The organism is Bradyrhizobium sp. USDA 4504, assembly GCF_054063995.1.
Genome location: NZ_JBSSGV010000001.1, coordinates 807,403 through 864,317, shown reverse-complemented (window position 1 = coordinate 864,317; position 56,915 = coordinate 807,403). Strand labels below are relative to the sequence as shown.

Sequence of the window (56,915 nt, the reverse complement as noted above, 5' to 3'; positions counted from 1 at the left end):
TGTTGCGCTTGACGATCGAGATCATCTCAGGGGCCATCTTGCCCTCGTCCATCAGGCGGCCGACGCGCAACGAGGCCTGCAGGCCGAGCGCGATCTCGGTCTCCATGTCGGCGAGCTTCTTCTGCACCAGCTGGGTGGCGGCGAGCGGCCGGCCAAACTGCTTGCGGTCGAGCGTGTATTGCCGCGCGCGGTGCATGCAGTCCTCGGCAGCGCCCAATGCGCCCCAGGAGATGCCGTAGCGGGCGCGGTTGAGGCAGCCGAACGGGCCCTTGAGGCCGGAGACGTTGGGCAGCAGCGCGCTTTCCGGCACCACCACATTGTCGAGCACGATCTCGCCGGTGATCGAGGCGCGCAGCGACAGCTTGCCGCCGACCTTCGGCGCCGACAGGCCCTTCATGCCCTTCTCGAGGATGAAGCCGCGGATTTGGTTGTCGTGCGCAGCCGACTTGGCCCACACCACGAACACGTCGGCGATCGGCGCGTTCGAGATCCACATCTTGGCGCCGTTGAGCTTGTAGCCGTCGGCGACCTTCTCGGCGCGGGTCTTCATGCCGCCGGGATCGGAACCGGCATCCGGCTCGGTCAGGCCGAAGCAGCCGACCCATTCGCCGGTCGCGAGCTTGGGCAGATATTTCTTGCGCTGGTTTTCGTCGCCATAGGCGTAGATCGGATACATCACCAGCGACGACTGCACCGAGTTCATCGAGCGATAACCGCTATCGACGCGCTCGATCTCGCGCGCCACGAGGCCATAGGCCACGTAGCTCGCATTGGCGCAGCCATATTCCTCGGGCAGCGTCACGCCGATCAGGCCGAGCTCGCCCATTTCGTTGAAGATCTCGCGGTCGGTTTTCTCTTCCAGATAGGCCTTGGTGACCCGCGGCAGCAGCTTGTCCTGCGCATAGGCCCGCGCAGTGTCGCGGATCAGGCGCTCGTCTTCGGTGAGCTGGTCGTCGAGCAGGAACGGATCATCCCACTGGAAGCTGGCGGCAGCCGGCTTGTCCTTGGCCTGGGGGCGCACGCTCATGAAACATCCTTTCGCATCGTCTATCGGAAATTGGCGGATAAATTAAAGCGCTATGCTGCGAAGCGCAATTGAATTGGGACCTTCGTCATTCCGGGGCGATGCGTCAGCATCGAACCCGGAATCACAAGATTCCGGGTTCGCGCTATCGCGCGCCCCGGAATGACAGTGCTAGGTCTCCAGCTTCTCGTTCGACACGATCTCGATGCCGAAACCTGACAATCCCTTGTAGTCATGCACCGACGAAGTCAGGTGCCGGATCGAGGTGACGCCGAGATCACGCAGGATCTGTGCGCCGACGCCGACCTCGCGCCACTGCCTGTGGCGATCGGCCTCCGCCGTCTTCTGCTCGCCAACCGGCTCGACCGGAACACCGGCGGCACCATCGCGCAGATATACCAGCACGCCGCGGCCGGCATCCTTGAAATGCCGCAGCACGGCTTCCATTCGCGCCGGCCCGGTGAACAGGTCTTTCACGATGTTCGGCTTGTGCAGCCGCGTCAGCACGTCCCGGCCGTCGCCGATGCCGTTATAGACGAAGGCGGCATGCATGATCTCGTCGAACGGCGAGCGATAGGCGTAGCCCTGCAGCGGGCCGATCGGGCTTTCGGTGGTGAAGGTCGCGACCCGTTCGATCAGCTTCTCGCGCGCCTGGCGATAGGCGATCATGTCCGCGATCGTGACATGCTTGAGCTTGTGGGCGGCGGCGAATTTGGCGACCTGCTCGCCCTTCATCACGGTTCCATCGTCGTTCATCAGCTCGCTGATGACGCCTACCGGCGGCAGGCCGGAGAGCCGGCACAGATCGACCGCCGCCTCGGTGTGGCCGGAGCGCAGCAGCACGCCGCCGTCGCGCGCGATCAGCGGGAAGATGTGGCCGGGACGCGCGAAATCATTGGCGCCGGCATTGGGATTGGCGAGCGCGCGGCAGCAGGAGGCGCGTTCCTCGGCCGAGATGCCGGTGCCACCATCGGGCTTGTAGTCGATCGAGACCGTGAAGGCGGTGGTGTGGTTGGACTCGTTGTGCGCCACCATCGGGTCGAGCCGCAGCCGGCGGGCATCCTCGGTGGTGATCGGCGCGCAGACGATGCCGGAGGTGTGGCGGATGATGAAAGCCATCTTCTCCGCCGTACAGAACGACGCCGCGACGATCAAATCGCCCTCGCCTTCCCGGTCGTCATCGTCGGTGACGACGACGAGTTCACCCTTCGCAAAGGCTTGCAGCACTTCCTGGATCGTATCGGCCATTGTCCTAACATCTCGCTATATGCAGGCAGTGGATTAGCCGGGTTCCGATGTCAGCGCCAGTATCATTATGCAACCCGCCATGCATCCGGCAGGGATACCAGGAGGGGAGATTTCACCTCTCCCAAAGGGAGAGGTCGGATCGCATCGCTCGATGCGATCCGGGTGAGGGGTTCAGCCCTCTCGTGGGACTCGAGCCCCTCACCCGCTGCGCAAATCGACCTCTCCCCGATGGGGAGAGGTGATGGACAGCCTTGAGACCGGCGTTACGGCAGCACCTCGCGCCGGTCGCTGAGCTGGGCGTCCAGTTCGGCGCGCTTGTCGTCGAGCAGACCGGCGTCGGCCGCCTCGATCACGGAATAGAGCTCGCCGGCGTCGCTGAGCCGGGTCACCGTCACGTAGTCGGCGCCGGCGCTGTAGAGGTCGTCGACGCCGGTCAACAGGTCCGCGGTGGCAACGATCCGCGCGGTCGGATTGAGGGCGCGGACGTGGCGCACCAGCTTCTCATTGTCGGCGCCGACCAAGAGGAAATCCGGCACGCTCAGGATGATGATCTCGGCCTTGCCGATGCCGGCATGAACCAGGGTGTCGACATTGCTGATGTCGCCATAGATCACATGCATGCCGCGGTCGGACAGCGTGCGGAACACCAGCGGGTTGAAATCGATGACGCTGATCTGCTCGAGCAGCGACTGGTTCTGCCGCTCGATCTGGCTGATCAGCGCGCTCGCCGCGCGGAAAAAGCCGAGGATGACGATGCGCCGGATCTCGCCATGTCCGCCCTCGTGCCCGGCCTCGCCGCGGCCCTGGCCTTCCTGATCGAGGTCGCGCAGCCCGATCCGCTTAAACGGCCCGATCAGGCCGCGCACGATCTGGTCGCTGCGCCCCATCGCGAAGGTCGAGAGCACCGCCAGCACGACGAAGGCGAACGAGGCCGCACTCGCGGTTTCGGTTCCGATGTGGTTGGCGGCGACGCCGGTCTGGATCACGACCAGCGAGAACTCGGAGATCTGCGCCAGGTTGATCGCCGGCAGCAGGCTGGCGCGCAGGCCCTGCTTCATCAGATAGAGCGGCGTGAACGTCGTGATCAGGCGGCTCGCCACCGTGAAGGCCGCGATGACGAGCGCAAGCCAGATCACCGAGAGGCCCGGAATCGGGATCGTCATGCCGAGCGCGACAAAGAACAGCGTGATGAAGAAATCCCGCAGCGTCGTGACCTTGGCGGTGACGTCGAGCGCATAGGGAAAGGTCGAGATCGAGACGCCGGCGACCAGCGAGCCCATCTCGCGCGACAGATGCAGCCGCTCGGCGATCTCGCCGATCAGGAAGCACCAGGCGAGCGCGCCGAGCAGCACGAGCTCGGGCCGCCGCGCGATCTGGTGGAACAGCCGCGGCAGCACGTAGCGGCTCAGCACCAGCGCGGTCGCGACCAGCACCGCGACGCGGGCAATCGACAACAGCACGACGCTGATCTGCAGATTGTCGAGGCTCGGCTGCACCGCCAGGAACAGGATCGCGAAGATGTCCTGCAGCACCAACACGCCGAGCGTGATGCGGCCCGGCAGCGTATCCAGCTCGCGCTTCTCGTAGAGCACCTTGACGATGATCACGGTCGACGACAGCGAGCAGGCGACGCAGAGATAGATCGCGTCGAACTTGCCGCCGCCGACCGCAAGCCCGATAGCGGCAAAGAACGCCACGCCGATCAGGCAGCCGCCGATCAGCTCGCCGGCTCCCGCGAACAGGATGACCTTGCCGGCACGGATGATCTTCTTGAGGTCGATTTCCAGCCCGATCATGAACAGCATGAAGATCAGGCCGAGCTCGGAGATGACGCTGATCGATTCCTGGGACTTGACCCAGCCCATGCCGAATGGACCAATGAAAAAGCCGGCGATAAGGTAGGCCAGTATCAGCGGTTGCCGGGAGAAGTGGGCGAGCAGCCCAATCCCCCAGGCAAACAGGATACAGAGCGTGATATCGGGAATCAGTTCATGCATGCGTCAAAGACTTCCTGTTGCCGCAACCTAGAGGGCCGGGCGTGAGGATCAACCGAGCAATGTGTCACATCCGCGCAGGCGGCATTTTTCTCGCAGTTTTGCTCTGCCTGCTCACCGTGCGCATGTCAGAGGCGCTAGCACAATCCTCGGCAAGTATTGAACAAAATTTCGCGAACTCGTTGACGACGGTGCCATCGGAGGGCCTCACCGCCTCCGGTGCATTCTACGTGCCGGTGTATTCCAGCGTGTCGATGAGCCAGGGCAAGCTCAGGGCCGATTTTTCGGTGACGCTCAGCGTGCACAACGCCTCCGAGACGAAGCCGCTGGTGCTGAAGCGGATCGCCTATTTCGACACATCAGGCAAGATGGTGGAGAGCTACCTTAAATCGCCGGTCGCGCTAAAACCGTTTGCGACCGTCGAGGTCGCGATCGCCACGACCGATACCCGCGGCGGCACCGGCGCGAATTTCGTGGTCGATTGGGCGGCCGCCGGCGAGATCGCGGAACCGGCGGTCGAGGCCTTGATGGTCGGCAGTGTCGGCGCAGGGCACTACGCCTTCATCAGCCAGGGCCGGCCGATCCGGCCGGTCGGCAAGAACTAACCTCATGGAAGGCCGCTTGCCGCGGCCTTCTCAACGATAACAACACGGAGCGAAACGTCCATGTCCACCTCAGCCCAGTTCGACTTTACACCGCTACTCGCGGCCGGCCTGCCTGCCCCGGCCGCACGCTGGACCGGGCTCGCCAAATACAGCTTCGTCGGCGGCAACAACGATCCCGACCAGGTCCCGGTCGACGGGCTGCTGGAGGCGGTCAACGCCGTGTTGAAGCGCGAGGGCAGGAATCTGGCGACCTACAATCTCGCGCACGGGCCGCAGGGCTATCTGCCGCTGCGCCAGTTCCTGACCGAGAAGCTGAAGCGCGACGCCGGGATTGCCTGCACGCCGGACGAAATCATGATCGTCTCCGGCTCGCTGCAGGCGCTCGATCTTGTCAATCACACCTTGCTCGCCAAGGGCGATACCGTGCTGATCGAGCAGGAAACCTATCAGGGCTCACTGAACCGGCTGACACGGCTCGGCGTCAATGCGGTCGGCATTCCCCTCGATGGCGAGGGCATCAGGATCGATGCGCTGGCTGCGGCACTCGCCGATCACAAGCGGCGCGGCATCACGCCGAAATACATCTACACCATCCCGACAGTGCAGAACCCGACCGGCTCGATCCTTCCCGAGAGCCGCCGCGCCGAGATGCTGAAGCTGTCAAGGGAATACGGCGTGCCGATCTTCGAGGACGATTGCTATGCCGATTTGATCTGGAACGGCGAACGGCCGCCCGCGATCTATGCGATGAGCAAGCATGGCGGCGTGATCCATATCGGCTCGTTCTCCAAATCGATCGCGCCTGCGCTACGGGTCGGCTTCATCGTCGCGCCCTGGGGGATCATGTCGCGAATGCTGCCGCTGAAGACCGACGCCGGCTCCGGCGCACTGGAGCAGATGGTGCTCGCGGAATATTGCGCACCGCATTTTTCGACCCATGTGCCGCACCTGACCAAGGGCCTGCGCGCCAAGCTCGATACGCTGATGGAGGCGTTGAACGAGCAGTTCGGCACCGCGGCCGAATTCGAGGCGCCCAAGGGCGGCATCTTCCTCTGGGTCAAGCTGCCCGACAATGTCGACACGCTGAAGCTCTATCAGGCGGCGCTTGCCGCCGGCGTCTCGATCAATCCGGGACCGGAATGGTCGACCAGCAAGGCCCATTCCGGCAGCCGGCTCCGCCTCTGCTTCGCCAGCCCCTCGCACGAGCAGATCCGCGAGGGCGTTGCCGCGCTGGCCGAGGTGTGCCGCAAGGAGTTCGGCGTGCCGGCGCGCAGCAGCAATGTGGAGAAGCGCGGCTAGATCATGATGACTTTGCGCTGAAGTGAGTTGCGGACTCCGATTCACCTCGCCCCTGCGGGGAGAGGTCGGAACGCATCGTCAGATGCGTTCCGGGTGAGGGGGAGCCTCCGCAACCTCAGCTATCACCGGATATGCGGAGGCAGCCCCTCACCCCAACGCTCTCCCCGTAAGAACGGGGCGAGGGAGCGCAGCGCGCTTGCGGTCGCCATTCGATCTGATCTCATCATGCTCTACGGATCTGCGCGCCTACCTCACCGAGAACGGCGCCTGATAGGGCCGGCCGAACGGCACGCCGTTGACCACGGTCTGCACCGGCTTTAGCAGCAGATTGCCGTCGCGCTTGTTGTTGCGGGTATCGACGAAGGAGACCGGGCCTTCGACGAGATCCATGATCGCGACGTCGCCGGGCGCGCCACGCTGCAGGGTGCCGACCTTCGGGGTCCGGTTGATGATCCGCGCCGGCGCCGAGGTCGCCATCGCCACCACCTGATCCAGCGACGAGCCCATCGCCAGGAACTTGCTCATCACGTTCGGCAGGAACGGAATGCCGGGCGAGTTGCCCGAGAAGACGTGGATGTCGGAGGAGATCGTATCGGGCGCGCAGCCGGCGGGGATCGCGACTTCGGCCACCGTGAAATCGAAGCTGCCGCCGCCATGGCCGACGTCGAACAGCACGCCGCGCTGCTTGGCCGCGAGCGCCGCCGGCAACAGCTTGCCCTCCTGGACGATATTGGTGAAAGCGCCGGACATGTTCGGCGCGCCGGAATAGGCGTGGGTCAGGATATCGCCCGGCCGCAGCAGATCGAGGATGTCGGACATCAGCTCCTTGGTCTCGACGCCGCCGATATGTACCATCATCCGCGCCGGCCAGCCGCACATCTCGCAGGCCTGGATGCCGCGCTTCAGCGGCTCGAGGCCGTGCTTGAAGATGACGTTTTCCGACATCCGCACCTTGACCCCGATCAGGAAGTCGGGGTTCTCGGCCAGCGCCATCGCGCAGGCTTCGACCTGGGCGTTGTCGATGTTGTAGAGCTCGGCCACCGGGAATGCCGACAGGCCGTTGTTGGCGATGTGGACGAAGGCGTAGATCCGCGCCCGCGATTGCGCGACGATGAAGCGCCGCAGCGCCGCGAGGTTGTTGACGCCGGCGTCGCCCGCCGAGACCACCGTCGTGGTGCCCTGGAATTGCACCAGCTCGTCGGCGGGAATGCCGATCGCCGATGCGTACGGGTAGACGTGGCAGTGCAGATCGACCAGACCCGGCATCACGAGCTTGCCCGACGCGTCAATGGTCCTGGCGGCGCGAGCAGCCGGGATATCGTCTTCGATCGCCTCGATGATGCCCCAGCGGATGCCGATGTCGCGCTTGCCGCGCAGCGACTGGCTGGGATCGATGACATCGCCGTTCTTGATCACGAGGTCGAACTTGTCGTCCGGCCCCATCGCCGCAGCGGCCGGCCTCGCGATGGCTGCGGCAGCGGCCGATCCCGTCACTTTCAAAAAATCCCGGCGTGAAAATTCGCTCATGGCAACGTCCCCCCGAACATTGATTTTTATGGCGCGATGATGCGTCGGACGCAGCGGTTAGGCAAGGCCGGGAACGCCGCCCGCGCACCAACACGCGACGGCAGCAGCGTTCGAGGGCAGTTGCTGAACAAGCGTTCAGAAAACTCCTCTGATTCCTGCGGAACGTTTCAATCTCCGTACGGTTTTCTCTTCGCTTATTTGAGGAGGATGAGATGAAAAAGATTGGCTTTGTTCTCGCGGCGGTTGGTGCGCTTGCGGTGGCCGTTCCGTCGATCGCGAGCGCCGAGACGGTCGTGATCAGACATGGCGGTCATCATCACTGGGACCGCGGCTGGGGCGCACGCGCCGAAATGCGCCATGACCGTGGCTGGCATCGCGGTTGGCATCATGGCTGGCATCACGGCCATGACCGGACGGTGATCATCAAGCGTCATCACTACTAAGGACCGACACAACGGAAAATGGCTCCTCACGGAGCCATTTTCTTTTCTGCTTCCTCAGGGCCAGCGGCCTCAATCCCACGCCGGCGCAAACCCCGGATTGACGCAGCGCATGTCCTTGGGCAGCGCCGCAATCGCCTTGCGGTCCGCGTCGTCGAGCTTGACCTTCAGTGCGTCGAGATTGGCCTTTTGGCTTTCGGCGCGCGAGGCTTTCGGAATAGCCGCCACTCCATCCTGATCGAGCAGCCATTTCAGCGCCACCTGCGCCGCGGTCGCATCATGCTTGCTGCCGATTTTCGCCAGCGTCTCGTCGGTGGCGAAGCGGCCCTGGGCGAGCGGACAATAGGCCACCAGCGGGATCGATTTCGCGGCGAGATATTTGCGCACCGGCGTCTGGTCCAGCATCGCGTGATATTCGATCTGGTTGCAGGCGATCGGCGCCTTGATGTCCTCGACCACGGTCTTGAGCAGCGCGGTGGTGAAATTGGCGACGCCGATCGCGCGGGTGCGGCCTTCCTCCCTCAGCTTCATCAGCGTCTCGAAGACGGCAGGCAGCTTCATACTCCGCGACGGCCAGTGCACCAGATAGAGATCGACGTGATCGAGCCGCAGCTTCTTCAGGCTGGCGTCGAACGCTGTCCGGATCGCATCCGGCGCCAGGTTCTCGTGCCAGACCTTGGTGGTCACGTGCAGGTCCCTGCGCGCGACATTCGAGGCAGCGATCGCCGCCCCGATCGCCTCTTCATTGCCGTACATCTCGGCGGTGTCGATATGCCGATAGCCGAGCCCAAGCGCGCTCTCGACCGCCGCGCGGCAGGTATCGCCCTGCATGCGGAAGGTGCCGAGCCCGAGCTGCGGCAGGCTGATGCCCTGTGTCTGCAGATTTTCCATGGATAGCTCCTGACGCGTGGGACGCCGATGCCATCGACGACGTCACGCCAGCAAATCGTTTCGTGGGAATGAAATTGGCAGGACTGCCGACACGCAGTCTGCCCGCAAACCGGGCCCTCGGGCAAGACGCCGGCAATCAAGATGTCGCGACGGATCAGAGACGGCGCTAGATGTGCTGCGCCATGATCTGGCCGGGCCGCGCGTCCGGCCGCGGCTCGATATCGACCGACCAGAGGTCGTGGTTGTCGACGTCCTTCAGCGTCACCGTCATCACGCCGGTCTTGCCGTCGATGTCGACGCGGCCGAAGAATTGCAGCCCGAAGCACGGCGCGAGATTGTCGCCCTGCTCGGCCGAGCAGCCCTTCTGGTACATCGCCTTCGGGCCAAAGGTGTTGTCGAGCTCGCCCGGCGACCAGGTGCCGGCATGCAGCGGACCGGAGACGAACTCCCAGAACGGCTCGAACTCCTGGAACACCGCGCGGTTCGGATCATAGTGATGCGCGGCGGTGTAGTGCATGTCGGCGGTGAGCCACACCGTGTTGCGGACCCCGGCGCGCTTCATGAAGGACAACAGATCGGCGATCTCGTGCTCGCGCCGCGCGGGCGGCCCGTCGCCGAGCGCGACCGCATCGAGGCTGACGAGGCCGATCGGCAGATCCGCCGCGATCACCTTCCAGACAGCATCCGACGCCACCAGCTCCCGCTTCAGCCAGGCGAGCTGGCTCTGGCCGAGGATGCAGGCGTGGTCCGGATCGCCCTGCTTGTTCCAGCTGGAATCGCGATAGGAGCGCATGTCGATGATGAAGACGTCGAGCAGCGGCCCGTAGGGAATCTTGCGGTAGACGCGGCCATCGCGCTCCGGCATCAGCCGCATGGGCATGAATTCGTGGAAGGCGCGGCGTGCCCGTGCCACAGGCGCGAGCTGCCGTCCGCCTCATAGCCGGTCGCATCGGTGGTGCCGAGTGGCGACCAGTCGTCGGCCACCTCGTGGTCGTCCCACTGCGCGAACATCGGCACCTCGGCGTGGAAGGCGCGGAAACTCTCGTTGAGCCAGTTGTATTTGTAGTTGCCGCGAAACTGATCGAGGCTCTGCGCGACGACGGATTTCTCCTCGGTGACGATGTTGCGCCAGATCTCACCGTTTGGGAGTTTCTGCTCCGACGGCACCGTGCAATCGGCGTAGATGTGATCGCCGGAATGGATGAAGAAGTCCGGACGCTCGTCCAGCATGGTGCGGTAGCTGCGCAAGCCGCCGCGCGCGGGGTCGATGCCCCAGCCCTGCCCGACGACGTCGCCGGACCAGACGAACGAGACGGGACGCCGGTCGGCCGGCGCGGTTCGGAAATGGCCGACCCGGCTTTCGCCTGATGTGCCCTCGCGGTCCTCGAAGCGCACGCGATAGAACAGGTCCTGGCCCGGCGGCAGGCCGTCGAGCAGCAGCTTGGCGGTGAAGTCGCGCTCGGGCAGCGCATCGGCGGACACGGTGCGCAGGATGCTGGCGAAGCTTTCGACCGCGGCGCATTCGATGTGCATCCGCGCGGCGCGATCGGCGCGCGCCCAGATGACAGCGGAATCGCTTGCCACGTCGCCGGACTGGATGCCCGCAATCGCGGGCCGATCCGCGGCGCGGCTCAGATACGGTCTTGCCAGCGCGCCGAATCCCGCCAGCGCCGCGGTCGACGCCGAGCGCACCAGAAGCTGGCGCCGGGTGAGGCCTCGCCGCCTCGCGGAGTTCGCTGTCGGCATCGAATAACCTTCGTCGAATCGCAACGAAGGTTTTGCCTGCGCTCCTTGACTCCGGCCTTACGGTTTCTTGACTCTCCGCCGACGGTTTTGCGACGGCGGGATGACTCGGGGGCGGCTGCTGGGACGGCGGCCCCGGATATCGAGCGCTCAAGCACCAAACCCGTCATCCTGAGGAGGTCGCGAAGCGGCCGTCTCGAAGGATGAACGGCCCGTCCGTGGCCGATCCATCCTTCGAGGCTCGCTTCGCTCGCACCTCAGGATGACGGGTCAAGGATTGACGCACTTCGAGAAAGCAGAGGCGCGAGAGCGCCGCCTCACCGATGCCAGTTGCAGATGCCGCCGGTGCGGCACGGCCAGGTCTGGATCCGTGTGTCACGGGCCTCCGCATCGAGCGGGTTCGAGTGGCGGCGCGCGAGCTTGGCACGGGCGGGCACGCGCGCTTCCGCGCGCTTCTTCTCGTGCGGCGCGGTCACCCTGGTGGTCCGCACGGCTTTCTTCGGCGCGACTTTCGGCTCCTCGACCTGCGGCTCGACATTCGCATGCTGATCGGGGCCATGGTCGGTCTTCGCCTCGACCGGAACGGGCTCGAACTGCGCCGGCGGGCCAAGCGGCTTCGGCGACAACACTGCGCGTGAAAGATCGAGACTGAAAAACTCGCTGGGGCGATACTCGTCAGCCAACGCCACGCCGCCCAAAGCCAGGCACGCGGTACAAACGGTTGCAACAAAAGCGTTTTTCAGGACCATCAAACGGCCTCCTGAAATCACTCGAACAGACAGCCATCATGTAGGGGCTCGGACGTACGAATCCAGCCACCGCTTGCAGGCAGGGTTGCCGGTCAACCAGGGCGGCTGTGGAAAGTTCCCCGGCCTTACTCCGCCGCCTGCGCCAGCGGCTGGCTGATCGCGCGCTCCAGCCGAGCGCATTCGGTGCGGTAGCGGGCGACGTTGCCCTCCTTGATGTGGCCATAACCACGCACGAGCTCCGCAGCCTTCGCCAGCGCCACGAGGCGCGGCAAGTCGAGCGGCTTCTTGCCGTCGAGGTGACGCAGGATCATCGCCGAATACTCGACCGGCAATGCGCGCTCCATCTTGCGCTCGGCGGTATAGCCGAAGATGTCGAAGGCGGTGCCGCGCAGGCCCTTCAGCCTTGCGAGCATGCCGAACGCCGAGAAGATCCACGGACCGAATTCACGCTTCTGCAGCCGCCCGGTGACGGGATCGCGCTGGGCCAGCAGCGGCGGCGCCAGCAAGACCTTCAAGCCGGAATTGCCTTGGAATTGTTCCCTCAAGGCCTTGCTGAACTCGCCGTCGGAATAGAGCCGCGCGACTTCGTATTCATCCTTGTAGGCCATCAGCTTGAACAGGCCCTTTGCGAAGGCCTCCGTCAGGTCCTGCGAGCCCGGCGCGGCCGCCGCCTCGGCGGTGCGGACGCGCGCTACATCGTCGAGATAGCGCCTGGCGTAGGCCGCGTCCTGATAGTCGGTGAGGAATTTGGCGCGGAACGCGATCGCCTCATCAAGCGTCTTCTTGGCCGGCGCGGCGCCGGCGCTCTTGAAGCGTGCGGCGCTGACCACGCGTTGCAGATCATGCGCGGCGAGCCGGCCCCACGAGAACGCGGTCTTGTTCATCTCGATGGCGGCGCCGTTGAGCTCGATCGCCTTCAGGATCGCTTCCAGCGACAGCGGGATCGCGCCGCGCTGAAAGGCAAAGCCGAGCATGAAGGCGTTGGTGGCGATGCTGTCGCCCATCAGCGCGGTGGCAAGCCCGGTGGCGTCGAGGATATCGAGGTCGCCAGGCGTCACCGCGCCGTTTAGCGCATCGCGCATCGAGCTGGCTTCGAAGTCGATATCGGGATCGATCACGAAGCTCGCGGTCGGCAAGAGATCGGCGTTGACCACGGCGCGGGTGACGCCGCGCTCGGCGCGGCTCAGCGCCGGCACGCTGGTGGCGACGACGAGGTCGCAGCCGAGGATCAGGTTGGCATTGCCCGGTGCGATGCGCACCGTGGTCAGCATGTCGGAGGCGGGCGCGAGCCGGACATGGCTCATCACGGCGCCGTTCTTCTGCGACAGGCCGGTGAAGTCGAGCGTCGAACAGGCGAGCCCCTCGACATGCGCGGCCATGCCGAGCAGCGCGCCGATGGTGATCACACCGGTGCCGCCGATGCCGGTGATCAGGATGTTGTAGGGATTGCTCAACGCGGCCACAGGCGGCGTCGGCAAGTCGGCGAACAACGCCTTGGGTTCGGCGGCAGCGCGGTCCGCCTTGCGCAGCTTGGGGTCCTGCACCATCACAAAGCTCGGGCAAAAGCCCTCGATGCAGGAGAAATCCTTGTTGCAGTTCGACTGGTCGATGCGGCGCTTGCGGCCGAGTTCGGTCTCCAGCGGCTGCACCGAGACGCAGTTCGACGCCACCGAGCAGTCGCCGCAACCCTCGCAGACGCGCTCATTGATGAAGACGCGCTTGGCCGGATCGGGGAACAGCCCGCGCTTGCGGCGACGGCGCTTCTCGGCGGCGCAGGTCTGGTCGTAGATCAGGACGGTGAGGCCCTCGATCTCGCGCAGGATGCGCTGCACGGCATCGAGCTCGCGGCGATGATGAATGGTAGCGCCGGCCGGGAAATAATTGGCGGGATATTTGTCTGGATCGTCGGAGACGATCGCGAGCCGCTTGGTGCCCTCCGCCCAGACCTGGTGTGCGATCTGCGACACCGTAAAGCCGCCCTCGGCCGGCTGGCCGCCGGTCATCGCAACCGCATCGTTGTAGAGGATCTTGTAGGTGATGTTGACGCCGGCCGCGGCCGCTGCGCGCAGCGCCAGCAAGCCGGAATGGGTGTAGGTGCCGTCGCCGAGGTTCTGGAACACATGCTGTTCGCTGGTGAACGGCGCCTGCCCGATCCAGCTCACGCCCTCCGCGCCCATATGCGAGATGGTCTGGGTGTTGCGGTTCGGCACCGACAGCGCCATGCCGTGGCAGCCGATGCCAGCCATGGCGCGGCTGCCCTCGGGGATCTTGGTCGACGAGTTGTGTGGGCAGCCCGAGCAGAAATACGGCGTGCGCTGCAGCTTCGCGGTGCCCGTGCCCTCGGCGGGGCGATCGAACGCCTCGAGTTTTGCCAAACGCTGCTCCAGCAGCGGGCTGCGGCGACCGAGCCGGCGCAGCCGCGCCACCACGGCGGCGGCGACCATGGTCGGCGTCAGCTCGCCCTCGCTCGGCAGCAAGGGAGCGCCGCTCTCGTCGCGCTTGCCGACCACCGAGGGACGCTTGGAGGCGTCCATGTTGTAGAGGATGCGGACCAGCTGGTCCTCGATGAAGCCGCGCTTCTCCTCGACGACCAGCACATCCTGCAGGCCCTCGGCGAAGGCGCGCGCGCCGCGCGCTTCGAGCGGCCAGGTCAGCGCCACCTTGTAGATGCGCAGCCCGAGCGCCTGCGCATCGGCATCGGTGATGCCGAGATCGGCGAGCGCCTGGCGCAGATCGAGATAGGCCTTGCCGGTCGCCATGATGCCGAGCCGCGCCGGCTTCGAATCCAGCACGATGCGATCGAAGCGGTTGACGCGGGCGAAGGCCGCGACCGCCTCCATCTTGGGCCCGTGCAACCTGCGCTCGGCTTCGAGCGGCGGATCCGGCCAGCGGATCGAGAGCCCGTCCGGCGGCATCTCGAAATCGTCGGGCATGATGATCTTGATGCGATCGGGATCGCTGACGATCGAGGCCGAGCTTTCCACCGTCTCGGAGATCGCCTTGAAGCCGACCCAGCAGCCGGAATAGCGCGACAGCGCGAAGCCGAGGATGCCGAGGTCGAGATAATCCTGCAGCGTCGCCGGATTGACCACCGGCATCAGCGCCGAGGCGAACACCTGCTCGCTCTGATGCGCCAGGGTGGAGGATTGGCAGCCATGGTCGTCGCCGGCCAGCGCGATCACGCCGCCGTTCGGCGAGGTGCCGGCGGAATTGGCGTGCTTGAGCGCATCGAGCGAGCGGTCGACGCCTGGGCCCTTGCCGTACCAGATGCCGAACACGCCATCGACCTTGGCGCCGGGGAACATGCCGACCTGCTGGCTGCCCCACACCGCGGTCGCCGCCAGATCCTCGTTGAGGCCGGGGACGAAGGCGATGTCATGTTCCCTTAGGAAGGACTTCGCCCGCCACAGCGCGTGGTCGTACATGCCGAGCGGCGAGCCGCGGTAACCGGAGATGAAACCGGCGGTGTTCAGCCCGTGCGCGCGGTCGCGTTCGCGCTGCAACATGGGCAATCGGACCAGCGCCTGGGTACCGGAGAGGAAGATTCGTTTCGTGTCCAACCGGTACTTGTCGTCCAGTCCAACTTCCATCAACGCCATCAGTTTCCCCGTCAGTCAGCCACGCCGGTCCGGACCGGTCTGATTATCTTCCGAAATGATCATGCATCAGCATGCACTGATTTTGTTATGCATGAACAGCCCCGTTCCATGGCCGCAGCACATATCTCATGTTGCGCATGCGAGGCCTTGTTGCGCTGCGAGGCCTTGTCGTTCTGCAAGGCCTTGCCGAACCCCGGCATCTTTGAAACGGTGGCGCGCAAAGGGAGACCAAGGATGATTACAGTCGAATCCGCATTCACGACGGAAATCGTGGAGAACGGCAATCTGCTGGTGGGTCCCTGGCGCAGCCCGAAGCAGATGCTGCAGGCCCAGACCTACGACTCCCACGCCTCGATTCACGACGATGCAACGGCGCAGAAGCTCGGCTTTCGCGGCGGCACGATCGAGGGACCGACCCATTTCAGCCAGTTCGCGCCGCTGTGCGAGCGGATCTGGGGCCGCGCCTGGTTCATCACTGGCTGCCTATCCGCGCATTACCGCAACCCGGTGTTCGAAGGCGAAGAGGTGCAGGCCCAGATCGAGAAGCCGAAGCCGGGCCAGACCGTTTGCACGATCGGGATGGTCAAGCGCGACGGCACCGAGATCCTGCGCGGCACCGCCTCGATCGATGGCAACGGCAGCGAGACGGCGCTCAGCCACCGGCTCGGCGAATTGAAGCCGCTGACCGATCCCGTCATCCTCGCCGACATCAAGGTCGGCATGAAGACGCCGCGGCAGGCGATCAAGATGGATTTCGACCAGAACATGGGCGATCTCTATCCATTTTCGCTGGCCGAAAAGCTCAAGGTGATCACCGAGCCTTCGGATTATTATTCGCTGGAGCACAATCCCTGGGGCCGCGCCATCATCCCGATGGAGATGCTGAGCGTGCTGTTCCAGTACCGCGCGCGCGAGGACCGGCTGCCGGTCCGCGGCCCCGCCGTCGGGCTGTTCGCCGACCAGGAGATCCGTCTTCTGCGCGGGCCGCTCTTCCCCGGCGAGACCTATTGGGTCGAGCGCGAGGTCGTGGCGCTTTCCGGCAGCAAGCGCACCGAGAGCATGTGGGTGCGCTCGACCGTGTTCGATGCCGACAACGCGGTGGTCGCAACGATGCTGCTCAACGGCGCCAGCATGAAGGACTCCTACGCCAACTACGAAAGCGAGCACAAAGCCCTCTCCGGCTGAAACAACAGCCGCCTCTTCCGCAAGCCGCCGAAACAAGGACAACAACAATGGCCCGCCTGCCCTATCTCGAAGCCGATCAGGTCGCCCCCGAATATCGTGACATGCTCAAGCGCAACACCAATCTGCACAAGCTGCTGGTGAACTCGCCGGACATGGCGCGCGCCTTCAACGGCGTCGGCGGCTATATCCGCTTCAAGAGCAAGCTCGATCCGCGCTTACGCGAACTCGCGATCCTGCAGGTCGGCTGGCTCGAGCAGTCGGAATACGAATTCACCCACCATGTGAAGATCGGCAAGGAGTTTGGCGTCACCGACGAGGATATCCAGGGCCTGATCGCGGAGACCAGTGGCAAGCCGTCGAAGCTCGAGCCGCTGGCGAAAGCGATCCTCAAGGGCGCTCGCGAGATGGTCCACGAGCTCGCGATGTCGGATGCGACCTTCGCCGAGATCAAGCAACATCTCTCCGACGAGCACATGACTGACCTCGTGCTGACGATCGCGTTCTACTGCGCCGTGGTGCGGGTGCTCGCCACCATGCAGATCGACAACGAACCTTACTACAAGGAGGTACTGCAGCAGTACCCGCTACAGGGAGTGAAGTGAGATGCGCCTGCAAGATCGCGTCGCCATCGTCGTCGGTGCAGGCCAAAGCCCCGGCGAGGGCATCGGCAACGGCCGCGCCACCGCGCTGACCTTCGCGCGCGAAGGCGCCAGGGTGCTGTGCGTCGATTACAATCTGGCTTCGGCGCAGGAGACGGTCGACCTGATCGCGGCCAAGGGCGGGACTTCAGTCGCCTTCAAGGCCGACGTCACCAAAAATGCTGACATCAAGGCGATGGTGGCGGACGCACATGGCCGCTGGGGCAGTGTCGACATCCTGCACAACAATGTCGGCGTCAGCCTCTCCGGCGGCGATGCCGAACTGCTTGATATCACCGAGGAGGCGTTCGACCGCTGCGTGGCGATCAATCTGAAGAGCTGCATCCTCGCCGCCAAGCATGTGATCCCGATCATGCGCGCGCAGCAGCGCGGCTCGATCATCAACATCTCGTCGATGGCCGCGATCACGACCTATCCCTACGTCGCCTACAAGGCGACCAAGTCGGCGATGATCGCCTTCACCGAACAGCTCGCCTACCAGAATGCGCAATATGGCATTCGCGCAAACGTGATCCTGCCGGGATTGATGAACACGCCGATGGCGGTGGACACCCGCGCCCGCGAATTCAAGAAGAGCCGCGCCGAGGTCGAGGCCGAGCGCGACAGCAAGGTGCCGCTGCGTCACAAGATGGGCACCGGCTGGGACGTCGCCAATGCCGCGCTGTTTCTCGCCTCCGATGAAGCAAACTTCGTGACCGGCGTCACGTTGCCGGTCGATGGCGGCGCAAGTGTGCGGCGCGGTTAATCGAGACGATTAACCTGTGTGACAATTTGGGATTAATCACTGTGACGAAATCACGCGTTATTGCGCCGCAATGATTCGAAAAAATTGAAGTATTCCAATGACACGGCGATGTGACGACGCGTCCACATAAATCGAAATCCTGACTCGTTGTGGTCGCACGAAATTCATCTGCGCTCTGTATCTCGCACGCCAAGAACTTCTGGAGTGCCTGGACCGATGAGCGAAGAATTCGAACTCAGACCCGATCAGTGGGATGCGCTGAAAGCGTTGCGGGCTCCCGCAGCAAACCCTTCACGGCTGAACAGGTTCGCCGTCGAGAGCCTGATCACGCTCGGCTATGTCGCCGTGCGCGGCGATTCATTTGAGCTGACGCCCGCAGGCCGCAAGGTGCTGGTCCGCGGTTCATCACAATTGCTGCTCGATATCGCAGCCTGATTCCGTTCGAAGCTGACACGAACGAGAGCTTCAGTTTTGATTGAATCAAAGCTGAAGCTCTCGTTTTTTTGTCTTGCCGCGTTTTCTTCACGCGAACCGGTATCCACTTCGCTCGAAAACGCTCTGCACACGCGGCATCATGTCGCGTGTGCTTTTCCAGGGATGGTCGTCTCGCCGTGCTGCGTCAGCGGCTTCATCCCGGTGAGGCTGCGCAGCAGCACGTAGAACACCGGCGTCAGGAACAGGCCGAACACCGTGACGCCGATCATGCCGGAGAACACCGCAACGCCCATCGCGCGCCGCATCTCCGAGCCCGCGCCGGTCGACAGCACCAGCGGCAGCACGCCCATGATGAAGGCCATCGACGTCATCAGGATCGGTCGCAGCCTTAAGCGACTCGCCTCGATCGCGGCACGGATCGGTGACCGCCCGGCGAATTCGAGCTCGCGCGCGAATTCGACGATCAGGATGGCGTTCTTGGCCGACAATCCGACCAGCACGATCAGGCCGATCTGGGTGAAGACGTTGTTGTCGCCCTTCGACAGCCAGACCCCGAACATCGCGGCCAATAGCCCCATCGGCACGATCATGATGATCGAGAGCGGCAGCGCCAGGCTTTCATAGAGCGCGGCGAGCACCAGGAACACCAAGAGGATCGCCAACGGAAACACCCAGATTCCGGAGTTGCCGGCGATGAACTCCTGATAGGTCAGGTCGGTCCATTCGAAGGCAAAGCCGGGCGGCAGCACTTCGGCCGCGATCCGCGTCGCCGCCTCCTGGGCCTGGCCGGAGGAATAGCCCGGCGCGGCAGCCGCGTTGATATCCGACGACAGGAAGCCGTTGTAGCGGATCGCGCGTTCCGGCCCCGCGCTCTGGCGGACCTTCAGCAAGGCCGACAGCGGCACCATGTCGCCCGACGACGAGCGCACCTTCAGCTGCCTGATGTCGTCGGCACGCGCGCGGAACGGCGCGTCGGCCTGCACATAGACCGAATAGGTGCGGCCGAATTTGTTGAAGTCGTTCACATAGTAGGAGCCGAGATAGATCTGCAGCGTGTTGAAGACCTCCGTGACGGGCACGCCGAGCTGGAGTGCCTTGGTGCGGTCGATATCGGCGAACAACTGCGGCACGTTGACCTGGAAGCTCGAGAACACGCCGGCAATTTCCGGCGCCTTCTGCATCGCCGCCATGAACGCCTTGGTCGCGTCGTTCAGTGCTTCATAGCCGAGGCCGGCACGGTCCTCGATCTGCAGCTTGAAGCCGCCGATGGTGCCGAGGCCGTTGACCGGCGGCGGCGGGAACATGGCGATGAAGGCGTCCTGGATGCCGGCATATTTCTTGTTGAGCGCCGCCGCGATCGCCGGACCGCTGAGCGAGGGATCCTTGCGCTCGTCGAACGGCTTCAAGGTCGAGAACACGATGCCGGCGTTGGAGGAGTTGGTGAAGCCGGAGATCGACAGGCCGGGGAACGCCACCGAGCTTTCGACGCCGGGCTGGGTCAGCGCGATGTCGCTCATCTTGCGGATCACTTCCTCGGTGCGGTCGAGCGTCGCGCCATCGGGCAGCCGCGCAAAGCCGACCAGATACTGCTTGTCCTGGCCCGGCACGAAGCCGCTCGGCACCTGCTTGAACAGCACGCCGGTCAGGCCGATCAGCAGCACATAGAGGCCGATCACCACGGCCTTGCCGTAGATCACCTTGGTGACGGTGCGGCCGTAGTTCTCGGAGGACTTGGTGAAGACCTTGTTGAAGCCGCGGAAGAACCAGCCGAGCGACCTTTCCATGATCCGGGTCAGCCAGTCCTTCGGCTCGTGATGTCCCTTCAGCAGCAGAGCCGACAGCGCCGGCGACAGCGTCAACGAATTGATCGCTGATATCACGGTCGAGATCGCAATCGTCAGCGCGAACTGCTTGTAGAACTGTCCGGTGAGGCCGGAGATGAAGGCGAGCGGCACGAACACCGCGATCAGGACCAGCGCGATCGCGATGATCGGGCCGGACACTTCGCGCATCGCCTGGTTGGTGGCATCGCGCGGCGACAGGCCGGATTCGATGTTGCGCTCGACGTTCTCCACCACGACGATGGCATCGTCGACCACGATGCCGATCGCCAGCACCAGGCCGAACAGGCTGAGCGCGTTGATTGAGAAGCCGAACACATGCATCACCGCGAAGGTGCCGACGATCGACACCGGGACCGCGATCAGCGGAATGATCGAGGCACGCCAGGTCTGCAGGAACAGGATCACCACCAGCACGACAAGCGCGATCGCCTCGAGCAGCGTATGGATGACAGCCTCGATCGACGAACGCACGAATTGCGTCGGATCGTAGACGATCTGGTAGGATACGCCTTCCGGCATGTTCTTCTTGATCTCGGCCATCGTGGCGCGGACATGGTCGGAGATCTCCAGCGCATTCGACCCCGGCGCCTGGAAGATCGGGATCGCGACCGCCTGCTTGTTGTCAAGCAGCGAGCGCAGGCCGTATTCGGAGGCGCCGAGCTCGACCCGCGCGACGTCGCGCAGCCGCACCACCTCGCCAGCCGAACCTGTCTTCACCACGATGTCGCCGAACTGCTCCTCGGTCGAGAGCCGTCCCTCGGCGTTGACGGAGAGCTGGAGGTCAATGCCCTTGACGCTGGGCGAGGAGCCGACCACACCGGCGGCAGCCTCGACGTTCTGGGCCTGGATCGCGCGTACGACGTCGCTCGCGGTCAGCGAATGCTCGGCGGCTTTCTGCGGATCGACCCAGACCCGCATTGAATAGTCGCCGGCGCCATAGAGCTGGACGTCGCCGACGCCGTCGATCCGCGCCAGCCGGTCCTTGACGTTGAGTACCGCGTAGTTGCGCAGATACGTCATATCATAGCGGTTGTTCGGCGACAGCAGATGCACGACCATGGTGAGGTCGGGCGAGCTCTTCTTGGTGATGATGCCGAGCTGGCGCACCACAGCCGGCAGGCGCGGCTCGGCCTGCTGCACGCGATTCTGCACCAGTTGGGTCGCCTTGTCGGGGTCGGTGCCGAGCCGGAACGTCACCGTCAGCGTCATCGCGCCGTCGGTGGTCGCCTGGCTCGACATGTAGAGCATGCCTTCGACGCCGTTGATCTGCTCCTCGATCGGGGTCGCGACCGTCTCGGCGATCACCTTCGGATTGGCGCCGGGATAGGTCGCGCGCACCACGACCGACGGCGGCACCACGTCGGGATATTCCGAGATCGGCATCGCCAGTAGCGAGATCAGCCCGGCCAGGAAGATCAGGATCGAAAGCACGCCGGCGAAGATCGGCCGGTCGATAAAGAATTTTGAGAGATTCATGGCTCCGCCCCCGCGTGCAGCGCCTAGCGCTGCACGACGTGCTGGTTGGTTTCAGTGGATGCCTGCTGCATGCCGCGCGCGCCCATTTCGGCGACTTCCATCTTCAGGAGTGCGCCGGGACGCACGCGCTGCAGGCCGTTGACGACGATGCGGTCGCCGGATTTCAGGCCGGCGGTGACGATCCGCAGGCCATCGACCGAGCCGCCAAGCGTGATGGAACGATAGACGGCGCGGCTGTCGTCGCCGACAAGCATCACGAACTTCTTGTCCTGGTCGGTGCCGACGGCGCGCTCGTCGATCAGCACTAGCGTCTGCTGCTTGGGCTGGCCCATGCGCACACGGGCGAATTGCCCCGGGATCAATCGGCCGTCATCGTTCTTGAACACGGCGCGGACTCGGATGGTGCCGCTCTGCCCGTTGACCTGGTTGTCGATGAGCTGGATGTGCCCCTTGGCGCTGAGGCCGCCCGACGTCACCATGTCGACCGGAATCTGGTCGAGATTGCCGCGCTTGCCGGAGGCATCCGCGATCGAGTTCAGCGCGCGCAGCACCACTTCCTCATCGGCATCGAAGCTCGCATAGATCGGATTGACCGAGACCAGCGAGGTCAGGACCGGTGACGAGGTGCCGGCGGCGACGAGATTGCCGACGGTGACCTCGATCCTGCCGACCCGGCCGTCGACCGGCGCCCGCACCTCGGTGTAGTCGAGATTGAGTTTGGCCGTCTGCAGCGCGGCCTCGGCGGCCTTGACGTTAGCGACTGCCTCGCGGTTGGCGTTGTCGCGCTGGTCGAAATCGCGCTTGGTCACGATGTTGTTGCCAACCAGCTGCGCGCCGCGCTCGACTTCGCTCGTGGTGAACACGACGCGGGCCTTGGCGGCCTCGAGCTGCGCCTGGGCGCGATCGACCTCGGCGGCGTAGGGCGCGGGGTCGATCTTGAACAGGATGTCGCCGGACTTCACCAGCGCGCCCTCGGTGAAGTTGGTCGAAAGGATCGCGCCCGCCACCCGCGGCCGGAGCTGAACCCGGTCGACGGCTTCGAGCCGGCCCGAGAAGTCATCGAACAGCGTGGTCGGCCGCGGCTGGATTACGGCAACGGTGACCGGGACCGCCGGCTCGGGGGCCGCGGCAGTCGCGGTCGCCTGTGCGGCATGGAAATAGTGGCCGGTCGCGATCGAACCGGCCACCGCGAGGGCGCCAAGGATCACGATACCGCCGACGACACGTCGGAAGCGGCCGGAACGGGGATTTTGGATTGACGAGGGCATTCACGCGCTCCAGATATCTGTAGTGTTCGCTACAGATGTGGAGCTGGACGCCGGTTCGCAAGATACTTATGTATCAAGCACTATGAATTTCTTATCTCATTCATGGGGAAATGGGAAGTCGCGGAAAAACATCACGTGCAACAAGAGGATAAGCCAGGGACCATCCGTCATAGAAACGGCACCCGGCTTACGGAGCAACGAAAAATGGGAATGGGACGCCCCCGCGCTTTCGACGCGGACGCCGCTTTGGACCAGGCCATGGATGTGTTCTGGCGCCATGGTTACGAGGGCGCGACGATCGCGCAGCTCACCGAGGCGATGAGCATCAATCCGCCGAGCCTCTACGCCGCCTTTGGCAGCAAGGAGGGTCTGCTGAAGGCCGCGCTCGACCGCTACACCGAGAAGCGCGACGCCTGGATGGAAAAGGTTTTGGGCGCCGCCACCGCCCGAGAGGTGGCCGAACGATTTCTGATGGAGCACGCGGACGCCCAGACCGATCCCGCCAACCCGCCCGGCTGCCTGCTGGTGCAGGGCGGCCTTGCCTGCGGCACCGGCTCGGAGAATGTTCCATTTGAACTGGCAGCGCGCCGCACCCGAACGGAGGACCAATTGCACGAGCGTTTTGTCCGCGCGAAGGCCGAACGCGACCTGGGCGAAAGCGCCGATCCGGCCACCCTTGCCCGCTATCTCTCCGCGGTGACATCAGGCATGTGCGTGATGGCTTCCTCGGGCGCCGACCGCAACGCGCTGCGCAAGATTGCAGCGGTGTCGCTGAAGGCGTTCGATGAGCAGGCGAAGGGTTAAAGCGGTTGAAGGGGTAGAGCGGTTCACGTCAAGCGCCTGCGGCCCCAACGACGTTGGGAGTGACCGGCGATGAAGCATTGGACCGGCTGGCTGCCGGGTCTCACCACGCTGCGTCGATATCAAGCGGCGTGGCTCCCACACGACATCGTCGCCGGGCTGGTGCTCGCGACCATGCTGGTCCCGGTCGGCATCGCCTATGCGGAGGCGTCCGGCCTGCCCGGCATCTACGGGCTCTATGCGACGATCATCCCGCTGCTCGTCTACGCGCTGTTCGGGCCGAGCCGCATCCTTGTCCTTGGGCCGGACTCGGCGCTTGCGGCCATCATCCTCGGCGTCGTCGCTCCGCTGTCTGGCGGCGATCCGATGCGTGCGGCAACCCTGGCCGCCATGATGGCGGTGGTCTCCGGGACGATATGCATCGTCGCGGGTATCGCGCGGCTGGGATTCCTGACCGAGCTTCTCTCCAAGCCGATCCGCTACGGCTACATGAACGGCATTGCCCTGACCGTGCTGATCAGCCAGCTGCCAAAGCTGTTCGGCTTTTCCATTGAAGGTGATGGACCTCTGCGCAGCCTCTGGGCGGTCATCGGAGCAATCGTCGACGGAAAGACGAATTGGGCGACCCTCGGGATCGGCCTTGCGACGCTGGCGGTGATCCTGCTGCTAGCCCGGAACAAGCGGTTGCCCGGCATTCTCATTGCCGTCGTCGCCGCGACGGTCGTCACCGGGGTTCTCGATCTCGGGGCCCGCTTCGGCGTGACGGTCCTGGGTTCGCTTCCCCAGGGCTTGCCGGGATTTGCCATTCCCCGGATCGGCTATGGCGACATCGTGCAGGTGCTGATCGGCGGCTGCGCCGTCGCGCTGGTGTCGTTCGCCGATACCAGCGTCCTGTCGCGCGCCTATGCAGGACGATTGGGCGATCGCGTTGATCCCAACCAGGAGATGGTGGGGCTCGGCGCGGCCAATCTGGCGGCCGGCTTCTTTCAGGGTTTTCCGATCAGCAGCAGCGGATCGCGAACGCCCGTTGCGGAAGCTGCCGGAGCGCGCACGCAATTGACCAGCGTCATCGGCGCGCTGGCCATCGCCTTCCTGCTGCTGATAGCGCCGAATTTGCTGCAGCACTTGCCCAACGCAGCATTGGCGGCCGTCGTCATCGCCGCTGCGCTCGGCCTGTTTGAGATCGGCGACCTCAGGCGAATCTACCGCATTCAGCAGTGGGAGTTTTGGCTATCGATGGTCTGCTTTGTCGGCGTGGCCGTGCTGGGCGTGATCCCCGGAATAGGCCTCGCCATCGTGCTCGCGATCGTCGAATTCCTGTGGGACGGCTGGCGGCCGCATTCCGCCGTGCTGGGCCGCGCCTCCGGCGTGAAGGGCTATCACGACATCACGCGATACCCGGACGCGCGCCAGATCCCCGGCTTGGTGCTGTTCCGGTGGGATGCGCCGCTGTTCTTTGCCAATGCCGAGTTCTTCAAGGAACGCGCGCTGGATGCCGTGGCGAAATCCCCGACGCCGGTGCGCTGGCTGGTGGTCACGGCCGAGCCGGTCACCAGCGTGGACGTGACCGCCGGCGACATTCTCGCCGAGCTCGACGAGGCATTGCATGCACAGAAGATCGAGCTGTGCTTTGCCGAGCTCAAGGATCCCGTCAAGGACAAGCTGAAGAAATTTGGCCTGCTGGCGCAACTTGGCGAAAACAACTTCTTCCCGACCATCGGCGTCGCCGTTGCGCGCTACCTCGAGATCAATGCTGACGTGACCTGGGAGGACTGGGAAGACCGCGTCGCCGAGGCCTAAAGCGCGATAGGTTCAATCGTCAGCGCGCTATAGCGCTTTTGTTTGAGCATGATCTCCGCGCAAACGCTTCGCGTTTGTCGCAGGGAAAACCGCTTCGCACTTTTCCGGATCATGCTTCCCAGCCGTCCGGGCGCATCACCACATCGTCTGTCGCGCGCGCTCCGGCCATTCCCGATCGTATTTTTCGCCGCCGACCGTGTGCTCGCTCATCTCGGCGAGGATCTGGCCCGGCGTCGGCAAGACCTTCGGATCGACCCGCTTGTCCGGATTCAAGAGATCGGAGCGCACGATCGCGCGCGCACACTGGAAATAGATCTCCTCCACATGCATCACGATCACCGTGCGCGGTGCCTTGCCTTCCATCATGAAGGAGGCGAGCAGCTCCGGCTCGGCCGTGACATAAGCGCGGCCGTTGACGCGCAGCGTGCTGCCTGAGCCCGGAATCAGGAACAGCAAGCCGACGCGGGGATCGCGAACGATGTTGCGCAGCGAATCGCAGCGATTGTTGCCGCGCCGATCCGGCATCATCAGCGTCTTCGCATCATGGATGCGCACGAAGCCCGGCAGGTCGCCGCGCGGCGAGCAATCGAGCCCTTCGGGGCCTGCGGTCGCAAGCGACACGAACGGCGACTTCTCGATGAGCACACGATAGAGCGGCGTCACGTGATCGGCGACCTTCACGGTCGACGCGTCGTTCGGGAAGCCGTAGATCGCCTCAAGCTGCTCGACCGTTTCGATCACCGACATTCGTGCCGTTCTCCTATGGTTGCTAGTCGTCCCAGCGTTCGCCCTTGATGATGCGGACAAGCTGTCGCGCATGATAGTCGGCGGTGCCGGAATTGACGATGGTGAAATCGGGCGTCGACGTGCCCTCGTCGACGGTGCGGGCCAGCCGCCGCTCGAGAAGGCCGTCGCTGCTGCGCGCCCGCATCGCGAGCCGCGCGGCCAGCACATCCGGCGGCGCCGTGACCAGCACCACGACAGCATTGGCATAGTTGCGGCGCGCCGCGGCGATCACGGTGCGCGAGACGTTCGCGATCACGGTGCGCCCGGCGCCGATATCGTCGTTGATCGACCGCGACAGCGCGTAGCGATGGCCGTGCGCTTCCCAGTGCATGGCGTAGTCGCCGGCGGCTACCGCGCGCTGGAAGCTCTCCGCGCTGACCTCCTCATTGTCCTCCGACGCCGAGGCCTGGCGGGTGATCAGCCGGCGCGGAAACACGACATCGCGATCATCGCCACAGGCCGCCTTGGCGAACCCCAGCAGCGTATCCTTGCCGGCGCCGCTCGGGCCGACCACCAGGATCAGCCGGCCGGGACCGATTCCGGCGCGCCGATCGGCGACGACGGATGCATCGGTCATGCGACCCTCCCTCCCTCGCGCCAGACGCTGCGCACGACAGGCAGATCGCGCGCAACGTGCACGCGGATCAGGTCGGCGCGCCGGCCGACCGCGATCTCGCCGCGGTCGGTGAGCCCGACCGCTTCGGCCGGCGTCTTGGTCACGGTGCGCACGGCGGAAGCGAGATCGATCGCCGGCACATGCCGCGGCAGCTGCAGCGCCGCCATCAAAAGGCTGGACGGGATGTAGTCCGACGACAGGATATCGAGCATGCCCTCATTGGCGAGATCGACGGCCGCGATGTTGCCGGAGTGCGAGCCGCCGCGCACCACATTCGGCGCGCCCATCAGGATGTCGATGCCGGCGGCGTGCAAGCCTCGCGCGGCTTCCATCGTGGTCGGGAACTCTGCCACCGCGACCTTGTCGTTGACGGCGTCGACCACGTTCTCATCCGTGGTGTCGTCATGGCTCGCCAGCGGGATCCGGTATTCATGCGCCAGCGCGACGATCGCGCGGGTGTTCGCCACCGCATATTCCTTCTGATAGGCGAAGCGCCGTGCGAACAGCACGTCGAGCTGGGCGTCGGTCATGCCGCCGCCCTTGCCGCGATAGTAGTCGCGCAGCTTGACCTCGTCGCGGAACTGGCGCTGGCCCGGCGTGTGGTCCATCAGCGACATCAGCCGCACGTCCGGCCGGTCGATCAGCTCCTTGGCCTCGGCGACCACGTCCGGCATCGGGACCTCGCAGCGCAGATGTAGGAAGTGATCGGCGCGCAGCAGATTCTCCTCGCGCGCCGCCGCGATCGCCGCCGCCAGCACGCCGGCGCGGCCGTCGACATCCTCGGCGCCGTCCTCGCGCCAGACCCGCAGCGAATCCAGCACCGTGGTGATGCCTGAGGTCGCGAGCTGCCCGTCATAGGATATCACGGCCGCGACCGGATTCCAGAACACCTTCGGCCGCGGCACATAGTGCATCTCGAGATGGTCGGTGTGCAGCTCGATCAGCCCGGGCATCAGGAGATCGCCGCCGGCATCCTCGGCGGCCTCGGGCGCCCTGCCCTCGTCGAACTCGGCGATCTTGCCATCAGCAATCGCGACCCAGCCCTGCTCGATCACGCGATCGGCGAGGACCAGCCGGGCGTTGCCGATGATGGTGTCTTGCTTGGCGGTCATTTCAAACGGTCCTTCAGGCAGCAGCCGCGAACGAGGTCACATCGACGATGCGGTCGGCAATCAGATGACGGATTTCGTCGTCATGGACAATGGCGACCATCGCGACGCCCTTGGTTTTCTTCTCCGCGATCAGCTCGACCACCACGGCGCGATTCGCCGCATCGAGCGAAGCGGTCGGCTCGTCCAGCAGCAGGATCGGCAGGTCCGAGATGAAGCCGCGCGCGATGTTGACGCGCTGCTGCTCGCCGCCGGAGAAGGTCGAGGGCGGCAAGGTCCACAGCCGCTCCGGAATGTTGAGCCGGCGCAGCAGCTGGCCGGCGCGCGCGCGGGCCTCCTCGCGCGCCACGCCGTTGACGATCAAAGGCTCGGCGACGACGTCGATCGTCGCCACCCGCGGCACGGCGCGCAGGAACTGGCTGACATAGCCGATGGTCGAGCGGCGGATGCTCAGCACCTGGCGCGGCTCGGCGGTGGCAAGGTCGACAACCATGCCGTGATGGCGGATGCCGATCCGGCCGCTGTCGCAGCGATAGTTGCCGAAGATCATCTTCAGGATGGAGGATTTTCCGGCGCCCGACGGGCCCGACAGCACCACGCACTCACCCGGATCGGCGTGGAACGAGACGCCGCGCACCACCGGCAGTTCGACGCCGCCCTGCAGATGCATGGTGAAGGTCTTCTCGGCGTTGGCAAGTTCGATCATCGCGGTCATTGGCACGCTCATGGCGGAAGAATCGAGGAAACGAGCAGCTGCGTATAGGGCTCACGCGGATCGTCGAGCACCTGGTCGGTGAGGCCGGTCTCGATGACGCGGCCGCCCTTCATCACCATCACGCGATGCGAAAGCAACCGCGCCACGGCGAGATCGTGGGTCACGACGATCGCGGCGAGCCCGAGCTCGCTGACGAGGTTGCGCATCAGGTCGAGCAGGCGGGCCTGCACCGAGACGTCGAGGCCGCCGGTCGGCTCGTCCATGAACACCAGCCGCGGCTCGGTGACGAGGTTGCGGGCGATCTGCAGCCGCTGCCGCATGCCGCCGGAATAGGTCTTTGGCGCATCGTCGATGCGGCCGGTATCGATCTCGACCCGCTCCAGCCAGGTCGACGCGGTGTCACGGATGCGGCCGTAATGATTCCAGCCGACCGCCATCAGCCGCTCGCCGACATTGGCGCCGGCCGAGACGCCCATGCGCAGCCCCTGCGCCGGGTCCTGGTGCACGAAGCCCCAGTCGGTGCGGAACAGGAAGCGCCGCTCGGCCTCGCCGAGTTCAGCGAGATCGCGCAGCACGCCGTCGCGCATCCGGTAGCACACCCGGCCCGCGCTCGGCGCGAGCTGCGCCGAGAGCAGCTGCAGCAGCGTCGACTTGCCCGAGCCGGACTCGCCGACGATCGCCAGCACCTCGCCGGGATAGAGCGCGAACGAGACGTCGCGGCAGGCGGCAAGCCGGCCGTAATTCTTGGCAAGCCCTTCGGCCACCAGCAACGGCTCGTCGTTGTCGAGGCTCGCGAGCTCAGACATGCGCCTTCTCCTTGTGCGGCGCCGCGCTCTCGGTGCCGTGATGGCCGGCGGCTTGGCGCTGCTCGCAGAAGTCCGTGTCGGAGCAGACGAACATCCGCCCGCCCTTGTCGTCGGTGACGATCTCGTCGAGATAGGAATTGTCGGCGCCGCACAGCGCGCAGGGCGCGTTGAAGCGGTAGCGCGTGAACGGGTGATCCTCGAAGTCCAGCGACACCACGGTGGTGTAGGGCGGGATCGCGTAGATGCGCTTCTCGCGGCCGGCGCCGAACAGTTGCAGCGCCGCGCAATTGTCCATCTTCGGATTGTCGAATTTCGGCGTCGGCGACGGGTCCATCACGTAGCGTGCGTTCACCTTCACCGGATAGGCGTAGGCGGTCGCGATATGGCCGAAGCGCGCGATGTCCTCGTAGAGCTTGACGTGCATCAGCCCGTATTCGGCGAGCGCGTGCATGCGCCGCGTCTCGGTCTCGCGCGGCTCGAGGAAGCGCAGCGGCTCGGGGATCGGCACCTGATAGACCAGCACCTGTCCGGCATGCAGCGACGCCTCGGGAATGCGGTGCCGGGTCTGGATCACGGTCGCGTCCGTGGTCGAGGTCGTGGTCGCGACACCCGCGGTCTTGCCGAAGAATTTGCGGATCGAGATCGCGTTGGTGGTGTCGTCCGAGCCCTGGTCGATCACCTTCAGCACGTCGTCGGGACCGAGGATCGCGGCGGTCACCTGCACGCCGCCGGTGCCCCAGCCATAGGGCATCGGCATCTCGCGGCTCGCAAACGGCACCTGATAGCCGGGGATCGCGATCGCCTTGAGGATCGCGCGGCGGATCATCCGCTTGGTCTGCTCGTCGAGATAGGCGAAATTGTACGTCGGCGCGTTCATTCCGCGGCCTCCTGCATTTCCACGGCCTCGTTGGCTTCCGCGAACTCCTGCCGCAGCTTGCGCAACAGGCCGAGCTCGGACTGGAAGTCGACATAGTGCGGCAGCTTGAGATGCTCGACAAAGCCGGTCGACTGGACATTGTCGGAGTGCGACATCACGAACTCCTCGTCCTGCGCTGGCGCCGCCGCCTCCTCGCCGAGCTCGCGCGCACGCAGCGCGCGATCGACCAGCGCCATCGACATGGTCTTGCGCTCGCTCTGCCCGAAGGCGAGGCCATAGCCGCGGGTGAAGCACGGCGCCTCGGTCGTCGAGCCCTTGAACTGGTTGACCATCTGGCACTCGGTCAATTCGATCGAGCCGAGCGGCACGGCAAAGCCCGCGTCCTCGGCGAAGAACTCGACCTCGACCTCGCCGAAGCGGATCTCGCCGGCGAAGGGGTGATTGCGGCCGTAGCCGCGCTGCGTCGAGTAGCCGAGCGCGAGCAGGAAGCCCTCATCGCCGCGCGCCAGATTCTGCAGCCGCAAATCGCGGTCGGCCGGAAAGCTCAACGGCTCGCGCGTGAGGTCGCCGACCGGCGTGTCGCAATCTGCCTGCGGCGAGGATTCGATCAGACCGTCACGGCCGAGAATGTCGGTCACCCGCGGCGTGGCGGCCTGCGAGGCCTCCGCGGTCGCCGGCTGCTCCGGCACAAAGCCTTCCGCGAGCTGCGGATCGAGCAGGCGATGGGTGTAGTCGAAGGTCGGCCCCAGGATCTGGCCGCCCGGAACGTCCTTGAAGGTCGAGGAGATCCGCCGCCGCACCTGCATCTCGCCGGTGTTGACCGGCTCGGTGGCGCCAAAGCGCGGCAGCGTGGCACGGAAGGCGCGGACCAGGAAGATCGCCTCGATCATGTCGCCGCGCGCCTGCTTGATCGCGAGCGCCGCGAGCTCGCGGTCGTAGAGCGAACCTTCGGTCATCACGCGATCGACGCCGAGCGCGAGTTGCTCGGAAATCTGTGCCAGCGTCACCTCGGGCACCTCGCGGTCGCCGCGCCGCTCATGCGCGAGCAGACGATGGGCGTTCTCGATGGCGCGCTCGCCTCCCTTGACGGCTACATACATCGCTCACACTCCGCTTGCGATCAGCCGCGTGGCGCGCGGGATCGCCACAATGGCATCGTCATGGACCAGCACGACATCGATGCCGCGCGGGAACAGGGCTTCGTTGATCGCAAGCCGCTGGAACAGGTCGCGCGGCTTGAGCATCGCCTGCAGCACGGCGCTGCCGTCGATGCCGGGTCCTTTCAGCTCGAAGGCCGGGCCCTGCGACAGGCTGTCGACCTGCAGGATCAGTGTAGTCGACCGGTCAGGATATTCGCTGCTGCCGAATGCGAAGCAATCGAGCGCCGGCAGGCTCGCGGCATCGCCGATCAAAGCGAAGCTCGCGATCGAGGAATCGGTGATCACCGGCGCGCTGGCATGGAACTTCAGCCAGCGGGCGACGTCAGGCGTCGCCGACATCGCGGCGTCGAGCCAGATCGGCGTGTCGTGATCGAACAGCGTCAGCGCGATCGCGGCCGAGCCGCGCATCATGCCGGCCGGTGTTCCGACATCAGCGGCGACGCGCTGCACGCTGCCCGGGCGCGCCATCGCATCCATCACGGAACGGAAAGTCGACTGCGCCGACAGCACCTTGTCGGCAAAGCCCGCGGGCATTTCGGCAATCGTCGTCATTGCATCATCCCTCACCGCGCACCATCGTGTAGAAATCGACCCGCGTCGCCGCGGTTTCCGCTGCTTTGCGGCCGCGTTCGGCGTTCATGGCGACGCGCAGCGGCGCGATCACCTTGGCCTCCACCTCGCCGGACAACTCCGCCGACTGCACCATGGCGTCGCACAGCGCGATCATCTGCGCCTTCCGCGCGTCGCGGCCGAGCGTGTAGCCGAAGCCGACCTCGCCGGTCGCAAGCCGCACCGCCGCGCGCGACACCGTCGCCTCGCCGAGATTGAATGGCGCACCGTCGCCGCCGATCCGCCCGCGCAGCATCACAAGGCCGTTTTCCGGCTCGCGCAGGTTCTCATGCGCGGGCACCGCGATCGCGGCCAGCCTGCCTGCGATGTCCGTAGCGGCGGCGTGCGCCAGCACCGTCATCGCGGCCTTGCGCTGGGCCTGTTTGCTGTTTGGTCCGGTCGAACTCATGGTCGAACTCATGGGCAAACCTTTGGGCAACCTTGCCTGCATCAAGTTGTCTATGATACTAGACAACTTGATAGCGGAGCGCCATGACTGTTTCGTGACAAACCAAAGATTTCTGGTATCACCGCGCCATGAGCATGCAGGAAAGTTCCGGCGTCGCCTTGTGGCGGCAGGTCGCCGACGGCATCGAGCGCGGCATCGCTGACGGTCGCTTCGCCGCCGGCGAAAAGCTGCCCGGCGAGATGGAGATCGCCGAGACGTACCGGGTCAACCGGCACACCGTGCGGCGGGCGCTCGCCGCATTGGCCGAGCGCGGCCTGGTGCGCGCGGAACGCGGTAGCGGCACCTATGTCGAAGCCCAGCGCCTCGCCTATCCCTTGCGCTCACGCACGCGATTTTCCGAGATCGTCGGCGCCGGCGGCCACGAGCCGCGCGGCCAGCTGATCGATGCGAGCAGCGATGTCGCCAACCGCGAGATCGCGCGCGAGCTCGGCCTGAAGATCGGTGCGCCGCTGATCCGGATCGAAGCGGTGCGGCTCGCCGACCGGACGCCGATCTGCGTCTCCACCACCTGGCTGTCGACCGAGCGGTTTCCCGATGCCGGCAGCGTGTTCGCCAACGTCCGCTCGATGACGAAGCTGCTCGGGCATTACGGCGTCAAGGACTACCACCGCGCCTCGACCCGGATCACCGCGGCGATCGTCGATGCGACCGACGCCGCGCGACTCGACCTGCCGCTGGGACGGCCGGTGCTGGTGGTCGACGCCACCGACGTCGACATGCTGGACCAGCCGCTGGTGACCAAGCGCTCGCGCTTCGCCGCCGAGCGCGTGGAGTTTCTGGTCGAGAACGGCTGACAATCCCCTTTGTAATCCGAACTAAACGGTCGAGCCCTGCAAGGCCCGATGTCTTGTTACACACGCCCAGGCCAGTATGAACGTTGGTCGTCGTCAGGTGCCCGATATTGCCTCGCTGCGCAACCACGGCTCATCCATGAGCCGATCGAGCACCCCAGGTAAAAGCGCGGTACGATCCACTGCCCTCCAGCGCGAGATCGACCAGCACGGTATCGCGCACTTGGCCCGCGCGTGTTTGCGGCTCCTTCAAGGACATGGCGGGCTCCGACTGGCGTGCGGCCACGTCGCGGCCGGCGAACGATAGACAAAGCGGCCATCAGCTCCTGCCGGGAAGCGGTTGCGGGAGTGGTTGCGGACGCTGGATTCCTGGCCGCCCAGGTCTCGGAGGCCGAGTGACCGGGCGGTGGCCTGGCCGGCGCCATCCGTGCCATCCCGCCGGACCACCCCAACCCATGCCGCGCCTTGAACCAAAACCACACCGATACCAACCGCCGCCGCGCCATCCCCTGCTGTACCAACAGTAGCGGTGGCCCCTCCAGGTGAATTGGACAGTTTCCGCGAGACGAAGCTCGTCGGCGGCCTGGCGCAGACCCAGCGGCGCAATAAGGCCGGCCTGCGAACGACCGCTGGTCGCCGTAATCGCCACCGAAGCAATCCCAAGTGCTAGGCCCCATAGAAACAATTTGCGCATGATTTTCTCCCGGCTCCTGGCTGCGCGGAAGGGAAGCGACCGCGGAGCCGAACGCCGCAGCCAACCTCATCGCTGGCGATCCGCCCAAGGACCGATGCTGTTGCGCACTGATCCCCACGCAAGTCCGCAGCGTATTAGGCCGCCACAAGATCGGCGACTAGGCAGCCTTGGCCTGAGTTGCGGCTGCGAGCGCGTCGCGAAGGTGCTGCTCCTTCTTTTCATCGAGCGAGGTCGTCAGGACGATCCCTCCCGCATCCTTGATCGCATTGAGAACCTTGTCTGAGGTCATGGACTTGATCAGCAGGAACAGAACGGCATCTCCCGATTTCACCTTCGACGCGAGATCCTTCATGAACTGGTCTCTGATCCCGAAATCGGTCAGCGCACCGCTCAAAGCGCCTGCGCCGGCTCCGAGCGCCACGCCGAGAAGGGGATTCAGGAATACCATCCCCAAGAGCAGTCCCCAGAAGCTGCCACTGGCGGCGCCGGTCATGGTGGTGTTCACGAGCTGATTGAGCTTTACAGCGTCCCCGGTTTTGACTGCGATCACGGCATCGCTGATCGTGATCAGGTACTCGCTCTGAAGCTTGAGTATTTTTTGCCGAACTTCCTCTGCTTTGACTTCGGATGGGTACACGATCGCAACGAGATCTGACATTGAACACTCCCTGATGGCTCGAAGTGCTGCCCCTATTCCGCGCGTGATGCACGGCCGAAACTTAGCATAGACCCGAAAGTCTCTTGCCGCGCAATCATGCAGGCAGCTTCACAATCCCGAGATGTTTTTAGCGCTCGGTGCAATTGAGTAAGCGACATTGTCGCATGTGTCTCGAACAAGGACTCGCCGCAAGCCTGTGTGCCGCGCCCTTCTGAGTTCGACCCGTGCGACCAAAAAGCCGTCGCGGGATCGGCCGGATGACAAATCCTCATCCCGTGCTGACTTCAGGGCGCCGCTGCTTTAGGTTGATTGGTTCAATTGTCGGTGCACTGCGAAGAGAGCACGCATGTCGACGGCGATCTCGGTCCTCGGTGGAGTTGGTTTGTTCCTGCTTGGCATGAGCGTCATGACCGCCGGCCTCAAGGGACTCGCCGGATCCAAATTGCGGACAGTCCTGAGCAAGGCAGCAGCGACCCCGCTATCCGGGGCGCTGTGGGGCGCCATCGTGACCTTGATCGTGCAATCGTCCAGCGCCACGACGATGACCACCATCGGTCTGGTAAGCGCGGGCGTGCTGACCTTTCCACAAGGGCTGGCCCTGGTGTTCGGTGCGAACGTCGGAACCACGGGAACCGGCTGGCTCGTTGCGCTGATCGGCGTTCGCGTCTCCCTCACGGCCGCGGCGCTCCCGATGATTTTCGTCGGCGCATTGATCAAGCTGTTGGGCGGTGGCCGTGTATCCGCAGCGGGAGCAGCCCTTGCGGGGTTCGCGCTGGTGCTGTTCGCGCTGACGACCCTGCAGCAGGGCATGGGAGGACTAGCCGAACGGTTGCACCCGGCGGACTTGCCGGCCGTTCTCGGCGCCACCTGGTGGGCCGGCTTGTACGGGGTGCTGGCGCTGGCCGTCGTCGGACTGGTGATGACCGCCGTGATGCAATCGTCGACCGCGGCTATCGCGGTGACGCTCTCGGCACACTATGCTGGAGCCATCGGCCTAGACCAGGCATGCGCACTGATCATTGGGCAGAACATCGGAACGGCGACCAGTTCCGCCATGGCGGCAATCGGCGCGAGCAGCACCGCCAAGCGATTGGCCTTGGCGTACATCCTGTTCAAGCTGATTGCGGCGGCTATTGCGCTGGTGCTCTTCCCCGTGACCATTCCCCTTCTGGTCCGCGCCTCAGACAGCATTGGTGGTGTAACGCTGCTTGCAGCCTATCACACCGCCTACAACGTCATCGGCGTCCTGGTGCTGCTGCCTGTGATCAATGGCTTTACCCGGTTCGTCGAGCGCATCCTGCCCGAACGAGGCTCACCGCTGACCAGGTGCCTCGATCCGGCAGCGCTCGCGACCCCGATCGCAACCGTCGAGGCAGTGCGACGCACGGTCGCGCGCGCGCTTGAAGCGATGTGCGGATCATTGGCGACAGCACTGTCAACAGCGAGTCAGGACGCCTCCGTCCCGGCGAGACAGAACACAGTGCCAGCGGGGGAAGCTGCCTCTGCCCTGCGCCAGGCGCAGGAGTTCATGTCAGAAGTAAGTGGACCTCCTGAATCGCAGAATGAGCAGCGGCGGCTCACCAGCACGGTACATGCACTTGACCACGCGTCTCGCCTGGCCGAAACCTTCGGCGAGGAAATCGAACTCGGTCGGCTCCCCAGCGGCTCCCAGGACATGCGCGCGGTGGAAATCTGCGTGGAGGCCATGCGTAGCGCGGCATCGCTCGCCGCTGAAGTCGCTGTCGTGCCCGACGCTTCCGATTCCGCCAGAAAGATCAAGCCGAGAACAGCGCCGACGCGGTCGCACCTCCCAGGGAAGGCACTCGCCACAGCCGGGACATCGACCGAGCAGGCCCTTGCGCATCTGGAACACTGCGCGAAAGCACTCGGCGAAGTGCGGAGAGACCACCGCAAGGCCACGCTCGACTCAGTGGCGGATGGAACGACGATCGCGGACGACGCAATCGCTCGCGTCGATACCGTACGGCGCCTTGAAACGCTCACGCATCACGCCTGGCGCTCCCTCGCGCATCTTCACGGTCGCAGCGCATAGTGCGGTACAAACTCGAGGCGCCCCGCAAGAGCAGGGCGAGGCAAGGTTCTACACCACGGCACGCTGGCCGATGATGGCAAAGCGCAGCTTGCTGGAGATGAAGTCGATCGCCGCGACCGCGATTAGGATCATCAGGATCAGGAACGATACCTTCTGCCATTCCAGCACACGGATCTGCTCGGCGAGCTGCAACCCAATGCCGCCGGCGCCGACGATGCCGATGATGGTGGCCGAACGGGTATTCGACTCGATGAAGTAGAGCAGCTGCCCGGCGATCACGGGCAGCACCTGCGGCAGCAGGCCGAAGCGGATCTCGTGCAGCGCGTTGCCGCCGGAGGCGCGGATGCCCTCGACCTGCTTGCGATCCGCGGCCTCGATCGCCTCCGAGAACAGCTTTCCGAACGCACCGAAGTCCGACACCATGATCGCGAGCACGCCCGCGAACGGGCCGAGGCCGACGACGTTGATCCAGACCAGCGCCCAGATCAGCGTATCGACGCCGCGGATCGAATCGAGGAAGCGGCGCACCGGAAAGCGGATCAGGTTCGAGGGGATGATGTTGCGCGCCGCCAGCAGGCTGACCGGCAGCGCCAGCAGCGCGGCAAGCGTGGTGCCGAGCACCGCGATCGACAGCGTCTCGCCGAGCGCCTGCATGTAGAGCGGGAACGACGAGCCCGGATTCGGCGGGAGCATCAGCATCGTGATCCAGCCGAGCTGGCCGAGGCCCGCGATCAGCCTGGACGGCGAGAAATCGAGATCGACCAGTCCGAACACGAAGATCGCGAGCGCCGCCGCGATCATGGCCGGCATCGCCAACCGTGCCGATGCGGGACGTTCGAAGACGTCGGGGTACTTCGCGCGCAGTTCCGCGGTGTCCGGCCTCGGCATCTGGCTCATCGACGGGTCTCCTTGCCGAACAGCCGGCCGCGCAGCCAGCCGGTCGAGATGTCGATGATGAAGACGGTGACGATGATGGTGATGAGGATGGCGCTGACGTCGGAATAGTAGAACTTGCGGATCGCGACCACCAGCTCCTGGCCGATGCCGCCGGCGCCGACGAAGCCCATCACCGACGCCTCGCGGACGTTGATCTCGAAGCGCAGCAGCGCATAGCTGGCATAGCCGGCCGAGACCTGCGGCAGCACGGCAAAGCGCATGCAGGACAGCCAGCTCGCGCCGGTGGAGCGGATGCCCTCGACCGGCTTCATGTCGGCATTCTCGACGATCTCGGCGAACAGCTTGCCGAGCGCCCCGGTGGTGTGGATCGCGATCGCCAGCACGCCGGCCATCGGCCCGAGGCCGAACGCGATCACGAAGATCAGCGCGAACACGATGCCGGGGACGGTGCGGGCGAATTCCAGCAGGCGGCGGATCGTGAAACGTACCCACGGGCCCGGCGACGTATTCTGGGCCGCGAAGAAATTGAGCGCGAAGGCGAGCACGGCACCCGTCAGCGTGCCGACATAGCTGATCAGGATCGTCTCGCCGAGCATCTTCAGCCACTTATGCCAACCCCAGAACCATTCGGCGGGATCGGTCCAGACCCGCGCGCCGGAATCCAGCGTCAGGATGCGATCGAAATAGCTGACGAAATTGCCGAAATAGGTGAACAGCGTGCGCAGGTTCACTTCCGCGCCGAACGCCGCGATCACCAGCACCGCACAGAATGCCGCCGTTGCCAGCGCGGCCTTCAACCGCTTGCGTGCGACGGACTTGCGGTAGGCGTCCCCCAGCGTCGCCAGTTGCTGCGCTGGAAGAATGGATACGGCGGTCGCCATCGACGCGTGCCAGTCCGGTTCGGAGTTGAGTGGAGAGAAAGGGCCGGGCTATACGCCCGACCCTCGTGACGTCAGGCGTGCGATCAGCTCGCCTTCTTTCGCAAACCGTCGACGAACTTGATCAGCTCGATGGTGCCGTCCCAATCCTTGGTGGTGGCGGGATGGAAGCCCTTCTTCTGACCGTCGGACAGACGGTCGAAGGCGGCCTTGTCCTTGGTCGGGGCGTCGAAGAAGGCCTTTGCGATCGCGGCCTTCAGGTCCTCCGGAAGATCGGTGTTGTACGCATAGGGGCCGTTGATGATCAGCGCCGACTTGTGGATGATGCGGAAATCATCCTTCTTCATCGCCGAGCCGTCGGCATTCTTCAGCATGCCCTTGGTCAGCATCTGGGCGAGCGTGGAATCATCCTCGTTGGTCCACTGGTTGGCGGCCACATCAACGGTTCCCTGCGACAGCGCCAGGACGGCGTTCTCGTGGCTGCCGGTGAACACGACCTTGCCGAAAAAGCCTTCGGCGTTCGCGATGCCCATCTTGTTGAGTTCGAAGCGCGGCACGTTGTTGCCGGACGTCGAGTTCGGATCGACCAGGCCGAGATTCTTGCCTTTCAGGTCCTCGACGGTCTTGTACGGGCTCGACGCCTTGACGAAGAACACCGAGTAATAGCCGGTCGAACCGTCGGCGTTCATATCGTTGGCGAACGCGTCGGTCTTGACGCCGGTCAGGCGCGCGCGAGAGAACGAGGCCGAGCCGTAGCTGGCGATCTGGATGTTGCCGGCGCGCTGGCCTTCGATGACGGCCGCGTAGTCGTTGGCGATGCGCAGTGTGACCTTCACGCCGAGCTCCTTCGACAGATACGCCACGAACGGCGTCCAGCGCTCGGTGACGCCGGAGGCGTTCTCGGCCGGCACCACCGCGAAGGTGAGCTCCGGATACTTTGCCTTCCAGTCCTGCGCGGAGGCCGAACCGGCAAATGCCAGCGCGGCGGCGCCAGCCAGAATGATGCGACGAGTGAACATGACTACCCCTCTTTTGTTGTAGTTGCACCTGTTGGCCGGGCAAAATGCCCGGCCTCCCAGATTGAAAAATGCGCGACGCTCAGGCCGCGGCTGCGGTGCCGAGTGCCGGCGCAGTTGCACCGTCGGGCGCGGGCAGCGGTGCTGCGCCGATGACGTCATTGGCCTCGAGGTCATAGAGCTCGCGGGCGATATGGTCGGTGAGCGCCGCGGGGGCGCCATCGAACACCACGCGACCCGCGGCCATGCCGACCAGGCGGTCGCAATAGGTCCGCGCCAGGTCGAGCGAGTGCAGATTGCAAAGCACCGTGATGCCGAAATGCTTGTTGATGCGCAGCAGCGCGTCCATCACGATCTTGGTGTTGCGCGGATCGAGCGAGGCGATCGGCTCGTCGGCGAGAATGATGTCGGGCTCCTGCACCAGCGCGCGGGCGATCGCGACGCGTTGCTGCTGGCCGCCGGAGAGCTGGTCGGCGCGCTGTGCCGCCAGCTGGGCGATGTCGAATTGCTCGAGCGCCGACAGTGCGAGCGCCCTGTCCTGCTCCGGCCAGACCTGCGCCAGCGAGCGCCATGACGGAATCTGGGCCAGCCGGCCCATCAGCACGTTGGTCAGCACATCAAGGCGGCCGACCAGATTGAACTGCTGGAAGATCATCGCCGAGCGCGCGCGCCACCGCCGCAGTTCCTTGCCGCGCAACGCGGTGACGTCGGTGCCCTCGAACAGGATACGGCCGGAGGTCGGATCGGCGAGACGGTTGATCATCCGCAGCAGCGTCGACTTGCCGGCGCCGGAGCGGCCGATCACGCCGACAAAGCTGCCCGGCGCGATCGAAAAGGACGCGTTGTCGACTGCGGCTTTCGTGCCGAAACGGCACGTCAAACCTTCCACCACCAGCATGTAATGCTCCAACCGCGCCTCGTTGGGCCATCGCTATCCCCGGCGTTTTACAGTTATGTGACGACAGCGCTGCGGTGCGGCGATCGTCCACACCCCTCCCTTGTCGCTCCCTTGCCGTCATCGCAACGTCATGATGTTGTCATCAAGCATCCCGATGACGAGCGCGCATCCCCCGGAAGCCCAAGATTCTTGAAGATTTGCGGAGGCCCTGATGGCCGGAAAAACACTCTCGGTTGTGCCGACCGTCGACCCGACCGCGTCGGTCCGTGAGAGCAAGCTCGGCAAATATACCGAGGTCGGCGCGCGCACGATCCTGCTTGAAGTGAGCATGGATGACTATTCCTACGTCGTGAACGACAGCCAGATCACCTACACCTCGATCGGCAAGTTCTGCTCGATCGCGGCGATGACCCGCATCAACCCCGGCAACCACCCGATGCATCGCGCGACTCAAGCGCATTTCACCTACCGCGCCAGCGCGTATTTCCCCGGAGAGAGCGACGACACCGACTTCTTCAACTGGCGACGTGCGCATCACGTGCATATCGGCCATGACGTCTGGATCGGGCACGGTGCGATCCTGTTACCAGGACGGAACATCGGAACCGGCGCTGTCGTCGCTGCCGGCGCGATCGTGACCAAGGACGTTCCCGCATACACCATCGTTGCCGGTAATCCGGCGCGGCCCGTGAAGCGGCGCTTCTCCGAGACGATCGCCGACCGCCTCGCCGCGCTCGCATGGTGGGACTGGGATCACGAGACGCTCCGCCGCGTCCTGCCCGACTTTCGCAAGCTCGCGGTCGAGGAATTCCTCGACAAGTACGAGGCCGAGGCCGTATCCAAATCGCAAGCCAAACAACGGAGCGCCGCATCGTGACGGACATTTTCATCGAGGGCGGGCGCACGCTGGTTGACGGCGCCCTGGTCGAGACCTCGCTGCGGACCGCAGGCCGCGACATCGGCGCGCTCGACGCCGAGCAGGGTCGCGCCGTGCTTCACATCGATGCCAGTGGCCTCCTGGTGCTGCCCGGCATCATCGACCTGCATGGCGATGCGTTCGAGCGGCAGATGATGCCGCGCCCCGGCGTCGACTTCCCGACCGACGTGGCGCTGATCGACAGCGACCGGCAGGCGATCGCCAACGGCATCACCACCGTGTTTCACGGCACGACCTGGTCGTGGGAGCCCGGCCTGCGCAGCGCGGAGAATGCGCGCAAGCTGCTCGATGCGATCGAGGCGCTGCAGCCGCAGCTCGCCGCCGACACCCGCTTCCATCTGCGCCACGAGACCCACAATCTCGAGGCCGAGGCCGAGATCATTCAATGGCTCAGTGAAGGCCGCATCGACCTGTTCGCCTTCAACGACCACAGCAACGTCAAGCCGAAGAAGCGCAACCAGCTGGCCGAGCGCACCGGGCTCTCCGTCGAGGCCGTCAACGACATGCTCGACCGGATCGTGGCGCGCCGCCCCGAGGTGCCCGCCTCGATCGCGCGACTCGCCGCCGCCGCGCGCGCGGCCGATATCCGCATGCTCTCGCATGACGACAACAGCCCGGCGATGCGCCAGGAGTTTCGCGCGCTCGGCGCTGTGATCGCCGAATTCCCTGTCAACGAGGAGACCGCGCGCGACGCCGCGGCGGCGGGCGATTTCATCGTGTTCGGCGCGCCCAATGTGGTGCGCGGCGGCAGCCATACCGGCTGGACCAAGGCATCCGACATGATCGCACAGGGCCTCTGCTCGGTGCTGGCGTCGGACTATTACTATCCGGCGCAGCTGCTCGCGGCGTTCCGCCTCGCCGACGACGGCATCCTGCCGCTCGCCAGGGCCTGGGACCTGATCTCGAAAGCGCCGGCCCGCGCGGCCGGGCTCGCCGATCGCGGCGTGCTCGCCGCGGGCCGCCGTGCCGACATCATCGTCGTCGACGACAAGGTGCCGCTGCGGCCGCGCATCGTCGCCGTGATAGCGGCCGGACGGCTGGTGCACCTGGCGGACGCGAGCTGCCTCGTTCATTCGCTCGCGCCGCGCAAGACGGTTGCGGCGGCGTAGCTCAGTCCCATGGCCAGCACTCCGCGCTACGCGATCTATTATGCGCCGTCACCCGACAGCGCGCTGCACCGCTTCGGTTCGACGCTGCTCGGCTACGATTCCGTGTCAGGCGACGACCTGCCGTTTCCCGACGGCGTCACGTCCGACTGGCGCGAGGTCACCGAAGATCCGCGCAAGTATGGATTCCACGCCACGTTGAAGGCGCCCACCGCGCTCGCCGACGGTCGGAGCGAGGCCGAGCTTCTCGATGCCTGTGCCGCCTTCGCCGGCCGCGCGCGGCGCATTCCGGTGATCGAACCGGTGGTCGATGCGATCAGCGGCTTCATCGCGGTGATCCCGGCCAGCCGCTCGGATGATCTGCAGCAGCTTGCCGCCGATTGCGTCACCGAATTCGACGCGTTCCGCGCGCCGCTGACGCCGGAAGATCGCGCGCGCCGCAGGCCAGAGAAACTCACCGCGCGGCAGTGCGACTATCTCGACCGCTGGGGCTATCCCTACGTCATGGAGGAGTTCCGCTTCCACATGACGCTGACAGGGCGGCTGAGCGACGAGCGGCGCGGCCCGATCGTGGCGCAGCTGCGCTCACGGTTCGCGGCGGTCGACCTCGCGCGGCTCGCAATCGACCGCATCGCGCTGTTCAAGCAGACCGACAGCGCATCGCGCTTCCGCATCATCGGCAGCTGGCCGTTGCGGGCGTAGCGCGCGCTATTCCTCCGCCCGGGTGCGGGCGATGATCTCGGCGGCGCCCTTCTCCAGCAGCTCCATGCCCACGGCGCGGCCGAGTTCGCGCGGCCGGTCCGCCGGTCCGCGCCGCGTCACCTCGATGAAGCCGGCGCCGGCCTCGTCGAGCACGGAGGCGCGCAGCGTCATCTCGGCTCCCGCGAGCGTGGCGTGGCCCGCGATCGGCGAATTGCAATGGCCGTTGAGCACCCACAGCACCTCACGCTCGGCCTCGGCGGCGAGCCGCGACTGCACGTTGTCGATCCCGGCAAGCCGCGCACGCGTCGCCCAGTCGGTCTCGACGCATTCCACCGCGACAATGCCCTGGCCGACCGCCGGCAGCATCTCGCCGACCGAGAAATCATGCGCGATGCGCGCGGTCATGCCGATGCGCTCCAGGCCCGAGCGCGCCATCACCAGCGCATCCGCCGGCCCCACGTCGCCGCCACCGGGCAGCCGCTGCTTGTCGCCGCGATCGAGCTTGGCCACGCGCGTGTCGGCGGCGCCGCGATAATGGATCACGGTCGCTTCCGGAAACAGCCGGCGCAGATAGGCGGCGCGGCGGACGGCGTTGGTGCCGATCATGAAGCCCTTGCCGCGCGCGGCGCGTAGGGTGTCGAGCGACAGGCCGGGACGCAGCACGAGGCTGTCATTGGCGGCATCGCGCGCCAGCATCGCGGCGATGACGAGACCCGGCGTCTCCTCGTTGCCCGGCACGTCCTTCAGCGAATGCATCGCCGCCTGCAACGTGCCGGCGCGCATGGCTTCGCGGATCTCGGCGACGAAGGCGCCGCCCTTGCCGCCATGGCGCAACAGCTTGCTGGTCTGGTCCTGGTCGCCGCGGGTCTCGAACTTGACGATGTCGACGGCAAGGTCCGGCGCCGAAGCGCGCAGCAGGCGCGCGACCTCATCCGTCTGCGCGAGCGCCATCGCGCTCTTGCGCGTCCCAATCCGCAAAACCTGTCCCGACACGAAAGCTCCGCTACGCGTGATCATCAACGGTGGGGGATTAGAACAAAAAGCCAGTCAAAACAACGGTTTTTGCCCCTCTTTGGCGACGCTCAGACGAGCTCCTCGACAAGCTCCACCCCGGCCGCGCGCATCGCCGCGGTGGCGACGGCAAGCGAACCGCCGAGATCGATGGCGCGGCAGCCCGCCAGCACCACCGTGGTCTCGAAACCGAGCCGGCGCGCATCGAGCGCCGAATACTGCACGCAATAGTCCGTGGCGAGCCCCGCCATCACAATGCGCTTGAGGCCGCGCTCGCGCAGATAGCCGGCGAGCCCGGTCGGCGTCTTGCGGTCGTTCTCGAAGAACGCCGAATAGGAATCGATCGCGGCCCGGAACCCCTTGCGGATCACGAGCTCGGCCCGCTCGGTGGCGAGGTCAGGATGAAACGCGGCGCCCGCGCTGCCCTGGATGCAATGATCCGGCCACAGCGTCTGCGGCCCATACGGCATGGCGATCTCGGAGAACGGCGCCGCGCCCGGATGCGAGGTCGCAAACGAGCTGTGGCCGGCCGGATGCCAGTCCTGGGTCAGCACGACATGGTCGAACCGGCCGGCCAACCGGTTGACGACCGGCACGACGGCATCGCCGTCCGCGACCGCCAGCGCGCCGCCGGGGCAGAAATCGTTCTGCACGTCGATGACCAGCAACAGATCGTCGGGCGCAATCTTCATCAGGTGCCTATCCGCAACGATGCGCGCAGCTTGCGCAGGCAGGCGATCACCGACAGCGCGGTGATGCGGCCGGTCTTCGGGTTCTCCGAGGGAATGTTCTCGATCATCATCGAGAACCGCGCGGAATCTGAATCGACCTCGATCCGGTGGGTGTTGCGGGTCACGGTCGGATCCGCCCAGATCTCGACCCTCGTGCGGTCGGGGCCGATGCCGGCCAGCGACAGCGCCACCGCGACGTTGAGGTTGGCCGGAAAACCCTTTGCGGCGTCGCGCGCACTGCCCTCGAAGATGCGCAGCGGCTCGGTGATGCCTTCGATCCGGATGTTGTTCTCGACCAGATGCGGCGCGCCGACGAGGCCCGCGACCGGCTTGCGCGTCACCAGCCTCGCCGAATGGATGGTCCCGATCGCCGCGGCGGTCACCGCATCGAGCCCGATCAGCGCGCCGGTCGGCACGATGATCTGGCCGCCATGGCCCTTCGCGAGATCGACGAGGTCCTCGTTCTGCAGCAGCGCGCCGACGCTGAGCACGACCGCGGTCTTGCCGCGCTCGACCACCGGCGCCACGATTGCGCGGACCAGCTTGCTCGGCGCGCACTCGACCACGATGTCGGCAATCTCGGCCAGCTGCTCGATCGGCACCAGCTTCGGCGCAGACTTGAGCTCCGCCACCCAGCCGCGATGCTTGTCCGGGCTGTTCGCCGACACCGCGACCAGCGTCAGGCCCTCGATGCCCTGATCGAGCGCCTTGACGACGTCGGTGCCGATCGCACCGAGGCCGGCGACCGCAACCCGTGTCCTTGTCTTGCTGTCAGCCATCATTTCCCGCCGGCGAGCATCTTGACCAGGCGATAGAGATACTCCTCGCCCTCGTAGAACGACTTGACGAGCACGCGCTCGTCCTTGCCATGGATACGGTTGTCGTCGACATCGGCGGCCAGCCCGGAGTGGCCATAGGTCGGAATCCCCGCGTTACGCAGATAGCTGCCGTCGGTCGCGCCGGTGCTCATGACCGGAACGATCGACGCATCCGGCCAGAATTCCTTCGACAGCTTCTCGATCGAACCCATGATCTCCTCGTTGAGGGGCGACGGCGGGCTCAGCACGGCCTTGCCGGTCGGAGCCACCGCGATCTCCTTGTCGGCGAGCACGCGCTCGATCGTCGCCTGCACGCCCTCGACCGGCTCGCCGGGCAGGATCCGGCAGTTCACCTTGGCGGTCGCCAGCTGCGGCAGCGCGTTGATGGCGTGGCCGCCCTCCAGCATGGTCGCAACGCAGGTGGTGCGGAGCTGCGCATTATAGCCCGGATTCTCCGACAATCGCGCCAGCGCCGCCGGGTCGGGCTGCGGCGCCAAAATGGCCTTGATATCGTGGGCATGCGACGTGTCGACCTCGGCGGTCTTGGTGAAATAGATTCGCGTGGTCTCGTTGAGATTCATCGGGAAGTCGTATTTGGAGAGTCGCACCAGGCCTTCGGCGAGGTAATAGATCGCATTGTCCTTGCGCGGCAGCGACGAGTGGCCGCCGCGATCCTTCACCGTGAGCTGGTAGCCGATCGAGACCTTCTCGCTGGTCTGCACGCTGTTGCGGATCGCCTTGCCGTTCTTGAGACCGACGCCGCCGCCTTCATTGAGCGCGAACTCGGCATCGATCAGGTCGCGGTGGTTCTTGATCAGCCACTGCATGCCGAGACCGTTGGCATCGAGGATTTCCTCGTCGGTCTCGAGCGCCACGATGATGTCGCGATCGGGCTTGTAGCCCTCCTTCTTGTAGCGGATCAGATTGGTGATGAAGGCGGACGCCATGTATTTGTCGTCGCTGGAGCCGCGGCCGTAGAAATAGCCGTCCTGCTCGGTGAGCTTGAACGGATCGACCGACCAGTCCTCGCGGTTGGCGGGGACGACGTCGATATGGGCGACCAGGAGGATCGGCTTGCGCGCGCCGGAACCGCGCAGCCGCGCCACCAGATTGCCCTTGTGCGGCGCCGGCGAGAACACGTGCACGTCGGCCTCGGGGAAGCCAGCCGCGCGGAGCCGCGCGCCCATCGCCTCCGCTGCCTTCTGGGTATCGCCGGTCGCGGTGGTCGTGTTGATCTCGACCAGCTCCTGGTAGATGCCGCGGGCGAATTGCTGCTGCTCGGTCAGCCCCTGCGCCGCGGCGCCGGTTGCCAGCAGCGCCGGACCAAGCGCTGCCGCGAGCCGCAGCGATCGAACCGTGTCTCTAGCCTTGTGCGACATCGTACTCTCCCAGAATTCCGCCGCCTGATCGGAGACGAATTCAGACAGGCGACACGCGCTTTGGCAAGACGGCGAGCCCTTCAATTTCCGCGCGCATGCTCCGCGGTTTCGCGCACGCTATTTGCAGTCCTTATTTCGAGTCCTTGGCCGCGATCACCTCGATCTCGACCAGGAATCCGGGATTGGCGAGCGCGGCGACGCCGACCACCGAGCGCGCCGGCAGGTTTGGCTGGCTGCCGCCGAAGAACTGGGTGTAGCCCTCCATGAAGGCCTTGAAGTCCATCGGCGCGGATGCGTTGTGCACCAGGAATACCTGCATCTTGACGACGTCGCCCATGCCAAGGCCCTGGCCTTCCAGAATGGCCTTGATGCGGTTGAGCACGCCGACGGTCTGCGTCTTGGTATCGCCATAGGCCTGCGGGCTCGACGGATCGGCGTCCTTGTTGATCGCCGGCGGCACCTGGCCGCTGACATAGACGGTCGTGGTGTTGCCGGTGACGGTCACGGCCTGCGCGATCGGGAATGTCGAGTTGGGAATCGGATGCCTGACCACATCCGCGCAGGCGACCGTCGCCACCGCGGATAGCGCCGCGCCCAGTGTGATAGTTGCTAATCTCATGATTTCTCCATTACTCGATAGAAGTTCGTGCGGCACACATCGTTCATTTCGTCATTCCGGGGCGCGCGCAGCGCGAACCCGGAATCTCGAAGTTGCGGAACTCCGAGTACATCACCTCTGGATTCCGGGTTCGCGGGCCTTGCCCACGCCCCGGAATGACGGAACGGCGCCTCTAGCGGCGGGCGTCCTGGACATCCTTGGTCGTCACCGCGTCCTCATAGTTGTTGCTGAAGTGCGTCCGCAGATAATTCACAACGGCGGCGATCTGACCATCGGTCATCATGTCGCCGAACGCCGGCATGCCGCGGCGGCCGTTGATGACCAGGAAGACCGGATAGCTGCCGGCCTCGAGATTCTTGTTGCCGGCCAGCGACGGGTAGCTGCCCGCCCCGCTGGCGCCCGTCGCATCCGGCATGTGGCAGCCCTGGCACACATTGGCGAACAGCTCCTCGCCGGTCATCTCGACGAAGCGGTAGCCCGAAGAGAAGGTGCGCTTGCCCGCGCCGCTGTCCTGCCCAAGGGCTGCCGTCGCCCACAGCAGCGCCAGTCCAGCGACGACGGATGTTGCGGTCCGCATCATCATGTCTTCACCACGCGTTCGTGCAGCCGGGAGATGACGTCGAGCGCGGACAGGATGGCGCCCTCCTGCCAGGCCGGCAGCTGCGAGGCGTGCTCGCCCGCCAGCACGATACGGCCGTCGATCTGGCAGAGATTGCGGTAATGCTGCGCGCGGGTGGCTTCGGTCCATTCGCCGGCGCAGCCGAGCGTGAACGGCACGCGATGCCAGGCCACCGCGACGCCGTTCTCGAATTCGTTCCTGTACTGCGGATGGATCGCGGCGCCGAACTCGACCGCGCTGGCGACCCGCTCGGCCGGCGTCATCGCGGTGAACTCGAACGAATTGGCACCGCCATACATATAGGCGCCGAGCAGGATGCCGCGGCCGCCGCGGTTGAAGCCATAGTTCGGGTAGGCGATCTGCCGGATCGGCAGGTCGGTGTAGCTGATGCCGCCATAGATCGCGTCATCCTCCTCCCAGAACCGCCGCTTGAACTGCAGGCCGATCTTCACCGAGGCTGCATAGGGCACGGAGTCGATCGCACTCTTCATCGGCGCGCTGACATCGACCGGCAACTGGCTCAGGATCGGCAACGGGATGGTGCAGATGCACCAGTCGGCGGTGGCCTGCTGCACCGTCGATGGACTGGCGGTGTCGACATAGCTCACGGTGACGCCGGAGCCGTTCTGCTGGATCTGCGTCACCTTGGCGCCATAGCGGATGAGATCGCCGACCTCGCGCGCGAACGCCTTGCCGATCATGTCCATGCCGCCGACCGGCTGGAACATGGTGGTCTGGAAATCGTAGCGCGCAAAGGTCTGCAGATAGCGCCACATCCGCGACCGCAGCAGCTCCTGCAGCGGGATCGGCTCGCTGGGCAGCGGATCGCCCATCAGGCCGCCGCCGGGATCGCGCGCATAACCGCGGAACTCGGCCGACACGAGGTTGGCATTGTACTTGTAGTCGCGATCCAGCGCGCCCCAGTCGCGCAGCGACTGCAGCAGGATCTCCTGATCTTCCTTGCCGACGGTCTCGTCGAGCCGGCCCAGCTGGGTGATCTTTGCGAGCAGCTCCGAAACCCCGCCCTGGAAATCCGCCTTGATGCTGCGAAAGCGCTGCGGCTTGCCGCTGAATGCACGCGTCGCGTGCAGATAGGCGTTGTGATTGAGCTGGATGAAGGGTTCCAGCGTCACATTGAGCCGGCGGCAGTAGTCGAGCAGCGCACGGTGATGATAGGGAATCCGCCACGGGCCGGGATTGAGATAGAGCCCCTGCTCGAACTGGCTGGTCTGCCTGAAGCCGCCGAGCTCGACAAAACTGTCGCCGCCGCGGATCGACCAGTTGCGGCCGCCGGCGCGGCTGTTGAATTCGAGGATCTGGACCTTGTAGCCGGCCTTGCGCAGCTCCAGCGCCGCCGTCATCCCGGCAAGCCCCGCGCCGAGAATCAGCACCGAGGCGCCCTTCACATCGCCTGCGAGCTTCAGCGGCCCCTTGTAGGCGGATTCGGACGCGAAGCCGAGGCTCGTCATCGCGTGATACATCGCCGAACTGCCGGCAATGGTGCCAATCAGCGCCAGCAGATCCCGCCGCCTGATCACAGATTCGTTCTGCACCCGCGCTCACCCAGCCGCTGACGTCGATGGCAAAGGGAAACGGTTGACGCGATCCGTGTCAAGAAAGGGCGCACGCTTCCACATCCACCCACACGCGCTTTTGATGCATCACGCGACCGCCACGTCACACCACGTGCTCGCGATGCACGCGCCGGCAATCCATTTCGAAGTCGAGGCCAACCACCGGCGGCCGGTCGAAATGCCAGGTCAAGCCGTTGCGCAGCACGCCGCGGCGGCCGAGCTCGCTTTCGAGCACCGGATAGGCGTCGTGCACAGTGTAGAGCTGCACCGCGGTGGTGTCCTGCCAACGGCCGCCGAACGCGCTCATCCGGCGTTCCATCTCGTCGACCACGAATTTCGCCTTCGCCAGCAGGCCGGCCGGGCTGGTGTCGCCGAGGGCTACGGTATGATCGCGATAATTGGCCTTGCCCTCGACCGACTCGCCGCTGCCGGCGACGACAAAGCTGGCTGGTTCGTCCATGGCGGCCGGCACCGTGTAGCAGAAGGCGTGGAAGCTCGGCTCACCGGGCGGATCGAGCTTCGGACAGACATTGCTGCGCGCCACCGGATTGACGCCGTCCCGCATCGCACCCCAGGCCACGAGCGTCTTGATGTAGATCTCGTTGAAGGCCCTGAACCCGTCCTCGGTGAACGGCGCCGGGGAACGCAGTTCGCAGGCGCCAAATGACGTCAGCGGACGACCCGCCGCTTTGATGATGTCGGCAATCCTTGCAAAACCCGCGCCCAACGGCACCGGTTCAGAGAACCTGACGCGCTCGATGGCAAAGCTGGGCAGCGCAGCGATGCCGCAGGAATACTGGCTGACGCCGGGCATGAAGCGGTAGCCGCCGTCGGAAGCCTCGATGGTGTTGGTCATGGTGCCTCGTGAACACGGTGATGGGGCCGTCGCGATGACGCCTCGCTTGATTTCACCACAGCTGTCGTCCCTGCGAAAGCAGAGACCCATACTCCGCGGCCGAGGTTGTTAAAGGGACTCGTCATTTCGGCGTCGTGAAACAATGACGATCGGTGGTTATGGGTCCATGCTCCCGTGCGCAATTGCGCACTAGGCAGGGACGACACTGAACTTGTTGCACGACCACCGGTGGAAGGGCTCCCTTCCCTCTCACCGTCGTCCCGCGACGAGCCGGGCGGTCGTCGGCCGACAGCGATCGTCAGTCGGCAGGGATGAAGTGGAGTGTGCCTGCCCGGCGCGTCGGCTTGCCGGTGTCGTTCGTATGATTGACGCCGTCCATCACAGGCACCTCGGGGAAGTCGAACGGGCTTACACCATCCAGGCAGGCCACGTTGACGGCATACAAGTTCTGGTTCGATCGCCGTTGATGATGGGTGTAGATCCCGCAGCGCGAACAGAAGAAGTGCTGCACCGATCCGGTATGGAAGCGGTAGCTTGTTAGCGCATCCTCGCCGTGCAGGATCTTGATCCCGCCCATTTCGGCCATGGCAACGACGGCGCCCCGCATCCGGCAGTAAGAGCAGGTGCAGCGGCGGATCGAATTGAAGCCGTCGCTGAGCGTCACCTCGAAACGCACCGCGCCGCAATGGCACTGGCCAGCCCGAACACCCATGTCGCCCGTCATGTTGCTGCGTCTCCTGTCCAGATCGCCTCTGCGCCCGGTCTAGCCGGGCGGACGAGAAGGTCTCAGCGACGTCAACGCGCAGCAAGCCCGCAGTTCGCGCGGAACCGCGCAGGAGCATGATCCGCCAACTAAGACTGATCTCAATCCGAACGTATCGTCAGGATCGGCGCCGGACAACCGATCAAAACTCGCGCATGATAGGAGAAAAACTCACGCGAGGGCTCGATGCAAATTTCTGACAGGGCTAGTGCGACTTGGCAACGTAGGGGCAGCCGCCCTCATCGAGCGGACGGAAGGCCTGGTCGCCCGGCACCGTCGCGAGATACTCGTAGAGGTCCCACTTGCTCTTGGACTCTTCCGGCTTCTTGATGCGCATCAGATACATGTCGTGCACCATCCGGCCGTCCTCGCGCACGAGGCCGTTCTGGGCAAAGAAATCATTGACCGGGGTCTTGCGCATCTGCGCGATCACGGTCTCCGAATCGACCGAGTTGGTCGCGGCGACCGCCTTGAAATAGTGCCGAAGCGCCGAGTTGACGCCGGCCTGGTAAGCGGTCGGCATCGCCCCGTGCCGCTTGAAGAACTCCTGGGCGAACACGCGCGTCTCCGGCGTGCGATCCCAATAGAAGGAATCGGTGAACAGCAGATCGTGCGCATGCGCGAGGCCAAGCGCGGGCACGTCGGTGAGCGTCACCTGCAGCGCGACGACCTGCATGCTGGCGCGGATATTGAACTCGTCGGCCTGCGACACCGCGTTGCGGAAGTCGGAACCGGCATTGGCAAGCGCCAGGATCTTGGCGCCGGAGGACTGGGCCTGCAGCAGGAACGACGAGAAATCGGCGGTATCGAAGGGATGGCGGACCGCGCCCAGCACCTTGCCGCCGGCCGATGTCACGGCCTTGCTGGCATCGCGCTCCAGCGCCTGGCCGAACGCATAATCCGCCGTCAGGAAGAACCAGGGCGTGCCGCCGCGCGCAACCACGGCCTTCGCCGTCGCGTTCGAGGAGGCATAGGTGTCATAAGTCCACTGCACGCTCGTCGGCGAGCATTGCTTGCCGGTGAGATCGGACGAGCCCGAGCCCGAGATCAGAAACAGCTTCTTGCGTTCGCGCGTCACGGTCTGGATCGCGAGCGCCACCGCGGAATTGACGCCTTCGGCGATCACGTCGACACCCTTGTTGTCGATCCAGTTGCGCACGATGCCGGTCGCCACATCAGGCTTGTTCTGGTGATCCGCCGAAATGATCTCGATCTTGCGTCCGGCGACCGTGCCACCGATTTCCTCCGCGGCCATCTGCGCCGCGATCACCGATCCCGGGCCATTGCCGTCGGAATATTGCCCGCTCATGTCGGTGATGATGCCGACCCGCAGCACGCCATCCTCCGCTCGGGCAGCGCCGGCCGCAAATGAGAGACACACGGCAATTGCGACCAGGACATGCGAGCGTTTCGTGATGGACATTTCGTTCCCAGGGGTTTCGACGTTTCGGACGATCTCCTGAAGCAATCAGGGATCGCCGACAACCCCGTCGCCGGCATGGCGCTCTGCGATTCCGCTCAGAAATTCCGGGAGAAGGAACACAGCTGGACCCCGGCACGCTCGCATTTCCGATCATGCGAACGCCGCGACGAAATTTCGCCGCGGCGTGCGTTGAATCATACGAATGGATAATGCGTGGTGGCGTCGAGATCGCCTCAGCGCCGCTGCCACAATTGCCGTGCCAGAACGCCGGCCTTGCGTTCGATCGCCTCGGCGGCGTCGAGACACATGTCCTCGCGATAGCGCGAGCCGACGATCTGGACGCCGACCGGCAATCGCTCATCGAGACCCACCGGCACCACGGCCGCCGGCAGCCCCAGAACGTTCATCGACGAAATGAAGCGCAGGTCGTTCCAGAACAAATCCTTGACGCGCTGATCGCCGCCGAGATCGGCGTTGACCTCCGGCGTCTTGCGCACGGTGGTCGGCATCAGCACCAGCGGATACTGCTCGAGGAACGTCATCCAGTTCCGGATATGGCGCGAGCGCTCGGCGATCGCCTTCATGTAGCCGGCCTGGTCGAGCGGGTTGGCCAGCGCCATGAAGCCGCGGAACGTCTTCTGGAAGTCGGCGCTGGTGGTCGCCAGCATCTGGTCCTGCTGCAACACGCGAACCTCGGTCATGATCAGGTCGCACCAGAGCTGCCAGACCTTGTTGAGGTCGGGGACCTCGACCTCGCTGACCGCATAGCCGGCATCGGCGAGATGATCCGCCGCCTTGCGCTGAAGCGCAATCACGCTGCGATCGGTCGCCATGTCCTCGGGGATCTTTGCGAGCGCGACCTTGATCGGCCCGGCCGGCTTCGGCCCCGTCAGCGGCGCCGGCACATACCAGGGATCGCGTGGGTCGCGCTGCGCCATCACCTCGAGGCCGAGGCGCACGTCGGCGACGTGGCGCGCCAGCGGCCCTTGCGACGACATGAACTGCGCCATCAGCGGCCGTTCTACCGTGGCGCTGGGATTGAACGCCGGGATGCGGCCCTGGGTCGGCTTGATGGTGGCGATTCCGTTGCAATGCGCCGGCCAGCGCAGCGAGCCGCCGATGTCGTTGCCATGCGCGATGGTGCCGATGCCGGCCGCGATCGACGCGCCGGCGCCGCCCGACGATCCGCCGCAGGTCACGTCGGCATTCCAGGGATTGCGCGTCAGGCCATGCAGCGGGTTGTCGGTGAAGCCGCGCAGCGAGAACTCCGGCGTGTTGGTGAGGCCGATGATGACGGCGCCGGCCTTTCTGAGATTGGCCGTCACCGGCGAGTCGCCCGGCGCGATGTTGTCCTTGAATGCCACCACGCCGTTCGAATTGGCCTGGCCCTCGACGTCGATGTTGATCTTGATCGTGACCGGCACGCCGTGCAGCGGCCCGACGGCGCCGCCTCCGCGCTTGCTCGCGGCCAGCGCCTCGTCCGCGGCCTTCGCCGCCTGCATCGCAGACGCGCCGAGATCGACCACGACGGCGTTGAGCGCCGGATTGGCGTCCTGCATGCGGTCGAGATGGGCGCGAACCACCTCCTCCGACGTCACTTGGTTGTTTCGGATCGCCGCGGCCGTGTCGACGGCGGACCAGTGCCAGATCGGTGCATTCGTCACGTGATGTTCTCCCATGATGTTCAGTGCTTGTTGTTGGTTCAGTCTCGCGGGTCGATCGGCGTCAGCTTTGATGCACGCGCCTCGATCAGCTCGGCCACTGCGAGACAGACGTCTTCCCGGAAGCGGCCGGCGATCACCTGCACGCCGACCGGCACGCCCTCGGCGGTCCCGGTCGGTACGACGACCGACGGAAAGCCGAGCGCGGGCACCGCAAGCAGCGGCCGCTGCGCGTCGAGCAGCGCGCGGACCACCGCCGCGTCTTCCTGATCCTGATCGAAACGGAACGGCAGTTGCGCCGAGACCGGCAGGATGATGACGGGATAGCGCTCCTGGAACAGCTGCCAGGCCCGCACGATCGCCAGCCGCTGCTCGAAGCAGGCGAGCACCTGATCGCCGTCGAGCTCGGGCGCGTAGGCGATATGGCACTCGAGATTGTAGCGGCTCCGATCGTCGCCGAACTTGCGGATCATCGGCGCCAGCACGCGCCGCTCCTCATTGATGACGAGGCGATGCCAGAGATCGGCCGCCTCCGCGAGCCGCGGCGGCACGGTCTCCTCCACGGCAAAGCCGGCCTCCGCGAGCCAGCGTCCGGCAGCGCGCACCGCCGCGCTCACCTCCGGCGCCTCGTCGCCGAACGGCGCGGGCGCGACCGCGACACCGATCGGACGCTTGAGCGGCGCACCTTGCAGGGGCACCGGCAGCCATGTGCCGTCGCGCGCGTCCGCCTGGGCCATCGCGGCAAGGCCGAGCCCGAGATCGGCGACCGAGCGGGCCAGCGGCCCCTGCACCGACATCATCTGCGCGGTGATCGGACGATCGCTGGTTGCCGACGGATTGAACGCCGGAATCCGCCCCGGCGTCGGACGCAGGCCGGCGACGCCGCAGGCGTAAGCCGGATAGCGGATCGAGCCGCCGAAATCATTGCCATGCGCGATCGCGCCCATCCCGGAGGCGACGGCCGATGCGGCGCCGCCGCTGGAGCCGCCCGGCGTCAGCCGACGGCTCCACGGATTGTAGGTCGCGCCGTGCAGATCGTTGTTGGTGAACCAGCGGTGCGAAAAGGCCGGCGTGTTGGTGCGCCCGACAATGACCGCGCCCGCCTTGCGAAGACTCGCGACCACCGGGCTGTCCTCGGTGGCGATCACCTCGCGGAAGGCTACGACACCATTGGTGGTGGCGCAGCCGCGCTGGTCGACATTGACCTTGATCGTGACCGGCACGCCATGCAGCGCGCCGAGTTCCGCGCCAGACTTCACCGCGGCATCCGCCGCGTCCGCGGCAACCAGCGCTTCGTCGCCGAGCACAGCGACAATGGCGTTCAATGCCGGATTGACCTCGGCGATGCGATCGAGGCTGGATCGCACGGCTTCCCGGCTGGAAATCGCGCGCGTCGCGATCGCACGCGCCAGATCGACGGCCGACCAGCTCCACAACTCATTCTCGCGCCGCGTGTCCATTGTCGTTTTCTCCAGGGCGTGATGCAGCAGTCCGCCGATGCGGTTCAATCGAGCCGCAACGGCTGATGAAACACGGGCAGATCGATGCGCCGGTCTTCCGCGGGAACGACCACCGCTTCGGCGCTCAGCACATGATCGAGCATCACGCGCCGGGCGCGCGCGGCATTGCCGGAGCGGAACGCGGCCATCAGACGCTTGTGAAACTCGATATTCTCGCAGGTGAAGCTGGATGCGAATTCCTGCACGCCGAGCTTGCCGATCAGATGCCTGATGGCCTCGTTGACGAACCGGCACACCAGGCCGAGCAGCGGGTTGGGACAGGCCTCGATCAGGATGTCGTGGAAATCGATCTCGGCGTGGCGATGATGTTCCCAATCGGCATCGCCACGGGGATGATGCTCCTGGACCGCGATCGCCTTTTCCAGTGCTGCGAAATGCTCCGCCGTGAGGTGGCCGACCACGCTGAAGGCGAGCTCCGGCTCGATCAGCCGGCGGATCTGGTAGATTTGCGCGGTAGAGACCGACTGGAAGTAGAAGTAGTTGCTGAGCAGGCCGACGATCCGGTTGATCGACACGGGCGCCACCCGCGCGCCGCCGCCGGGTCCGGTGGTGTTCTGCACCAGCCCCTGCACCTCCAGGGACTTGAGCGCCTCGCGGATGGTCGAGCGGCTGCAGCCGAACATCTCGATCAGCTCGCCCTCCTGCGGCAGCCGGTCGCTCGGCTGCAAGCCGGCCTGGAAGATGTGGCTGCGGATCAGGTCGGCGACGGCGTCCGAGCGCTTGCGCTTGATCGAGGCGCGGCGCGAAGGGTCGAGGGACGGGAGAGCCGATTTATCCATTTTATGATCATAAATAGGTCCGGCACGGTATGGCAAGACGTTTCCGCCGGCCG

At 65.3% G+C, this 56,915-nt stretch carries 50 protein-coding genes and 2 pseudogenes (1 of these 52 running past the window's edge); 14 read left to right on the top strand and 38 right to left on the bottom strand.

Features of this window, described 5'->3' with window-relative positions:
* From ACVMB1_RS03670 to ACVMB1_RS03660, 3 genes are all read right to left on the bottom strand, one after another.
* Window positions 1-1,027, bottom strand: the 5' portion of a protein-coding gene (locus ACVMB1_RS03670; RefSeq protein ID WP_028334515.1) for an acyl-CoA dehydrogenase. Its footprint begins 188 nt before the window's first position; only the first 1,027 of its 1,215 coding nucleotides appear in the window; the start codon lies at window positions 1,025-1,027; the stop codon falls past the left edge of the window.
* Window positions 1,028-1,195: 168 nt separating this feature from the next.
* Window positions 1,196-2,272, bottom strand: a complete 1,077-nt coding sequence (gene ribB / locus ACVMB1_RS03665; protein ID WP_028334516.1) for a 3,4-dihydroxy-2-butanone-4-phosphate synthase — start codon at window positions 2,270-2,272, stop codon at window positions 1,196-1,198.
* Between the two features lie 263 nt (window positions 2,273-2,535).
* Window positions 2,536-4,269, bottom strand: coding sequence for a cation:proton antiporter (locus tag ACVMB1_RS03660; protein ID WP_141341782.1), 1,734 nt, complete (start codon window positions 4,267-4,269; stop codon window positions 2,536-2,538).
* Window positions 4,270-4,328: 59 nt separating this feature from the next.
* On the opposite strand from ACVMB1_RS03660, the gene ACVMB1_RS03655 reads away from it, so the two are divergent.
* Together ACVMB1_RS03655 and ACVMB1_RS03650 are read left to right on the top strand one after the other, a co-directional pair.
* Window positions 4,329-4,871: a DUF3124 domain-containing protein gene (locus ACVMB1_RS03655; RefSeq protein ID WP_375162624.1), complete on the top strand. Its 543-nt coding sequence runs from the start codon at window positions 4,329-4,331 to the stop codon at window positions 4,869-4,871.
* Window positions 4,872-4,931: 60 nt separating this feature from the next.
* Window positions 4,932-6,170: an aminotransferase-like domain-containing protein gene (locus ACVMB1_RS03650; protein WP_141341788.1), complete on the top strand. Its 1,239-nt coding sequence runs from the start codon at window positions 4,932-4,934 to the stop codon at window positions 6,168-6,170.
* 246 nt (window positions 6,171-6,416) lie between these two features.
* Here ACVMB1_RS03650 and ACVMB1_RS03645 read toward each other — a convergent pair whose 3' ends face one another.
* A complete protein-coding gene (locus ACVMB1_RS03645; protein WP_141341791.1) occupies window positions 6,417-7,697 on the bottom strand; it encodes an amidohydrolase family protein in 1,281 nt (426 codons plus the stop codon).
* Between the two features lie 212 nt (window positions 7,698-7,909).
* Between ACVMB1_RS03645 and ACVMB1_RS03640 the strand changes: the two genes are divergently transcribed.
* Window positions 7,910-8,140: a hypothetical protein gene (locus ACVMB1_RS03640; protein ID WP_050387960.1), complete on the top strand. Its 231-nt coding sequence runs from the start codon at window positions 7,910-7,912 to the stop codon at window positions 8,138-8,140.
* Between the two features lie 69 nt (window positions 8,141-8,209).
* Here ACVMB1_RS03640 and ACVMB1_RS03635 read toward each other — a convergent pair whose 3' ends face one another.
* The 4 genes and pseudogenes from ACVMB1_RS03635 to ACVMB1_RS03620 all read right to left on the bottom strand — a co-directional run bounded on the left by ACVMB1_RS03635 (window position 8,210) and on the right by ACVMB1_RS03620 (window position 15,119).
* Window positions 8,210-9,028 (bottom strand): aldo/keto reductase, encoded by an 819-nt coding sequence (locus ACVMB1_RS03635; protein ID WP_057015422.1) that lies wholly within the window; start codon window positions 9,026-9,028, stop codon window positions 8,210-8,212.
* A gap of 166 nt (window positions 9,029-9,194) precedes the next feature.
* A pseudogene (locus tag ACVMB1_RS03630) lies at window positions 9,195-10,774 on the bottom strand (alkaline phosphatase D family protein).
* 314 nt (window positions 10,775-11,088) lie between these two features.
* Complete coding sequence (locus ACVMB1_RS03625; RefSeq protein ID WP_200844543.1) at window positions 11,089-11,520, bottom strand: hypothetical protein; 432 nt, start codon at window positions 11,518-11,520, stop codon at window positions 11,089-11,091.
* A 125-nt stretch (window positions 11,521-11,645) separates the two neighbouring features.
* A complete protein-coding gene (locus tag ACVMB1_RS03620; protein ID WP_141341794.1) occupies window positions 11,646-15,119 on the bottom strand; it encodes an indolepyruvate ferredoxin oxidoreductase family protein in 3,474 nt (1,157 codons plus the stop codon).
* Window positions 15,120-15,353: 234 nt separating this feature from the next.
* Between ACVMB1_RS03620 and ACVMB1_RS03615 the strand changes: the two genes are divergently transcribed.
* The 4 genes from ACVMB1_RS03615 to ACVMB1_RS03600 all read left to right on the top strand — a co-directional run bounded on the left by ACVMB1_RS03615 (window position 15,354) and on the right by ACVMB1_RS03600 (window position 18,143).
* Window positions 15,354-16,304, top strand: coding sequence for a hypothetical protein (locus tag ACVMB1_RS03615; protein ID WP_456814083.1), 951 nt, complete (start codon window positions 15,354-15,356; stop codon window positions 16,302-16,304).
* Between the two features lie 47 nt (window positions 16,305-16,351).
* Entirely contained in the window at window positions 16,352-16,906 is a 555-nt protein-coding gene (locus tag ACVMB1_RS03610) for a carboxymuconolactone decarboxylase family protein (protein ID WP_141341800.1), read from the top strand.
* A gap of 1 nt (window position 16,907) precedes the next feature.
* Entirely contained in the window at window positions 16,908-17,708 is an 801-nt protein-coding gene (locus ACVMB1_RS03605) for an SDR family NAD(P)-dependent oxidoreductase (RefSeq protein WP_057015428.1), read from the top strand.
* A gap of 216 nt (window positions 17,709-17,924) precedes the next feature.
* Window positions 17,925-18,143, top strand: coding sequence for a hypothetical protein (locus tag ACVMB1_RS03600; protein WP_076828992.1), 219 nt, complete (start codon window positions 17,925-17,927; stop codon window positions 18,141-18,143).
* A gap of 137 nt (window positions 18,144-18,280) precedes the next feature.
* On the opposite strand, the gene ACVMB1_RS03595 is transcribed toward ACVMB1_RS03600, so the two are convergent.
* Both ACVMB1_RS03595 and ACVMB1_RS03590 read right to left on the bottom strand, forming a co-directional pair.
* Window positions 18,281-21,463 carry an efflux RND transporter permease subunit gene (locus ACVMB1_RS03595; RefSeq protein ID WP_456814082.1) on the bottom strand — a complete coding sequence of 1,061 codons (3,183 nt, stop codon included), beginning with the start codon at window positions 21,461-21,463 and terminating at the stop codon, window positions 18,281-18,283.
* A gap of 23 nt (window positions 21,464-21,486) precedes the next feature.
* The gene (locus ACVMB1_RS03590) at window positions 21,487-22,731 is read right to left on the bottom strand and encodes an efflux RND transporter periplasmic adaptor subunit (protein ID WP_141341806.1); all 1,245 of its coding nucleotides are present in this window, start codon (window positions 22,729-22,731) and stop codon (window positions 21,487-21,489) included.
* A gap of 204 nt (window positions 22,732-22,935) precedes the next feature.
* Here ACVMB1_RS03590 and ACVMB1_RS03585 point away from each other — a divergent pair, with 204 nt between their 5' ends.
* Both ACVMB1_RS03585 and ACVMB1_RS03580 read left to right on the top strand, forming a co-directional pair.
* On the top strand, window positions 22,936-23,535 hold the full coding sequence (locus ACVMB1_RS03585) for a TetR/AcrR family transcriptional regulator (RefSeq protein WP_456814081.1): 600 nt from the start codon (window positions 22,936-22,938) through the stop codon (window positions 23,533-23,535).
* Between the two features lie 69 nt (window positions 23,536-23,604).
* Window positions 23,605-25,332, top strand: a complete 1,728-nt coding sequence (locus ACVMB1_RS03580) for a SulP family inorganic anion transporter (RefSeq protein ID WP_141341809.1) — start codon at window positions 23,605-23,607, stop codon at window positions 25,330-25,332.
* A gap of 135 nt (window positions 25,333-25,467) precedes the next feature.
* Here the strand turns inward: ACVMB1_RS03580 and ACVMB1_RS03575 are convergent, their stop codons facing one another.
* From ACVMB1_RS03575 to phnG, 9 genes are read right to left on the bottom strand one after another with little or no spacing between them, the layout of a single operon-like run.
* Window positions 25,468-26,079: a pyridoxamine 5'-phosphate oxidase family protein gene (locus tag ACVMB1_RS03575; RefSeq protein WP_141341812.1), complete on the bottom strand. Its 612-nt coding sequence runs from the start codon at window positions 26,077-26,079 to the stop codon at window positions 25,468-25,470.
* A 22-nt stretch (window positions 26,080-26,101) separates the two neighbouring features.
* Entirely contained in the window at window positions 26,102-26,695 is a 594-nt protein-coding gene (gene phnN / locus ACVMB1_RS03570) for a phosphonate metabolism protein/1,5-bisphosphokinase (PRPP-forming) PhnN (protein ID WP_057015435.1), read from the bottom strand.
* On the bottom strand, window positions 26,692-27,846 hold the full coding sequence (locus ACVMB1_RS03565; protein ID WP_076829001.1) for an alpha-D-ribose 1-methylphosphonate 5-triphosphate diphosphatase: 1,155 nt from the start codon (window positions 27,844-27,846) through the stop codon (window positions 26,692-26,694). The genes phnN and ACVMB1_RS03565 overlap by 4 nt, the downstream gene beginning before the upstream one ends.
* Before the next feature lie 13 nt (window positions 27,847-27,859).
* A complete protein-coding gene (phnL, locus tag ACVMB1_RS03560) occupies window positions 27,860-28,558 on the bottom strand; it encodes a phosphonate C-P lyase system protein PhnL (RefSeq protein WP_057015437.1) in 699 nt (232 codons plus the stop codon).
* A gap of 8 nt (window positions 28,559-28,566) precedes the next feature.
* The gene (phnK, locus tag ACVMB1_RS03555; RefSeq protein ID WP_076829003.1) at window positions 28,567-29,364 is read right to left on the bottom strand and encodes a phosphonate C-P lyase system protein PhnK; all 798 of its coding nucleotides are present in this window, start codon (window positions 29,362-29,364) and stop codon (window positions 28,567-28,569) included.
* On the bottom strand, window positions 29,357-30,241 hold the full coding sequence (locus ACVMB1_RS03550; RefSeq protein WP_016846424.1) for an alpha-D-ribose 1-methylphosphonate 5-phosphate C-P-lyase PhnJ: 885 nt from the start codon (window positions 30,239-30,241) through the stop codon (window positions 29,357-29,359). The genes phnK and ACVMB1_RS03550 overlap by 8 nt, the downstream gene beginning before the upstream one ends.
* Window positions 30,238-31,341 carry a carbon-phosphorus lyase complex subunit PhnI gene (locus tag ACVMB1_RS03545; protein WP_057015440.1) on the bottom strand — a complete coding sequence of 368 codons (1,104 nt, stop codon included), beginning with the start codon at window positions 31,339-31,341 and terminating at the stop codon, window positions 30,238-30,240. Before ACVMB1_RS03545 ends, ACVMB1_RS03550 begins: the two co-directional genes overlap by 4 nt.
* A 3-nt stretch (window positions 31,342-31,344) precedes the next feature.
* Window positions 31,345-31,953, bottom strand: coding sequence for a phosphonate C-P lyase system protein PhnH (gene phnH / locus ACVMB1_RS03540; protein WP_200844544.1), 609 nt, complete (start codon window positions 31,951-31,953; stop codon window positions 31,345-31,347).
* 4 nt (window positions 31,954-31,957) lie between these two features.
* Window positions 31,958-32,419, bottom strand: a complete 462-nt coding sequence (phnG, locus tag ACVMB1_RS03535) for a phosphonate C-P lyase system protein PhnG (protein WP_141341820.1) — start codon at window positions 32,417-32,419, stop codon at window positions 31,958-31,960.
* 128 nt (window positions 32,420-32,547) lie between these two features.
* Between phnG and phnF the strand changes: the two genes are divergently transcribed.
* A complete protein-coding gene (phnF, locus tag ACVMB1_RS03530) occupies window positions 32,548-33,273 on the top strand; it encodes a phosphonate metabolism transcriptional regulator PhnF (protein WP_057015442.1) in 726 nt (241 codons plus the stop codon).
* A 96-nt stretch (window positions 33,274-33,369) separates the two neighbouring features.
* Here phnF and ACVMB1_RS03525 read toward each other — a convergent pair.
* Window positions 33,370-33,529, bottom strand: a pseudogene (locus ACVMB1_RS03525) (patatin-like phospholipase family protein); the annotation flags it as partial.
* Window positions 33,530-34,121: 592 nt separating this feature from the next.
* On the bottom strand, window positions 34,122-34,622 hold the full coding sequence (locus ACVMB1_RS03520) for a DUF1269 domain-containing protein (RefSeq protein ID WP_076829007.1): 501 nt from the start codon (window positions 34,620-34,622) through the stop codon (window positions 34,122-34,124).
* A 346-nt stretch (window positions 34,623-34,968) separates the two neighbouring features.
* Between ACVMB1_RS03520 and ACVMB1_RS03515 the strand changes: the two genes are divergently transcribed.
* Complete coding sequence (locus tag ACVMB1_RS03515; RefSeq protein ID WP_141341823.1) at window positions 34,969-36,675, top strand: Na/Pi cotransporter family protein; 1,707 nt, start codon at window positions 34,969-34,971, stop codon at window positions 36,673-36,675.
* Window positions 36,676-36,723: 48 nt separating this feature from the next.
* On the opposite strand, the gene phnE (ACVMB1_RS03510) is transcribed toward ACVMB1_RS03515, so the two are convergent.
* The 4 genes from phnE (ACVMB1_RS03510) to phnC form a co-directional block, all read right to left on the bottom strand.
* A complete protein-coding gene (gene phnE, locus ACVMB1_RS03510) occupies window positions 36,724-37,572 on the bottom strand; it encodes a phosphonate ABC transporter, permease protein PhnE (protein WP_200844545.1) in 849 nt (282 codons plus the stop codon).
* Window positions 37,569-38,453: a phosphonate ABC transporter, permease protein PhnE gene (gene phnE / locus ACVMB1_RS03505; protein WP_057018813.1), complete on the bottom strand. Its 885-nt coding sequence runs from the start codon at window positions 38,451-38,453 to the stop codon at window positions 37,569-37,571. Before phnE (ACVMB1_RS03505) ends, phnE (ACVMB1_RS03510) begins: the two co-directional genes overlap by 4 nt.
* 83 nt (window positions 38,454-38,536) lie before the next feature.
* The gene (gene phnD / locus ACVMB1_RS03500) at window positions 38,537-39,469 is read right to left on the bottom strand and encodes a phosphonate ABC transporter substrate-binding protein (RefSeq protein ID WP_057018814.1); all 933 of its coding nucleotides are present in this window, start codon (window positions 39,467-39,469) and stop codon (window positions 38,537-38,539) included.
* Window positions 39,470-39,548: 79 nt separating this feature from the next.
* A complete protein-coding gene (gene phnC, locus ACVMB1_RS03495) occupies window positions 39,549-40,364 on the bottom strand; it encodes a phosphonate ABC transporter ATP-binding protein (RefSeq protein ID WP_028334545.1) in 816 nt (271 codons plus the stop codon).
* Window positions 40,365-40,575: 211 nt separating this feature from the next.
* On the opposite strand from phnC, the gene ACVMB1_RS03490 reads away from it, so the two are divergent.
* The 3 genes from ACVMB1_RS03490 to ACVMB1_RS03480 are packed head-to-tail and all read left to right on the top strand — an operon-like array spanning window position 40,576 to window position 43,109.
* Entirely contained in the window at window positions 40,576-41,241 is a 666-nt protein-coding gene (locus tag ACVMB1_RS03490) for a transferase hexapeptide repeat family protein (RefSeq protein WP_141341832.1), read from the top strand.
* Window positions 41,238-42,410, top strand: a complete 1,173-nt coding sequence (locus ACVMB1_RS03485) for an alpha-D-ribose 1-methylphosphonate 5-triphosphate diphosphatase (protein WP_456848293.1) — start codon at window positions 41,238-41,240, stop codon at window positions 42,408-42,410. The genes ACVMB1_RS03490 and ACVMB1_RS03485 overlap by 4 nt, the downstream gene beginning before the upstream one ends.
* Window positions 42,411-42,419: 9 nt before the next feature.
* Window positions 42,420-43,109 (top strand): DUF1045 domain-containing protein, encoded by a 690-nt coding sequence (locus ACVMB1_RS03480; RefSeq protein WP_141343116.1) that lies wholly within the window; start codon window positions 42,420-42,422, stop codon window positions 43,107-43,109.
* A 6-nt stretch (window positions 43,110-43,115) separates the two neighbouring features.
* Here the strand turns inward: ACVMB1_RS03480 and hemC are convergent, their stop codons facing one another.
* From hemC to ACVMB1_RS03415, 13 genes are all read right to left on the bottom strand, one after another.
* Window positions 43,116-44,126 (bottom strand): hydroxymethylbilane synthase, encoded by a 1,011-nt coding sequence (gene hemC, locus ACVMB1_RS03475; RefSeq protein WP_057018819.1) that lies wholly within the window; start codon window positions 44,124-44,126, stop codon window positions 43,116-43,118.
* Between the two features lie 65 nt (window positions 44,127-44,191).
* The gene (pncA, locus tag ACVMB1_RS03470; protein WP_141343115.1) at window positions 44,192-44,812 is read right to left on the bottom strand and encodes a bifunctional nicotinamidase/pyrazinamidase; all 621 of its coding nucleotides are present in this window, start codon (window positions 44,810-44,812) and stop codon (window positions 44,192-44,194) included.
* Window positions 44,812-45,630, bottom strand: coding sequence for an aspartate dehydrogenase (locus ACVMB1_RS03465; protein WP_141343114.1), 819 nt, complete (start codon window positions 45,628-45,630; stop codon window positions 44,812-44,814). The genes pncA and ACVMB1_RS03465 overlap by 1 nt, the downstream gene beginning before the upstream one ends.
* The gene (locus tag ACVMB1_RS03460) at window positions 45,630-47,048 is read right to left on the bottom strand and encodes a M20/M25/M40 family metallo-hydrolase (RefSeq protein ID WP_456814079.1); all 1,419 of its coding nucleotides are present in this window, start codon (window positions 47,046-47,048) and stop codon (window positions 45,630-45,632) included. Before ACVMB1_RS03460 ends, ACVMB1_RS03465 begins: the two co-directional genes overlap by 1 nt.
* 130 nt (window positions 47,049-47,178) lie before the next feature.
* A complete protein-coding gene (locus tag ACVMB1_RS03455) occupies window positions 47,179-47,667 on the bottom strand; it encodes a Rid family hydrolase (protein ID WP_141343112.1) in 489 nt (162 codons plus the stop codon).
* A 172-nt stretch (window positions 47,668-47,839) separates the two neighbouring features.
* On the bottom strand, window positions 47,840-48,244 hold the full coding sequence (locus tag ACVMB1_RS03450) for a c-type cytochrome (RefSeq protein WP_229192223.1): 405 nt from the start codon (window positions 48,242-48,244) through the stop codon (window positions 47,840-47,842).
* Window positions 48,245-48,246: 2 nt separating this feature from the next.
* A complete protein-coding gene (locus ACVMB1_RS03445) occupies window positions 48,247-49,839 on the bottom strand; it encodes an NAD(P)/FAD-dependent oxidoreductase (protein WP_141343111.1) in 1,593 nt (530 codons plus the stop codon).
* A gap of 124 nt (window positions 49,840-49,963) precedes the next feature.
* Entirely contained in the window at window positions 49,964-50,716 is a 753-nt protein-coding gene (gene cnbZ / locus ACVMB1_RS03440; protein WP_456814078.1) for a 2-amino-5-chloromuconate deaminase CnbZ, read from the bottom strand.
* 298 nt (window positions 50,717-51,014) lie between these two features.
* Complete coding sequence (locus ACVMB1_RS03435) at window positions 51,015-51,440, bottom strand: GFA family protein (protein WP_076829027.1); 426 nt, start codon at window positions 51,438-51,440, stop codon at window positions 51,015-51,017.
* Window positions 51,441-51,684: 244 nt separating this feature from the next.
* A complete protein-coding gene (locus ACVMB1_RS03430) occupies window positions 51,685-52,902 on the bottom strand; it encodes an ABC transporter substrate-binding protein (RefSeq protein WP_141343109.1) in 1,218 nt (405 codons plus the stop codon).
* Window positions 52,903-53,135: 233 nt separating this feature from the next.
* Entirely contained in the window at window positions 53,136-54,581 is a 1,446-nt protein-coding gene (locus ACVMB1_RS03425) for an amidase family protein (RefSeq protein ID WP_141343108.1), read from the bottom strand.
* Window positions 54,582-54,604: 23 nt separating this feature from the next.
* Window positions 54,605-56,023 carry an amidase family protein gene (locus ACVMB1_RS03420; RefSeq protein ID WP_253624204.1) on the bottom strand — a complete coding sequence of 473 codons (1,419 nt, stop codon included), beginning with the start codon at window positions 56,021-56,023 and terminating at the stop codon, window positions 54,605-54,607.
* Between the two features lie 44 nt (window positions 56,024-56,067).
* Window positions 56,068-56,862, bottom strand: coding sequence for a FadR/GntR family transcriptional regulator (locus ACVMB1_RS03415; protein WP_141343101.1), 795 nt, complete (start codon window positions 56,860-56,862; stop codon window positions 56,068-56,070).
* Between the last annotated feature and the right edge of the window lie 53 nt (window positions 56,863-56,915).

Coding starts and splice junctions, on each gene's coding strand:
- ACVMB1_RS03425 (WP_141343108.1), bottom strand. CDS start 54,581: ATGGGAGAACATCACGTGACGAATGCACCGATCTGGCACTGGTCCGCC.
- ACVMB1_RS03600 (WP_076828992.1), top strand. CDS start 17,925: ATGAGCGAAGAATTCGAACTCAGACCCGATCAGTGGGATGCGCTGAAA.
- ACVMB1_RS03450 (WP_229192223.1), bottom strand. CDS start 48,244: ATGCGGACCGCAACATCCGTCGTCGCTGGACTGGCGCTGCTGTGGGCG.
- phnG (WP_141341820.1), bottom strand. CDS start 32,419: ATGAGTTCGACCGGACCAAACAGCAAACAGGCCCAGCGCAAGGCCGCG.
- hemC (WP_057018819.1), bottom strand. CDS start 44,126: ATGATCACGCGTAGCGGAGCTTTCGTGTCGGGACAGGTTTTGCGGATT.
- ACVMB1_RS03655 (WP_375162624.1), top strand. CDS start 4,329: ATGTGTCACATCCGCGCAGGCGGCATTTTTCTCGCAGTTTTGCTCTGC.
- ACVMB1_RS03565 (WP_076829001.1), bottom strand. CDS start 27,846: ATGACCGCCAAGCAAGACACCATCATCGGCAACGCCCGGCTGGTCCTC.
- ribB (WP_028334516.1), bottom strand. CDS start 2,272: ATGGCCGATACGATCCAGGAAGTGCTGCAAGCCTTTGCGAAGGGTGAA.
- ACVMB1_RS03660 (WP_141341782.1), bottom strand. CDS start 4,269: ATGCATGAACTGATTCCCGATATCACGCTCTGTATCCTGTTTGCCTGG.
- ACVMB1_RS03515 (WP_141341823.1), top strand. CDS start 34,969: ATGTCGACGGCGATCTCGGTCCTCGGTGGAGTTGGTTTGTTCCTGCTT.
- phnD (WP_057018814.1), bottom strand. CDS start 39,469: ATGTTCACTCGTCGCATCATTCTGGCTGGCGCCGCCGCGCTGGCATTT.
- ACVMB1_RS03595 (WP_456814082.1), bottom strand. CDS start 21,463: ATGAATCTCTCAAAATTCTTTATCGACCGGCCGATCTTCGCCGGCGTG.
- ACVMB1_RS03585 (WP_456814081.1), top strand. CDS start 22,936: ATGGGAATGGGACGCCCCCGCGCTTTCGACGCGGACGCCGCTTTGGAC.
- ACVMB1_RS03625 (WP_200844543.1), bottom strand. CDS start 11,520: ATGGTCCTGAAAAACGCTTTTGTTGCAACCGTTTGTACCGCGTGCCTG.
- ACVMB1_RS03615 (WP_456814083.1), top strand. CDS start 15,354: ATGATTACAGTCGAATCCGCATTCACGACGGAAATCGTGGAGAACGGC.
- ACVMB1_RS03435 (WP_076829027.1), bottom strand. CDS start 51,440: ATGACGGGCGACATGGGTGTTCGGGCTGGCCAGTGCCATTGCGGCGCG.
- phnK (WP_076829003.1), bottom strand. CDS start 29,364: ATGTCTGAGCTCGCGAGCCTCGACAACGACGAGCCGTTGCTGGTGGCC.
- ACVMB1_RS03575 (WP_141341812.1), bottom strand. CDS start 26,079: ATGTCGGTGATCGAAACGGTCGAGCAGCTTGAGGCGATCTACGGCTTC.
- ACVMB1_RS03580 (WP_141341809.1), top strand. CDS start 23,605: ATGAAGCATTGGACCGGCTGGCTGCCGGGTCTCACCACGCTGCGTCGA.
- ACVMB1_RS03455 (WP_141343112.1), bottom strand. CDS start 47,667: ATGAGATTAGCAACTATCACACTGGGCGCGGCGCTATCCGCGGTGGCG.
- ACVMB1_RS03480 (WP_141343116.1), top strand. CDS start 42,420: ATGGCCAGCACTCCGCGCTACGCGATCTATTATGCGCCGTCACCCGAC.
- ACVMB1_RS03465 (WP_141343114.1), bottom strand. CDS start 45,630: ATGGCTGACAGCAAGACAAGGACACGGGTTGCGGTCGCCGGCCTCGGT.
- ACVMB1_RS03520 (WP_076829007.1), bottom strand. CDS start 34,622: ATGTCAGATCTCGTTGCGATCGTGTACCCATCCGAAGTCAAAGCAGAG.
- ACVMB1_RS03490 (WP_141341832.1), top strand. CDS start 40,576: ATGGCCGGAAAAACACTCTCGGTTGTGCCGACCGTCGACCCGACCGCG.
- ACVMB1_RS03645 (WP_141341791.1), bottom strand. CDS start 7,697: ATGAGCGAATTTTCACGCCGGGATTTTTTGAAAGTGACGGGATCGGCC.
- ACVMB1_RS03550 (WP_016846424.1), bottom strand. CDS start 30,241: ATGAACGCGCCGACGTACAATTTCGCCTATCTCGACGAGCAGACCAAG.
- phnF (WP_057015442.1), top strand. CDS start 32,548: ATGAGCATGCAGGAAAGTTCCGGCGTCGCCTTGTGGCGGCAGGTCGCC.
- ACVMB1_RS03545 (WP_057015440.1), bottom strand. CDS start 31,341: ATGTATGTAGCCGTCAAGGGAGGCGAGCGCGCCATCGAGAACGCCCAT.
- phnN (WP_057015435.1), bottom strand. CDS start 26,695: ATGACCGATGCATCCGTCGTCGCCGATCGGCGCGCCGGAATCGGTCCC.
- ACVMB1_RS03610 (WP_141341800.1), top strand. CDS start 16,352: ATGGCCCGCCTGCCCTATCTCGAAGCCGATCAGGTCGCCCCCGAATAT.
- phnL (WP_057015437.1), bottom strand. CDS start 28,558: ATGACCGCGATGATCGAACTTGCCAACGCCGAGAAGACCTTCACCATG.
- phnE (WP_200844545.1), bottom strand. CDS start 37,572: ATGAGCCAGATGCCGAGGCCGGACACCGCGGAACTGCGCGCGAAGTAC.
- phnC (WP_028334545.1), bottom strand. CDS start 40,364: ATGCTGGTGGTGGAAGGTTTGACGTGCCGTTTCGGCACGAAAGCCGCA.
- ACVMB1_RS03620 (WP_141341794.1), bottom strand. CDS start 15,119: ATGGCGTTGATGGAAGTTGGACTGGACGACAAGTACCGGTTGGACACG.
- ACVMB1_RS03635 (WP_057015422.1), bottom strand. CDS start 9,028: ATGGAAAATCTGCAGACACAGGGCATCAGCCTGCCGCAGCTCGGGCTC.
- ACVMB1_RS03415 (WP_141343101.1), bottom strand. CDS start 56,862: ATGGATAAATCGGCTCTCCCGTCCCTCGACCCTTCGCGCCGCGCCTCG.
- ACVMB1_RS03420 (WP_253624204.1), bottom strand. CDS start 56,023: ATGGACACGCGGCGCGAGAATGAGTTGTGGAGCTGGTCGGCCGTCGAT.
- ACVMB1_RS03430 (WP_141343109.1), bottom strand. CDS start 52,902: ATGTCCATCACGAAACGCTCGCATGTCCTGGTCGCAATTGCCGTGTGT.
- phnH (WP_200844544.1), bottom strand. CDS start 31,953: ATGACGACGATTGCCGAAATGCCCGCGGGCTTTGCCGACAAGGTGCTG.
- cnbZ (WP_456814078.1), bottom strand. CDS start 50,716: ATGACCAACACCATCGAGGCTTCCGACGGCGGCTACCGCTTCATGCCC.
- ACVMB1_RS03460 (WP_456814079.1), bottom strand. CDS start 47,048: ATGTCGCACAAGGCTAGAGACACGGTTCGATCGCTGCGGCTCGCGGCA.
- ACVMB1_RS03640 (WP_050387960.1), top strand. CDS start 7,910: ATGAAAAAGATTGGCTTTGTTCTCGCGGCGGTTGGTGCGCTTGCGGTG.
- ACVMB1_RS03590 (WP_141341806.1), bottom strand. CDS start 22,731: ATGCCCTCGTCAATCCAAAATCCCCGTTCCGGCCGCTTCCGACGTGTC.
- phnE (WP_057018813.1), bottom strand. CDS start 38,453: ATGGCGACCGCCGTATCCATTCTTCCAGCGCAGCAACTGGCGACGCTG.
- ACVMB1_RS03605 (WP_057015428.1), top strand. CDS start 16,908: ATGCGCCTGCAAGATCGCGTCGCCATCGTCGTCGGTGCAGGCCAAAGC.
- ACVMB1_RS03650 (WP_141341788.1), top strand. CDS start 4,932: ATGTCCACCTCAGCCCAGTTCGACTTTACACCGCTACTCGCGGCCGGC.
- pncA (WP_141343115.1), bottom strand. CDS start 44,812: ATGAAGATTGCGCCCGACGATCTGTTGCTGGTCATCGACGTGCAGAAC.